Origin of the sequence: Paraburkholderia sp. EB58 (assembly GCF_050436665.1) — a bacterium.
Taxonomy (GTDB): Bacteria; Pseudomonadota; Gammaproteobacteria; order Burkholderiales; family Burkholderiaceae; genus Paraburkholderia.
Map to the genome: position 1 here is coordinate 56,925 of NZ_JBNDMQ010000016.1, position 57,671 is coordinate 114,595.

Sequence of the window (57,671 nt, forward strand, 5' to 3'; positions counted from 1 at the left end):
CCCAGCCACGGTCTGACCGTAGGTATAGAACTGATTGTAGGCAGTCGTCTCATCAGTCGTCGACGGATAAACGTCGAACATCGGCTGAATGACAATCGGCGAGAACGAGGAAATAAGGCTCGCCATCGTCGCAGTATCGGACGTGCTGTAGCAGTCCTGACGGATCGATTTGATGCCCATCGCCTGCATGTCCTTGACCTGCTGCGTGATATTCGTTGCGTAGATGCCGCCCTGGGTGTAGTGCCCGTTCACGCCGTAGAACTGCACGCCTGTGGGTGCTGCACTTCCACTGCTACCTGTGGTCCCAGTGCTACCCGTACCGGTGCTTCCACCGCTGCCGCTGCTAGCTGCGCCAGTATTGCCACCACCGCTACCCGTGCCCCCAGTGCCGGTGCCAGTGCTTGCGGTGCGCGGGTCGGATACACCGCTGCCGGTCCATGTTGAACCACTCCATGGCCACCAAAGGCTGGCCGTGTTCTCCTGATAGACCGCGCCGTTGTAGTAGAGAACTAGCGCCACGTCAGCGGTGAATCCAGCCAGCTTGCCGTTCTTCGTTACCTGCAGGCCGTTGTTCGCCGAACTCTTGAGCCCCCAGACGTTACCGGAGGAATCGACCAGCGTACCCGTCGTGCTGTTGATCGTCGCGCCGCTTGCGGACGGTGTGGATTTCTTGGCTGCATTTGCCTGCACCGCCGCCACGGCGACATCAGAAGGATCGGTGCCGCTACCACCGCACGCGGAAAACAAGCAGACAAATGTCATCAGCGCGGCAAGCGCCGCAATTCGTAACTTCATGGGGATACTCCAGATTGAATATACAAGACTTCTACGAACTAACTGTTTGTTGATTAGTGATCCTATTTAACGTGACTAATCGAAGAGTTTCGAGGGCCGGCTACAAATAGCGAAAGCAAACTACTTCTGTGGCATCGTAAGACCAGGAAGATAGGAGAGAAGAAGAAAAATATCCAACGCCAATCGAAAGGGTCCACCAAAACCTGCCGCGCACACGAAATTTTCAGCCACACAATGGCAGTAGCGCTCCAAAACACGAGATCGAAGTCCGGAAGTCAAAACGCACTGACAGCGATTCAATTAGTGGCCTTCGTGAAATTCTGTGTTGCAAATGAGCTTCTCGTTTCACAACTACTTTCAAATTACAGGCCGGCACCGCTACGTTACAATTGCAGCAGGGGCGTCGACGACACGTGGGTCCCTTCGCTTACCGAAGAATCGAAATCGCTGGTCCTGGAAAAACGCTGCCTGAACGCGCGACCAGAAAGCAGTTGAAGCAGCAACTCAAGGAAATGGACGAGTACATCCCGCAGCAGCGAAGACGCGTAGATGCGTGGACGCTCAAGGAGCTTGAGCCTGTCGCTTACGCGTAGAATCCAAGATCCGGCGAATTCCGGTCGCAGTTGAGGCGAATCACTGATTTCCACGCCCCGGCATCTGCGGGCGCGTCTTCTTGCGGTGAACCGAACCCGCAAGCCTGAATGCCTCCGGTACATAGGCCACACGCTGCATGCGACATGACTGATCTCTTTACTATCAAACCTCGCGCGCCGCTCGCCGAGCAGCTCCGACCCGAATCGATCAACGATGTCGTGGGGCAAGCTCATCTGCTTGGTCCCGGCAAACCCCTTCGGCTAGCGCTCGACTCCAGAATGCTGCACTCCTTCATCCTCTGGGGACCGCCCGGCGTCGGCAAGACGACGATTGCGCGGCTTGCCGCGAAGGCGTTCGACTATGAATTCATCGCCGAGTCCGCCGTCGCCGCAGGCGTCAAGGAACTGAGGGAGGCCGCTACGCGTGCCCAGCAGGTGCTAGACCAACATGGCCGCTCAACCGTCTTGTTTCTCGACGAAATACACCGTCTCAACAAGAGTCAGCAGGATGCGTTGCTGCCACACGTGGAGGTCGGTCGGGTGACCCTCATCGGTGCCACAACGGAAAATCCCAGTTTTGAGGTCAACAGCGCCCTGCTGTCCCGTGCGCAGGTGTATGTGCTAAAACCGCTGTCCGACGGGGAACTGCGACAGCTCTTTGAGCGAGCCCACGGTGTGCTGGGGGATCTGGCATTTGAGGAGGCCGCCCTCGAAGCTGTCATCGGATTTGCCGATGGCGACGGCCGGAAGTTTCTGAACCTTCTTGAGCAGCTCGCCAATGCTGCAGCGGCGGCGGGGGTAACGCGCATCGACAATAGCTTCGTCATCGGCGCGTCCGCGGCGACCACCCGGCGTTTCGACAAAGGCGGCGAGGAGTTCTACGACCAGATTTCGGCGCTTATCAAATCTGCCCGCGGCTCCGACCCGGATGCGGCCCTGTACTGGATGGCCCGGATGATTGACGGAGGTGTCGACATTCGTTATCTCGCGCGCCGCATCATCGTGCTTGCAAGCGAGGAAGTAGGCAACGCGGACCCACGAGCGTTGCAGGTCGCGGTGAACGCGGCTGAGGCCTATGAGCGGCTTGGCTCACCCGAAGGCGAACTTGCGCTGGCGCAAGCCCTTGTGTACATCGCGGTCGCGCCGAAGTCGAATGCCGTAAGCATGGCGTGGCATCAGGCGTTGTCATTCGTGCGTAGCGACCGCACACGCCCGGTGCCCCTGCACCTGCGCAATGCGCCAACGCAACTCATGAAGGAGCTCGGCTACAAGAAGGACTACCGCTACGCGCACGACGAACCGGACGCATACGCAGCGGGGGAAAACTACTTCCCGGAAGATATCCCTGAGCAGCGGTGGTATCAGCCAGTGCCGCGGGGTCTCGAAACCAGGATTGGCGACAAGCTTGACCATTTGCGCGAGCTCAACGAGCGGGCCCGTAAGGCAGAAAAGGGTTAGGGTGCCCGCTGCGCTCTGCCCCCCGGAGCAGCTGCTTTGAGGGTTAAACAAGAAATCAGGTTGCTTGGTCATGCCATAGCCAAAGTGGCAGCGTACAGACGACCATTCCCATTGGGGCGCGTCTATAGGGACACTTGAGCCGCCAACAGATCTTCGAGCCGAATCGGAAGATTGCGCACGCGCACGCCCGTCGCATGATAGACAGCGTTCGCAATCGCTGGCGCAATGCCCGCGATGCCAATCTCTCCGACACCGCGCGCGCCGAGTGGATTCAATGCGAGATCCGGATAGTCGAGGAACTCTACGTCGATCTACGGTGCGTCGGCATGCGTGGCCATGACATAGTCGGCAAGGCTGCGGTTGATTGGGGCGCCGGAACGGCTGTCGTAGTTCGTCGCTTCGAATAGCGCCATGCCGATACCCATCACAACGGCTCCTTCGATCTGGTTGCGAGCCGTACGGGCATTGATAATCTTGCCGCCATCGATCACGCTCACCACGCGGCTAACCCGCAACCGCGCTGTTTCAGGCTGCCATGTCACCTCGACAAAATGCGCGCAGTACGAATGCACCGACACGCGCTTGGCGTCAGGATCGTCCTGATTCGGGCCGGACCGCCCCCTTCCGACCACCGTGTTGATCCCCACCGGCCCCAGAATCCGCTCGAAGGGCACCCCTGCTCCCGGCGAGGTTCCTTTGCGATAAACCATCCCTTGCTCAAAACCGAGTGCATCCGCCTTCTGCCCGTTGAACGGCGAGTTAGCTGCTTCGGCTGCGGTGAGCAAAAGGTGCTGGACCGCTATCTGCGCCGCCTGCGCCACGGCAGGAACCAGCGACGCCGTAGCCCTCGAGCCTCCTGACATCGGGCCGGGAGGCAAGCGCGTGTCACCGATCACCACGGAAATTCTGTCGAGCGAGATTCCGGTCACATTGGCCACCATCTGCGCGAGTACCGTGTACGTCCCCGTGCCGATGTCCTGAGTCGCTGTCAACACGCGCGCCGTCGCGTCGGCGTTCAGTTCAACGTGACCTCCGCGGCGGATCGCTGCGCCTGCCACGACCCCGCTGCGACTCCCCAGCCGATCACCAAGCCGTCATGACGCATCGACCCGACCGGCGTCTTGCGTGCTGCCCAGCCGAATTGTTCTGCGCCGCGCGTCAGGCACTCCTTGAGATGCCGGGAGGAAAAAGGCACATCCAGGCTTTCGTCGATCGTCGGCTCATTGATCGGATGCGCGTCAAACGTCGCCCTTCAGGGGGCGGGAAGGATAGCGCGGACGGCGTAGCCGTCCTTCTACGGCCTTAGTGCGGCGTCTTCTGCTGTTCGATGTACTGCCGCACAACTGCGATGGGCGCACCGCCGCAGCTACCGGCAAAGTATGACGGCGACCATAGCGCGCCGCCCCACAACTTGCGCCGGATGGTCGGGTAGTTCTTCTGGCGAATCATCCGGCTCGAAACACCCTTCAGGCTATTCACCGGTGCCGACACGGCGAGCTTGGGCGGGTAGTTCACCAACAGGTGTACGTGGTCGTCTTCGCCGTCGAACTCCACTAGCTCCGCTTCGAAGTCGCGACAGACGCTCGCGAACACGACCCGAAGGTCATCGATGATCTCTTTCGTGAAGACGCCGCGCCGGCACCTGGTTACAAAGACCAAATGCACGTGCATCAAAAATACACAGTGCCTTCCGTGCCTCAAGTCAGGGTCTGTACTACGTGGGCGTCCCATAAATTCCCCTTGCGTGATTTAAAAGGCCAAAGTATAGTACGCCGCATGGAACTCCTTCAAGCCTTCAAATTCGAACTCATGCCGACCGGCGAACAAGCGCGCAAGATGCGCCAGTTCGCGGGCGCGTGCCGGTTCGTCTATAACAAGGCGCTGGCGTTCCAGAAGGAAAATCACGCTGCCGGGCAGAAGTTCGTCGGCTACGTCGGCATGGCAAAGCGCCTCACTGAATGGCGCAATAGCTCAGATACGCCGTGGCTGAAGGATGGCCCGGTGCATACGCAGCAGCACGCGCTCAAGCATCTCGAAGCCTCGTTCAAAAACTTCTTCGCCGGGCGCGCGTCGTTCCCGCAGTTCAAGCGCAAAGGCCTGGGCGATAGCTTCCAGTTCCCCGACAGGAATCAGATTACGGTCGATACCAGCAACGGGCGCATCAAGGTTCCGAAACTCGGATGGCTTCGCTACCGAAAGAGCCGCGACGTTCCCGGCGAAGTGCGTAGCGCTACCGTGTCGCTGCGCGCGGGCAAGTGGTACGTGTCCATCCTCACGAAGCGCGAGGTAGAGCAACCGGTTCCGCACGGTCCCGCCGTCGGTATCGACGTGGGCGTTGCCCGCTTCGCCACCCTGAGCGACGGCAGTTTCATCGCGCCGCTCGCGTCTTTCCGTAAGCACGAACAGCGGCTCGCAAAGTATCAGCGCCGCATGGCTCGCAAGGTCAAAGGCAGTAGCAACTGGAAGAAAGCGAAGTCCCGCATTCAGCGCATCCACGCGCGTATTGCGGACGCTCGCGCTGATTTTCTCCACAAGGCGTCGAACTCAATCAGCAAAAACCACGCAATGATTGCGGTCGAAGACCTGAAAATCAGCAACATGTCGAAGTCGGCGAAAGGTACGGTAGACGCACCAGGGCGCAATGTCCGCGCGAAGTCCGGCCTTAACAAGTCGATTCTCGACCAGGGTTGGGGCGAATTCCGCCGCCAACTCGAATACAAGACGGCATGGCGCGGCGGGTATTTCGTCGCAGTAGACCCTAAGAACACGAGCCGTAGGTGCCCGTGCTGTGGCCATGTATCGAAGGATAATCGCAAGACGCAAGCGCTGTTCGCCTGCGTCGCGTGCGGGCACTCCGACCACGCGGATACGGTCGGAGCGCTCAACATTTTAGCGGCAGGACATGCCGTTATTGCCTGTGAGGGATGGTGCAGTCGGGCCGCCCGTCGAAGCAGGAACCCGCCGAAACCACTAGCGCCATCCCGGCCTAGGGTTGTAGGAATCATCGGCCTTCAGGCCGGTGAGGATGTCAAAAGGCGCAACAGGACGGGATCGATATTGAGCTTGATGGCGAGTTCATCGACCGCCGATTCGACGGCGAACAAGCCAGGCACGGCGCCCGGGCCGCGCATGGATGTGCTGGGCGCGATGTCCCGGCCCGCAGGGGCAGCGGTCACTTGCAGGTTCGGCGAGCTATAGAGATAGCCTGTCGCCTCGCCGCAATTCTCTTTGCGTGTATCCAGGCGGGCTGTTTGATAGACGTAGTGCTGCTGTAGCGATGTAAAACGTCCATCGCGTGTTGCCGACAAGCGTATGCGCTGCTCCGTGGCCGGGCGGTGGCCCACGTTCTGGAACATCATCTCGCGCGTCAGCACCAGCTTGACGGGCCGTCGCAGATTGCGAGCCGCGGCGGCGGCGAGTAGCGAGTGGGACCACGGAAACAGCTTGCCACCGAATCCGGAGCCTAGATACTTCATGATGACGCGCACCTGGTCTTCCGGCACGCCGAGCATCTGGGCCATCATCTGCCGCTGGTTGACGATCGACTGCGTGGTTTCGTAGAGCGTGTAGTTCGTGCCATCGAATACGGCCACCGTGGCATGCAGTTCGATCGGGTTGTGCGTTTCGATCGGTGTCGTGTAGATGTGGTCAAGCTTCAGCGCATCAGAGGCGGCCGCGAATGTAGCCTCTGCGTCGCCGCGCTGCGTGTCGACGGACGGCGTCCCCTGTGCGGACATCTGGACCGTCACATCGGGTCGACTCTGCACATACCGCGCCTTCACTGCATGCGACGCGGCGGTTGCCTGCTCGAACGTATCGGCCACGACGACTGCAATATACTGGCCATAGTACGAGATGATGTCGTCGTCGAGCGGCGGGCGCCGTTCGTCGATTCGTGGTCCGAAGCCGACGCGATAGAACTTGCCGATGTTCTCGCGTGTGAAGACAACCCGGACGCCCGGCATCTTCGAGGCAGCGGCCGTTTCCAGCTGATCGATGCGCCCCTTGGCGATCGTCGCGCAAACCGGTACGGCGTAAAGCATCCCTGGAAAATTGAAATCCGACGTGTACGTCGCCGCGCCGCTGACCTTAACCGGCCCGTCAATTCGGGCAAAGTCGCCGCCGATGGCCGGCTGCGTTTTGTTACTTGCTAGTTGCATGTTCTCTCCGCGTCACGAACATGGGGTCAAGCAGTGCGTGACCAGCTTGAGTGCCATAAATCGAATACGCCGCTATGGGTCGGGGAACGCCGCGCCTTGCGTCGTCCCGTGTCTGATCGACCTCTCCTTTCTAACATCGGCCATATAAACCCGGACTGATGCCAAGATGAAACTCCCGACATTCTTGAATGTCTGAGTGCGCGGTGTTAAAAATACGGCGCTAAACTCGTGCGCCTTGCCGATTGAGCGTGCCGGTCCGCCGCTACGTCAATGGCTCGGACAGAAGCACGCGCGCACGGCTTCGGCAGGCGACAGGCCGGACTGAAAGTAACCCTTCAGTCGCCGCACCGTCCTGTCATCAGGATGCCAAGGCACGCGCACGAAGCCCTTTCCCACGGCGTTCTCGTACACGGCGTTTACCCATACCCTCAGTTCGGTTTCGAACGAGAAAGGAATGGCGATCTGATTGGAATGGCTGAACATGACAACCTCCGCAACATCGAAAATTTACTCGGTCAAATCACACGGATGCGGATGACGACAGCGGTTGGATACGACATGCCCCCGTTTCAACGACGCGTTACGGTCATGATCGTTGCGACCGGCACACTCGCCACGACAACGAGGAAGCCGGACGTGTAGATCAGCATGACCGTCATCATCGCCTGCCCCTCCTTCAGATATGCCGCAATCGCGGCGTCCACCGCAAGCGCATTGCGCTAGCACGTAGGCCTTGAGAACAAGGTACAGGTCCGAGGCACACAAAACCATTCTACGAACGGACGAAATGACTCTGTTTTTGGATCGCACTCCGACACTTTCGTATATGTCGAACAATGTGTGCGTGGCGAGGCGATGCATCCTTCGCAACGAAATTTGCAGAGCGCAGAGCCGTATGTCAGTAGGTGAGCCCGGCACGCCAACAGTATTCCGACGGGCGAACGTCGTGCTATGGCGTGCCCAGCGCAAGATTGAGCAATCGCTCGACCGTGGTGGCATCAACGGGCTTCTCGAGAAAAGCGGCTGCGCCTATAGCCTCGATTTCCGCCCTCAGGGCAGCAGTCGGGAATGCCGTAATGAAAATGACCGGAATTGCGTACCCGAGGCCGAGGAGGCGGTCGTGCATTTCGATTCCAGACAAGCCCGGCATCTGTATATCCGAAATCAGGAATGACGTTTCGTCGAGCAAACCTGAATCCAGAAATTCTTCCGCCGATGCAAACACTTGCGCCCGCCACCCCAACGACCGAACCAGGCTCGCGGTCGCAAACCGGGCACCCTGATCGTCATCAACGATAGAAACAACTTGAGAAGATACGAGCGACGGACCTCGAAACACTGGAAGCCAAGCATGTCACACGGAATTGCGTGGATGCGGCTCAGTACAAATCGTAGCTCGCGAGTTACCGCAGGCAAATGATACAAATGTATAAGCGGCTTGCCACGGCCGCTCTCGCGAGACAAGCCGCCTTCCGACACGGCAACGCTACCGAGACGCGGAAACGGAAAATTGAAATGTCATTCCCGGGCCAATATTGCGCGACGCCCACCCGTCCCTCCGTGAGCTTCAACGATCGAACGACAGATGGAGAGTCCCATACCCATTCCATCTGGCTTCGTCGTGTAAAACGCACTGAACAGTCGGTCCAGCCCCTCGGGCTCCGTGCCGATGCCGACGTCCTGCACGGCCACGAGCACCTCGTCGGATTCGCGCTGTTCAGTTCGGATGGTTAGCACACGCACGCGATCGGTGACGCTCGCCATGGCATGGACAACATTCATTGCAAGATTGATGATCACTTGCTGCAGCTGGACCCGGCGCGTCGATACGGCGAACGTGATGCCAGTACTCGTGCAAGCTGCGTTCGATCACTCGTGCCCGGTAGGTGTTGCGGCGCTCGCAGTGCATTTTTCATGTTGGACGCACGCGCGCAGTGCGCGTTTTGCCTGTACGTGGTGCGCCACATCGACGGCTTAGTTATCACCACGCAGATGCACACGGCCATCTGCGCCAAGCCAGCACTCGCCTTGGTGGACGATTAGCCGCGTGTCGTAACAGCAGGCATGACATATGCGGTATTGCCTCGCGTTGCCCGCCGGATGCTTCTAGCAAACGCTGAAACACCGCAGCAACTCCCTGATCACTTGTCTGCACGGACAAAGGCGTCCGTGCCGGCCCCGGCCAATGAAGCCCGCCAACCAGGCCAATCCTGGTTGACGGGCTTTTTTTGTTTGCCGTTTCCGTAAATGTTTAACCTATGACGAAAAAATCAGATACGTTCGAAATTGCCGAGATGGGCGATGTCGTGCTGCAATCCGGCGCGACACTACGTGGCGCCAAGCTTGCCTACAAGACGCATGGCACCCTGAACGCCGCGCGCGACAGAGGAACAAACATTGCCGGCGCGAAACCCGGCTTACGCGGATACCACGAAGCGCTCCGGAGTGCGGTACGCCGTGCTCTCGATGTTGCTCGTGGCAACCATCCTCAACTACGTGGACCGGTCGGCGCTGGGCATCGTTGCGCCGAGCCTCTCGAAGGGCCTGGCGCTCGACAGGATGCAGATGGGCGAGCTGTTTGCGGCATTTGGCGTTGCCTATTCGTTTGCCCTGGTGCCCGGCGGCGTGCTGACCGACATTCTCGGCTCTCGCCTCGCCTATGGCCTGTCTCTCGTCGGCTGGTCATTCGCCACGCTGACACAAGGTTTCGCAACCGGCTATCAGATGCTGCTCGGATCACGGCTCGCAATCGGCGCAATGGAAGCGCCGGCCTTCCCTTCGAACGCGCGCGCTGTGACGTTGTGGTTTCCTTCGCGTGAACGCGGCTTCGCGACTAGCGTCTATGTAATGGGGCAATGCTTCGGGACGCCCTTGTTCACCGGCTTGTTGCTGTGGATCTCCGCCGCGTACGGGTGGCGTACCGTCTTTTTCGTGACGGGCGGCTTCGGCATTCTGTTCAGTCTTCTGTGGTACCGGGTGTATCGCGATCCGTTTCAGCATGCGGGCGTAAATGCCGCCGAGCTGCAATACATCAATGAAGGCGCAACGGCGGCTCGTAAGCCCCGCGAGAAGTTCGATTGGCACATGGCGCTCAAGCTGCTTGGCTACCGGCAGATTCTCGCCATCTGCCTTGGCAAGTTCTGCAACAATACCCTGCTGGTCTTCTTCACCACGTGGTTCATGACCTATCTGATCGAAGCGCGTCACATGTCGATGATCAAGGTCGGAGTCTTCCAGGCACTCCCTTTTATCGGCGCGACGATCGGCATTCTCGTGGCGGGCTTCCTCTCGGACTTTTTCATCCGGCGCGGGATGTCGATTTCCACTGCGCGCAAGGCGCCACTCATCATCGGCACGGTGCTCGGCGCGTCTATCGTACTCGTCAATTTCGTCGAGTCGAACGAGTGGGTGATCGTCATCCTGACTATCGCGTTCTTCGCGCAGGGCGTCGAGTCGATGTCGTGGGCCGCCGTCTCCAAAGTCGCGCCTCGGCAGTACGTGGGACTGACCAGCAGCATCACCAGCCTGGCGGCCAACATCGCGGCCGTCACTACGCTGATCATGATCGGCTACATCACCCAGCGCAACGGCCACTTCTACTGGGCGCTCGACCTGATGGGCGCGATATGCCTGCTCGGGACGCTCTCTTACTCCGTGCTGCTGGGGAAGCTTTCGCGCATCGAACTGTAACGCTCGCGCATTGGTGAGCGTCCCAACCTCCTCACCTCATAACAAGCAAAAGCAAGCGAAGAGCGCCGAGATGACATTTACCTGAAAAGAGATCAGTATCGTCGCTAAACCGGTCGTGCTCGTATGCAAAGCGCGACCCATTTCGTGACTTCCCCACCGCCCTGCTCCGCTGCATCATCTTGCCTGCCATCCCATGGGAAACTGGATCACTCTGACTGAAGCCGCTCGACAACTCTGAATGCGGACGCAAACTATTTACGCGTACGTCAGCCGAGGCAACATCGCCGTCATGCCGGATCCGCATGATCCGCGTAAGAGCTTCTATTGTGCGGAGGACGTCGCCGGTCTGTACCGGAAAAAACAGGTGGGACGCAAACGCGAGGCACTTGCCGCCGGGACAATATTCGGTGCAGAGCCCTGCATTTACAGCAGCATTACCACCTTCTCAAAAGGTCGGCCATATTATCGGGGGCGGGATAGCATCCGGCTTTCGGACACGGCAACGCTCGAGGACGTGGCGACCATTCTCTGGAACGCGCGTACGCCCGTTTCCTTCGAAACCGGTGACGTGCCGCTACAGGGCGTCGAGCGAAGCAGGCAATGCGCATTCATATCGCTGGCAGCGCTCGCGGCCTGCGGGCACTCGACGATAGGACGCACGGACAGCGCACTGCATGTCGAGGCTGGCAGGCTGGTGGCTCTCATCGCACAAGCCTTTGGCGTGCGATGTGCCGCGAATGCACAAAGGACGCATGAACGGCTCGCGCTCGGTTGGGGCAAGGATCGCGATGGTGCCAAACTCATCCGCAGAGCCATGGTCCTCGTGGCCGACCACGGGATTACGAGTTCGGCGTTCGCTGCAAGGATTACCGCTTCCACCGGCGCATCGCTGCCAAGGATGCCTGCTCACGGGGCTCGCGACTTTCTCCGGCCCACTGCATGGCGATGCGTCAGGCCGCGTGGGGGCCGTATTCGGCGACGTTGGAAAATTGGGTGTGGAGTACGTGGTTGCCCATTACTTGCAGTCGGCCATTCCTATCCCGGGTTTCGGACATCATCTGTATCCGGACGGCGATCCGCGGGCGGGCGCGTTGCTCGAAGTGCTGAATCCACCTCAAGAGCTAATGTCGTTCATCAACAGGGTGGCTGAGCTGACCGGGCTCAAGCCGAATATCGACCTTGCGCTGGCCGCTTTGGCGGTGCAGTTAAAGTTGCCAGGCGATGCGTCGTTCGCGTTGTTCGCAACGGCCCGAAGTGTGGGTCTCCTTGCGCATTGTATCGAGCAGCTCCGGGTGGGTAAGGTCATCCGGCCACGAGGCCGTTATACCGGACCCGCGTTGGAAGACGCCAGCACATCGCTGCCCACGGAAGTCGGCGAGAAGACGCTCGATGCAGCCACCCTCGACAAGAATCGGGTGTTCAAGACGATCGAGCGCTGAGAAGGCGCAATAAAACCCAAAAGCGTTCACACGCAGCAGCCGGATCCGGCCAACACGAGCAAGGCGGGCACCCCGTTCGCGGTCAGTGACCTTCGCCGACGGGCGACGCTGCGCCCGATTGCGACCCCGTGCTGTCGGTGCCGCCGTAAGCCGTGTTCGCATTGCGGACGGCGCTTTGACGTTCAGCCCGTTCAGCCCAGGCTTTTTGTACCCGCTGACCTTGTGGCGTAGCGCTCCAGTCGTACCCAACCGGGCCAGCGGGGCCGGTGCCGCCGCCGCCGCTCCCGCCTGCCGCGAAAGCAGGGGCGGCGATGGCGGTTGAAGCCGCGATCAGGACAGCGGCGATGAGTTTGGTATTCATGATGTACCTCCAGGAGAGTTTCGGCTGTGGGAAGAGGCTGCGGAAGGAACCAGAGCCTCCGTTACAGCAGCGTCGAAACGAGTGTATACCCCTACTATTAGATTTTTATGTTAATAACTTGAATTTACTTTTCTACGGGGAACAACAATCTTGGGAAGGCGCCCGGACGGGGGTTTCATTGGGGCGCAATCGCCTGGCTTCGGCATCGGCATAGAGCGGCGGCTGGCAAGCACCGCATACCCTGCGTGCGACTCGCCGGAGTCGAACCGGAGTTCGAACGTATGCTTGTGTTTGGGCGTTCGTAGGACTCAAAGCCGACCGGGGAACCGCTAAGAAGCTGAGCGACCAATGGGACGCGTGGGTCGTCGAGACCAACGGTCAAGACAACCCTTGGGATGAACTGGCAAAGATTGCGAACTCGCAACGTGACCACAACCGGGATGTAGGCTTCCGTTGCGCCATAGCCAGTACGGCGAGCGGGCGACACAAATATTGATTCTGGGAGTTCCCGAACCCCTAATTCATGCCCGTTCCAGCCCTACGTCTGGGGTCACGCCATTCGGCAAGACCAACTTCTTACGGGAGCCCGTAGCGCAAGCAGCCGCCCCATGACTAAGCCAATCGAGCGCAGCAGTGGCGTCATCATCCGCGCCACCGCGCACTCTGGCGACAGCCTCAGCCACATCCTCGCCAGGCGCAGCGCGCCGAATAGCCACGCCAACAGCAAGAATATCAATCATGACCAGATGCAAGATCCGCGAAATCATGGAAAGCTGCGACTCACGAATCTCAATACGATCCTTCTCCAGCGCCACAGTAGCGCGTTTAGCCAACGGCGTATTGCTAGACGTAATGGCAATCACCTGCGCCCCTGCCTGCATCGCCACGTCCAGCACACGCAGCAACTCCGGCGCACGCCCTGACCTCGACACCGCAACAATCACATCGCCCTTGCCAAGCAGCGCCGCAGACGCGGCCTGCATGTACGGGTCGCCATAAGCAATCGTAGGGATTCCAAAACGGAAGAACTTGTAGTGCGCATCCTGCACGATGATGTTCGAATTGCCGAGCCCGTAGAACTCAATCCGACGCGCGCAGCTCAACAGTTCGATCGCCCGCTCGACATGCTCGAAGTTCAAATGCTCACGCAATTGCACAATCGCCGAGATCGTGTTGTCCAGAACCTTCGCGCCGAAGTCCGTCGCCGTGTCGCTCAGGTGCACCTGGCTGTGACTCACCGGAATCATCCCGGTCAATCCGGTCGCCAGCTTCAGCTTGAAATCGGACAATCGCGGGCAGCCCAGTGAGCGGCAGAAACGGATCACCGTCGACGTGCCTACGTCGGCCCTGCGTGCAATGTCGACGATCGGATCGTTGATGATCAATCGCGGATGATTCAACGCCAGATCCGCCACGCGCCGCTCTGCCGACGACAACGCGTCACGCATCTGGCGGATGCGCTCGAACACCGCCGTCGAATTCCCGCCCGCGCGATTCGACAACTGTTCCGCCAGAAACGCCGAGACGCCGAGGAGCGCCGGACACTCAGCGGTGATCACGTAGGTCGGCACGTTCTGCAGATACGCCTCGAAGCGGCCCTTCGCCTCAAAGCGCTCACGGAACGACGAACGCGCAAAGAACCCGGCCAGCCGCGGCACCACGCCGCCGCCAATGTAGATGCCCCCCAGCGCACCCAGCGTCACCGCAATGTTGCCGGCGAAGGTGCCCAGGATGCCGCAGAACACATCAACCGATTCCACCGCCAGCGGCTCGCCTTCGAGCGCGCGCTTGACCACGTCGGAGCTGTCGAAGGTTACGCGTTTCTTGTCGCGTGCTGCCAGCGCCCGATAAATTACTTCGATGCCTGCGCCCGCTGACACGCGCTCAAACGATACATGCGACCACTGGTTGCGCGCATATTGCAGCACTATATCTTCGCGCTCATTGGCCGGTGCGAAGGTGGTGTGCCCGCCTTCACTGTCCAGCGCAATCCAGCGGTCGGCGGCGGGAATCAGGCCGCAGACGCGGAGACCCGTGCCGGGGCTCAGCAGCCCGATCACGCTATTCGGCCGCCGTGCGCCGCCGCCCACCTGCACGCGTTGCGAATCCGTCAGGCCCGGCAATGCCATCGCCAGCGCCGTGAAGTCGTTGACGACCAGCAACGTGCCGAAACCCAACGCGCGGCGCGTCGCTTCGATCGAAAAGGTCCAGTCGTGGTCGGTCATGCTGACCTGGTCGCCGTCGACCGGGTTCGCAATCGCAATCGCCGCGTGGTTCACGCGGCCAATCTTCATGTCTTGCAGGTACTTTCTGATGACTTCGGCGATCCCCGGATAGTCGGCGCAGGGATATTCCTGCACCTGAAAAATCTCTCCCGGTCCTGCCTCCAGCGCAAAGCGCGCGTTGGCGCCGCCGATGTCGGCTAGCAGCCTCGGTCCGTCGGCGTGCCGGCCCGCACCTGGGACAGCGTTACTTTTCACACCAGTAGACATCGAGTCTCACTCCCTTGTCGTTTGCCAACTGTGAGATGGCATTTTTTTTGGCGCAGCGGCGGCGTTCAGCACGCCCAGCTTGCGCGGTCCTGCAATCAACAGAAATAGATGCTCATTTCCTTCAGCGCGGACATCGACCAGTTCACGCGCGCATGCGGCGCCGCGCCGGGATGCACGGCCACGAAACTGAACCGCCCGACTTTGGTGGAGGCTTGAACTCTTGAACGCGATGAAGTTGATAGCGTCGAGCGCGAGGGCGAAACCACGTCGGACGCGATCGCCTCAAGGCACTGGAACGCGAGGTCAGGGCGTTGTGTCATGCCAGTGACATCCCGAAGCTGGCGAGCGCATATTGGCGACAGCGAACGGCTGGCTCAAGCAGGCATCGAGCAGTCGGTCGGCAGCCGGAGAGGCAGCTACGACAACACGCTGACTGAAACGATCAACGGCCTGTACAAGGCGGAACTGATTCATCGTCGTGCGCCGTGAAAAAACCGTGGGTCGGTCGAACTGGCGGCGCTGGGACAGGTGGCCCGGTTCAACTGTCATCGGCCGTGGAACCGCTCGGCTATATCCCGCCTGCGGAAGCTGGGGCCAACACTACTATCAGCAACTCAGAAATATCTCTGCTATGCCGACATCGACTTAAACCTATCAGCCTCCACGATTACCGGGGGCGGTTTAACTGAAATACTCTATTTCAGTTTATGTATGCAGATGTCGCTTTTGGCCCGGTCATGAAAGAACGGCACAAATTCATGAAACGCGACTCGCAATGTGTATCGCGACGCATCGATGCGCATGCTACAACAGGTCGACCATTACTTATATTACCGGTCTGTTGCATGACTTTACCTGTCCGCGTGCAATCGTTCCTCGTCGCGCGAACTTTTGCGTAAAACATATAGAACCAAATTATTTTTCTATAGATTTTTACCGATAATCATAACAATCATTGGCGTCGCGCTTCGCGAGCCGCGTCCCCTTTCCACACAGAACCCCAACCCCTTTGTGTGCCGCGCATCCAGCCTGATTGCCGTCGAACGGCACACTCTAGGCTGCATTGAACTGCGACCCAAAACGCGTTTAAGGGTATAGCGACGCTCTCAATATGACTATTAGAAAATCCGAACATTTCTTATATTACTTATTTGTTACGGTATTTTACCTTGCCATGCATTACTGCCGTTATCCGCATAAGTATCGGCATTGATAGCTTACCAGCCACATAAATCCCTTGTTAAATGTTTATTAAGGCGCTCTACTCTCATCGATTTAGAGTGTCAATAGTGGCAATCCTTGCCACTACACCCAAAAAACTATAATTCCCTTGTTATACGAGGTTCTAACACTTCTCGACGATCTGCTTACACAGATCGATATGGCAATTTCGCCACACTAGTCCCGCTGATATCGATTTTTTATCTGTCTCTCGGGTATTCTTGACAGGTCAGTAGGCAAAGTACGAAAAGAAAGTTATTTGAAAGTAGTTTGACTACGCAACCACGAGAAGCGGCCGACGAGTGAGCCAACGTGACACAAAGATAGCCTCAGGCTACATGGTCATGACAACACATCCCGGTCGGTCTGACCGCCTCCCTGGTATGAGATGTCTGTTCCGGCGCCTCCGGCGCCCGAACACCATTAGCAGTACTTCTTGTTTTTTCTTTTGATAGGGTATGGAGGAGACGATGAAAAAAGCTTTACTCGCCGCTGCGTTGATGTCGGCTGGCGTCATTGCTCACGCTCAAAGCAGCGTGACGCTGTTCGGCCGCCTGGATGCGGGCGTTGAATACATGAGCGGAATACCTAGCACGACAGGCGGAGGCTCGACATCTCGCGTCAAACTGGAAAGCGGTGACTGGGGTACCAGCCTCTGGGGTATGAAGGGCGTGGAAGACCTGGGCGGTGGCTTGTCGGCCGTGTTCCATTTGGAAGGTTCTTTCAGCACAGCGTCGGGTGCCCTACCCGGCGGTGGCGAACTCTTCAATCGTTATGCATTGGTTGGGCTCTCGGACGCCTCGGTCGGTACCCTGACCTTGGGTCGCGAGCTGACCCTTGATGGCGAGGACCTGTGGGCATATGATCCGTTCGCCCAGTCCTCGTGGTCGTCGGCGTCACTCGTACGTGGCCGCAACTGGCAGGCTTCGAGCAACAACATCAATTTCGACTCGCAAACGTTCGGCGGCTTCGCAGCGCGCGTCCAGTACTCACTCGGTAACCAGACGAACTTTAACGAAGGCGCTACGGGCAACGGCGGTCAACTGAACAATGAAGGCCGTTCGGACGCTGTAGAAATCAAGTACAACAACAGTTATGTCCAGCTTCGCGGTGTCTATGACGAAGTTCGCAATGTGAACGGCGGCCTTGGCGACACAACGAACGGTGTGTGGGGTTCCTCACGCGAATATATGGCTGGTGGCAACCTGATCCTGGGGCCATTCACGCTGAACGCCATGTATGACGGGTTGCGTAGCTCGGGGGTGACCGGCGCCCCGGTTGGCATTCCGACGACAGCAAATCAAGAATACGGCGGTGTGACGTGGCATGCTACGCCGGCCGCACAGTTGATTGCCGCCGTGTACCACGTCAATGCGAACAACGGCGCGGGTAACGCAACCATGTACACGATTGGCGGTTCGTATAATCTCTCCAAGCGCACTCTGCTTGACATCCAGGTCGCTAGCGTGCGCAACAGCAATAACGCTGACTTCAGCCTTGAAGCCAACCTCCCGGGCAATGCGGACAACCCGCTTCCGGGCCACAGCCAGACCGGCGTGTACGCAGGTATTGAACACTCGTTCTGATCGAACAGTGTCGATATGAGACTTGAGAAGAACAGTGACGAACCATGACATCAGGAGATAGGTAAATGAAAGCATTCCAGGCAATCAAGGCCATCAGTGGCGCGCTTATCGTACTGGCATCTCTTAACGCCTATGCGCAAAGCAGCGATGCGACAACTGCACCCGCCATGACAGCTGCCCCAAGCGCCAAGTCGACCAAGGCCGCGAACCGCGCGCTGCAACGCAAGGTGCTTAAGGCATTGGCCAGAGCGAAGGGCTTGACCGCTGACAACATCACAGTCCGTGCACGCGACGGTGCGGTGACCTTGGAAGGTCGCGTGTCTGACCAAGGGCAAAGTGACATCGCTACGCAAACCGCTCAAGGAGTAGCGGGCGTGACGTCAGTGAAGAATGCACTGGAGATCCGCGCCCAGTAGGCTCGTCAGACCGGGCACAATCCTGCACGACAGAGGGTTGTGCCCGCTTCAACTTCAATCCGGTTAAACGGTCTCCGTGCGGACGCCTCACGGACGCGGCGGGATGCGAAACCACGTGACCGCCACGACCAGCAGGAACACCGCGTAGCCCATCGCGAATACCCAGCCCGGCAAGTTGTAGTACAGCCAGTAGCTTACCCAGCGCTGCACGAAGCCCTGCGGGCTGACGCTTCCGTTACGAAGCCAGTCCTCCAGGACCGTCAGCGGGCACGGTACATCAAGAACAGCGAGAATCGCGACGACGCCTATCGCTGTGAGGTGCGCGATCCGGAACACGCGACTGCGGACTTCGTCGCGTTTCAACCATGCGCCTGTCCAGATAGCGATTAACCCGCCGACGATAAACAGTACGATCAGCGCGTGCAACACAAGAACGGTATTGGCCAGCCAGTTCATGATACGGGCGCCCGGTTCGATCGATTTCAGAGTCCTTACTTCTCAACGCCCCAAGAACCACAACAGCGCGGATACCACGACCGAAATCACGATGCACGTGACGATCGGAAAGTGGAAATTGAATCCGTCGCGGACAATCTGAATGTCGCCAGGCAACCGGCCGAACGGGATGCGCGCGAGCCAGTGCCACCCGAGGCCGGCAAGAATGCACAGTATGCCAACAACGATCAGGAAACGGTTCATGGGGCGCAGTCACTCTCGATAGCCGATGGGGCCATCATAGGCCCACGGAAGCGGTTCAACGACATCTTCCGGCCAACAAGCACCGTCGCGCGCAAGCAGGATCGTTGGAGGCGTAGCTGTCGGTCGCTGCTCGAGCTGCAGCGGCTCATGCACGGTATGGCGAGCCGGTTCGTTAGTTGACTCGTCGCGATGTGTCCAGCCTCGACGCGAGCCACCGATTCACCGTGCCGTAGGCGTTGCGTACCGCATCTATGAGCCGGGCGTCGGACGTCAGTCCGCCCCACACGCGGCGATCCGAACAGAACGCCGCGATCGGGTCTTCCGCTGCCAGCATGGCGCGGATCGCGGCGGTATCCTGAAGACTGTCCCGATAGTCGATGTGCAGCTTGCCGTCGACCCAGCGCGTCAAAAAAGCCAGGAATAGAGCGGGCAATATTGCGGTCGGCGCAGGCACCTCGTCGCGCGCGAAGCTGTCGCGCAGCGTCGGGACGACGAAGCCCGACAGCTTCGTGAATCCGTCCGCCGCGACGCGTTCGTTCGTGTCCCGGATATGCGGATTGCTGAAACGGTCGAGCACGATATCGCGATATCGTTGAAGATCGATCGGACTGGGAAGCAGACTCGGTATGACGTCCTGGGTGATGTAATCGTGGGCGAATCGTGCAATCTCCGCGTCGCGTGCTCCTTCGTGGATATATTCGAATCCGGCTAGCGTACCGGCCCAGGCAACGCAGCTATGAGTGGCATTCAGCACGCGGATTTTCGCTTCCTCGTAGGGGAGTACGGAGTCGACGATTTCTGCGCCGACTTTCTCCCAGGCCGGTCGCTCCGCAATGAAATGATCCTGGATCACCCATTGGGCGAAGGACTCGCTCATCACTGGGCAGCGGTCATCGAAACCCGTGGCGGCGAGAACTCGCATGCAAGTGTCGGGAGTTGGACGCGGCGTGATCCGGTCGACCATGGCACCCGGCGTGGTCGTATGGGTCTCCACCCACTGTTTGAGCGCAGCGAGATCGCGGCGCGTGAGAAATTCGGCGAAGCCGGCGCGGAATCTCTCTCCGTTGTGGCGCAGATTGTCGCAGCATTGCAGTGTGACGGGCCCTCCGCCCGCTCGACGCCGCGCTTCGAGGATCGAAGCGAGAACGCCGTAAATGGTCGTACACCCACCGTCGAGATCGGCCACGACGTCCGGGTGAGAGACGTCGAGTTTGTCGTGATTGTCGAGGTAGTACCCGCTTTCGGTGACCGTGAAGGAGATGATTCGACACGCGCGCGACGAACCGCATTCGATCAGCGACGCATGATCCGGCGACCACGGCAGCACTTGCTGAATGGAACTGATGGACTCGTACTCCCGTACACCATCCGGTGAAAAGGTCTCGAGTGTATAGGTTCCATTCTGTGCCGCGAGCGCTTCGTGCGTTGGGTTCATGTCGTTTCGGATGTTGCCTGCTGTGATCGACCACGCCCGGTCGCAGCTGTCTCCGCTTTCGCGCAGTCTGTGCAAATACCACGCCTGATGCGCGCGGTGAAACGAGCCTGTACCGATATGCAGGATGATCCGTTCGTCATCAACGGGTTGGGTCAGTGGCGTCATAAAAGTTCGCTACCAGCTTGGTGAATGAATGGAGTCCTGGATCGCGTGCCTCACGTCCGCGCACTTGCGGAACCACGAAGATGGTCAAGCGCAACCGCGCCGATGATCACGAGGCCCTTGATGACGAACTGCCAGGTATCTGAGACACCAATCAGGATCAGACCGTTGGACAATACGGCGATGATCAGCGCTCCGATCAGCGTGCCCCAGATCGAACCGATCCCGCCCACGAAACTGGTGCCACCGAGGATGACCGCAGCAATGGCATCAAGCTCATAGGAAAAGCCAAGTTGCATCCCATTCGCCGCGTAGAGACGGGCGGCAGAGAGAGCCCCGCCTAGCCCGGCGAGCAGGCCCGAGATCGCATACACGAACAGCGTGATGGCCCAGACCTTGATGCCGGCGAGGCGCGAGGCCTCGGCATTGCCGCCGATGGCGTAGATTCGTAGCCCGAGCACGGTCCGGCGCAGGATCAACCAGGAGATCACCACCGTGGCGAGAGCAATGATCACGAGCCAGGGTACCCCGAGCACGTTGCCGTTGCCGAGGAAGGCAAAGGGCAAGCTCGAATTGAAGATGGTGTTGTCGTGGCCAAACAGGCGAGCGAGACCCCGCACGGAGGTCATCGTGCCGAGGGTGACGATGAAAGGCGGCAGGCGCAGAAATGCGATCAGTGAGCCATTGACCAATCCGAACACCGCGCCGGCCACCAGCGCCACGACCAGTCCCAGCATGCCCCAGCCTGGAATCAACGACGCGATCAGCGCCAGCATGGCGGAAGCGGCCAGCACAGAACCGACTGAGAGATCAATGCCGCCAGTGAGGATCACGAACGTCATACCCGCGCCGAGCACGGTATTGATCGAGGCCTGCTGCGTCACGACTGACAGGTTGCTCCAGGCCATGAAGCGGCCGTTTGCCCAGGAGAGACTACCTGTCTCGGCATAGCCGGACAGCAACTGAAACAGGACGGCGATCAGCACGAGGGCTGGCAGCATGCCAAGCCCGCGCAAGGTGCCGGCGAGAGCAAGTTTGCGGCGCGTCGTCCCGGCCGCGGAGGAATTGATTGAGATCATCGAACTGTCCATCCTGTCTTGAAGTCTGAAGCGTTGTCGATGGCCGACCGCGTCACGCTGCGTCGTTGGCAGCGGCCGTGGCGATGGCCATGATGTTCCCTTGCGTAATTTCCCCGGCCCCAGCGGCCCCACCGACCTCGCCGGCAATCTGCCCCTCGCGCATCACGATGACGCGATCGCAGATACCGACGATTTCCGGCAAGTCCGACGAGATCACCGCAATGGCCACGCCATCGCGGGCCAGCCGATCAATCAGCCGGTAGATCTCGGACTTGGCGCCAATGTCGACGCCACGGGTCGGTTCGTCGAGGATCAGCACCCGGGGATTGGTCTCGAGTAAGCGCGACAGCAAGACCTTCTGCTGATTCCCGCCCGACAGGCCGCCAACGGGCGCATCTGGCGAACCGGTACGAATGCCCGTCGCCTCGATCGCCGAGGCGGCACGCTTACGTCCTTTGCCGAGATTCAGGAAGCCACAAGCTAGGGCGTCGCGGGCGATCACGCCCAGATTGATGTTCTCGGATACCGACATGTCGAGCATCAGTCCGAGCAGCTTGCGGTCTTCGGTCAGATAGGCAATGCCAGAGTCGATGGCGTCCAGCGGCGAACGGATGGTCACCTGACGGCCATCGACCGCGATCGTGCCCGACGCTTTCGGATCCGCGCCGTAGATCAGGCGAGCCAGTTCCGTGCGCCCCGCTCCGACCAGCCCGGCAATACCGAGCACCTCCCCCTTATGAATGTCGAAGGAGCATGGCCGGATGCGCTTGCCATCAGTCACATCGCGCACAGCAAGGATGAGCTGGCCGCGGCCACGATGGGCGTCGTGATCCTTCTTGTAGAAGGAAGAGAGATCGCGCCCAACCATCATGCGGACTACAGCGTCCGGCGTGATCGCATCCCGCTCCAGTGTGCCGACATAGGTACCGTCACGCAGCACAGAGACGCGGTCAGAAAGCTCATAGACCTCCTTCATGCGGTGGCTGATATAGACAATGGCAAGCCCATCCTGTTTGAGCTTGCGTACCAAGGCAAACAGCCGCTCAGTCTCGCGCTCGGACAAGGCGGTAGTGGGTTCGTCCATGATCAGCACACGTGAGCGGGCATGCACGGCACGGGCGATCTCCACCAGTTGACGCTCGGCGATCGACAGTTGCGCCACCTTGTGACGCGCGGTGAAACTGGCCCCGAGGCGCTGCAGTACATCCTCGACACCCGCAACCATGGCCGGGCGGTCAATCAAAGCGGCCCGGCTGGGCTCGCGGCCGAGATAGATGTTTTCGGCAACGGTAAGATTGGGCGCGAGCGCAAGTTCCTGGTAGATGATGGCGATTCCCAGTTGCATGGCGGCCGTCGGTCCGTCGATCGCAACCTTGCGGCCCTCGATCAGGATTTCCGAACCCTCATCCGGCACGTATGCACCGGAGAGAATCTTCATCAGCGTCGATTTACCGGCTCCGTTCTCCCCCATCAGAGCGTGAATCTCACCCAATCTCACATCGAGCGACACGCCCTTCAGCGCCTGAACTCGACCAAAGGTCTTGGAAACGTTGCGAATTTCCAGGAAAGGTTGTGTATTAGGCGTGCTCATCGGCTCTTCCCTAGACCAGTAATTCCGTTAGTGTTGCCGCAGTGCCTTGCGACGCCAGCTGCTGTGAAATGCTCTGGTAAGCAGCGAGGAAACGTGGGCTTTCCCGAAGGCGAAATCCACGAAAGACCTCGATGTCGAGCAGGGCCAAAGGATCGCCGCCTCGCAACCGTGCCCAGTCCGCGTTCCCGATGTGCGGCTCGGAAACTTCGAAGGGCACGCCTTCGTCGTCGATGCCGCCGAGGTAACGTCCAAAGCACGCGATCAGAAAGGCTTCGCGCGTGAGGTCGCAGTCGTTAGCGATCAGTTGCCCGATGGTCTTGCCGTGGAAGACCACGATTTTCGAGGCGCCGTCGTGCGCCACTCGTAACAGCTGGTCCTTGATCGCCGGGTTCGCGAATCGCTCGATGACTTTCTCCGTGAAGGCTTCGATGGAATAGCCGCTCGGTGGGTCGACCAGCCGGCGAGCGTCGAGATTCCAGAAATTGCGAAGCAGGCGCGGAATGTCAGGATGACGCATGCCTTCATCGACAAACCGCGACCCCATCAGCAAGGCGGGATAGCACATCAGCATATGAGCGGCATTGGAAAGCCTGCCCTTCACCGCGACATAGGCGGGCACCTCGTCGCTGAACACCACTCCCGCCAGTTCGAGCTCGGGCCGACCGGCGCAGAAGCGGTCTTCCACCACCCAGCTCGTATAGGTCTCGCAGGTCGCCGCCAGCCGGTCGTCGACACCGGTTGCCTTCACAAGACGTTGACGTTCGTCCTCCAGTACTTGCGGCGCAATCCGATCGACCATTGAATTTGGAAATGCTCCGTACTCCTCAATCCAATCGGCGAGACCCGGGTCTAACCTACGGGCAAAGCTCACGACGCAGCGTCGCGAGATGTCGCCGTTACGCTGGAGGTTGTCGCAAGACATCACAGTGAAAGGCGGAAGCCCGGCCCGACGACGGCGTGCCAGCGCGGCAACGATATAGCCGAACACCGTCCTCGGCGTCCCGCCCGCAAGGTCGCAGCGGATATCCGGCGTGTCGAGCCTGAACGCTCCGCTCACTTCGTCGATGTTGTAACCACCTTCGGTGATAGTGAGCGAGACGATGCGCGTGGCGCTGTCGGCAAGACGAGTGAGTACGGCCTCTGGCTCACTCGGCGCGTGCAGATACTCGATCATCGCCCCGACAATCTGCGTCCTGTGTGGCGTCACCGACGTGAGTTCAGTGACGGTATAGAGGTTGTCCTGGCGACGATAGGCTTCGGCCTTCTCCCTTGCTGCTAGTCCGTCCATCAGACCGACACCGCAGATACCCCACCCTTCATGGCCTGGATGATGCAAACAGGTTTCAACAGCAAGCCCTTGATGTACCCGGTGGAAATTGCCAACGCCAAAGTGGACGATGCCTGGTCGCAGGCGATCGCGGTCATAGGTTGGCCGGGTCACAGCGGGACCGAAGGACGATAACGTGTCACGATTGAGTTTGATCATTTGGTGGCTATTTGCGGAAGGGAACTTGTCACCCAAAGCGAAACACGCTCCCTCCATGTCTTCGTCAGGAAACTTAATCATCATGTTTGGCGTTCCAGCCCTTGTACGAACCAACGTTCTGGCGCGTCACGAGGCTGGAAGGGACGAGAATCAACTGTTTTTCCGGCTTTTTGCCGTCGATCAAGCCTAGGCCGACCTGAACCGCGACCTTCGGTATGGCATAGAAATCCTGACTCGCCGATGCCTCGATCATGGAAAAGCCAGGATCCTTCAACGCAGCCTCCATATCGGGCGAACCATCGACCGACGTGATGAAGAAGTCGCTCCGATTAACCTGTTTAGCGGCCAGCGCTGTGCCGATCGCTTGCGGATCGTTGATGGTGAAAATCGCGTCAATCTTGGGGAAGCGGGTCAGATAACCCTGAGCCACCGCCATGCCGCCGTCGCGCGAACCCTTGCCATCCAGGTCGTCAGACAGGATCTTGATACCTGGGTATTTGGAGAAAACCTGCTTGCAGCCATTGACGCGGTCGATCACGGACGAGACCTGCGGGCCATTTTCGATGATGACGTTGCCTTTGCCTTTTAGCCTGTCAGCGATGTACTGACACGAAATGCGTCCCGCCATCACGTTGTCGGTCGTCACGTTCGCATCAGCCCCGTCGGCCGCCGTATCGAAAGCGACGACAGGGATGCCGGCTGCGTGTGCCTTCTTGATGGCCGGGGCAATAGCTTTAGGGTCACCGGGGTTGAGCAGGATGAAGTCGACCCCGGCCGCGATGAAATTATCGATCTGGTTAAACTGCTTGCCGAGATCGTAGTCATAGCCAACCGTTGTGACCTGCGCCGCCGGGTTGGCCTTGTGAATCAGGCGGGTCGCTGTGTTGGACATGATGACAAAGCCGGGATTGCCCAGCGATCCAACTGAGATCCCGACAGATTTGACTTCCTTGGCTAAACACGGCTCTGCAGATAGCAGGGTAAGCGCTGCGCCGGCCAGGACAATCCCGGTTAGATGGTTCCACGTTTTCATGTCTCTCCTCCAGTGTGAGATCGATCTCATTTCAGGACGATCGATTTAGTGAGATCGATCTCATTTTTGGACATAGTTTCAGAATGCGGTGGGTCTGTCAATACGTGATCGCGAGCACAACGCCTCAATTCATCTGCTGTGCCGGGCGGTCAATACGTCGTCGAAATGGTAGTAAACGTGTTGTTAACGACGGGATAATGCTCCCGCACCGCTTAACTAACGACGCCTCTTCAGAACATTCGCGACCGACCCGCGATCGATCAACTGGGTAGCCAGTTCAATTTTTCTGGATCGGCCCTCCCCTCTGATCGCCTTGATCAGCGCAGTGGCAGCTGCGTTACCGAGCTCCGAGACCGGGCGCTTCACCACGGACATCGATGGCGCAATCGCCTTCGACCACGGCGTATCGTCGAAGCTGACGAGCGATACGTCCTTGCCAATGACGAGCCCGAGTTCGCCACAAGCCGCCAGCACGCCCAACGCCATCTCCTCATTGGTCGCGAGTATGGCGGTGACCCGTGGTTTCTGCGCCAGCAACTCGAGCGCGCCGCTGTGAGCGGCTTCAAGGGTACTGCGACTGTAGCGGATAGCCGGGTTGGCGGCGCGATGTGCCTTGATCGCTTCCAATGCGCCAGCCACGCGGTCCGTCACGGTAGAAACGACGCCTTCGGGTTGCGATGCTTCGACCCCGCCACGTGCTGCTGCCGTCGCCACCAGGAGGCCGATATGGACATGTCCACGCGCGAGAAAAAGCTCGATTGCCTCTTTCGCGCCGCCGCGATCGTCCGTATACGCTGCCGGGACGCGTAGGCCTTCCACGCGGCGATCGAGCAACACTAGCGGTTTAGCCAGCTCGCCTTTCAGAACGAAGTGGTCGTACTGGGTCGGGGAAGAAGGCACCACAATCAGCCCATCGACGCGCTTCTCGACCAGTACTCGCACGGCTTCCACCTCCTTGGCAAGGTCGTCGTCCGTGTTGAGCACCAAGGTTACGTAACCAGCCTTGGCGGCGGTGTCGATGATTGCCCCGGTGGCGTGGCTGAAAAACGAGTTGCTGATATCGGCTACCACGACCCCAATGGTTTGTGTCTTACCTGCGCGCATGGCTCGCGCCACGACATTTGCGCTGTAGTCCAGCTCGCGCGCGGCCGCCAGCACGCGCTCCCGCGTCTCGTCACCAACCAGACCATAGCCACCCAGCGCCCGCGCCGCTGTGGCGCGAGATACCTCGGCGCGCTGCGCCACGTCAATCAACCGAGCCGGCCGCTCGCTCTGACCTGTGTCCTTCTTGCCCGCCTTGCTTGCCACGTTTTGACACTCCTTGTCGTTCGAAGCGTTCGAATACTCGACACGGAGAATATCAGAAGGGTTGTCTTCAGAATCAGCGAGTGGCTACGGCCCGCGCATAGGGTGTCACAGCCGTCAATGCCGGTGCAGCTGGTGCTAGCGGAGAGAATTGTAAGGCGCATCCCGTCAAGCCAGCTTTACCCTGCGGCTCAACGACCAACCGTTCACTGCCAGAAACGCCAGCAACGTCGCGCCGAAAATGCATTGACGGCCAGCTTCGCCGATCTGCAACGCGGTCAGGAGGCTCGTCAGCACCGTGAGAAATACCGTGGCAATTGCGACAGCGACATAATCGCCACGTCCACCGCCAAGCGACACGCCGCCAATCACTGCGACGACGACACTTGTTAGCACGTAGCTTGTACCGAGCCCAAGAAAGGCCTGCCCAACATATCCCACCAGCAGCAGACCGGTGAGCGCCGCAATCGTGCCACTCGCCGTGTACGCGGCCATCCGCACGACGCGCACGCGTGTACCGGTCAACAGCGCGGCGGTCGGGTTCGCGCCAGTCGCCATCAGGCGGCGCCCCCAGGCAGAGTGGTCGAGAAACCACCACACCAACGTTCCCGCGAGCAGCCATACCAACGCGACTGTTGGCACGCCCGCCACACTACGGCCCGCAAGCGCGACGAGCGCCGGACTGGCAGCGGTGTTGACGTGCATGACCGACGTCCACACGATCAGGCCGCCATCGACGAGACTGCCCATGGCCAGCGTCATCACAAGCGGTGGGATCCGGAAGAACGTGATGCCGAAACCGTTCAGCCCGCCAATGACCGCCCCGCACAATGCTGCCGCCATGATGGCGCACAGCAGGCCGGCCGGCTCCGAGCCGATCAATGCCGCACCGACAATGCCACCCAGCGTCGCCGCGGCACCCACCGACAGATCAAGTCCCTGATTCCCGGCCATCATGACGAGGGTTTGCGAAATGCCGAATAGCCCGAGGAAGGTAGCAATTTTCAGCTGGTTTCCTAACTGGCCAAGGTTGGTAAAGCCCGGCACGGCCAACTGTCCGCCGATCATCACCAGCACGACCAGCGCCAGCAACATCAGGCGGCGTGAACCCGGTGTGGTTCTCATACGGGTCTCCTCGCGCTCACAAACGTAAAGCCAAGCGCGATGACAATTACCGCGCCCTTGAACACTTCCTGATAGTTACTCGGAATGCCGGCGAAATAGATCACGTTGCCGATCAATACGAGGACGAGCGCGCCGCAAATCGCGCCCAGCATCGAACCGCGGCCGCCGGCGAGCGAAATGCCGCCTATCACGACGGCCGCTACGGAGTTCAGCGTGTACGGCAGGCCGAGGCGGGCATCGCCGGAGGAGGTTTGCGCGGAAATGCAGACTGCTGCGCCGAATACGAAGAGCCACGCCAGAACATAGGCGATCAGCTTGATCAGACGCGTATCGATGCCCGACTTGAACACTGCATCCGCGCTGCTGCCCGTGGCGATCAGGCGGCGTCCGAAGCGATGGCGTTGCAGCACCGCCCAGATCAACACTGCAGCCAGCGGCGGGACGGCAGCGAGCGGCAGTACGCCGACGCGCATGGCAAACCAGTCGCCTAGCGCCTGAGGCACTGCGCCGCCCGGTTGTGGCATCAGCAGCAACGCGCCGCCGAACCAGATCGCGCCGGTGGCGAAGGTCGCAATCAACGCGCTTTGCCTGAAGTAGCCGACCAGCAGGCCGTTACACACGCCAGCAGCGAGTGCAGCGACGAGCGCCGCCAGACATGTGAGACCCGTGCCCCATCCCGTGAGTGCAGGAACGGATGCCAGCACGCAATTGACGAGCGAAATGCCCGCTCCCACCGACAGGTCCAGTTCACCCACCAGCACGACGACCGCTTGCGCCATGCAGATCAAGATCACGGGCGCGGCGTTTTGCAGGTTGCTCGACAGTGAGTCGGCGCTAAAAAAGTCTGGCTGCAGAAACGCGTTGCACGCCACTACGACGAGCAGCATGACGACGCTGGGCAAGGCGGTGGCGACTCGCGACCAAGCGGTATGGACGCCGCTGCGCAGGTCCCCAGCCACTCCCTTGCGCGGGTGATGCAGTCGTTCGATCATATGGGCCTTCATGCAGCGCTCCTGCCGAACAACGCGCTCGTCACACGTGCTTCGTTCATATCGCTTCCTTCCAGTTGCGCGACCACGCGGCCCTCGTACATGACGATCAGGCGATCGCAAACCGCGAGCAGTTCATCGGTATCGGATGCATAGACCACCACCGCAGCTCCCGAATCGGCAAGCGTGCCGATCGCCTCATAGATTTCCTTGCGGGCGATCACGTCGACACCTTTGGTCGGATCGCTCAACAGCAGCACCTTGACGTCGCGTTCGAGCCAGCGGCCAATCACCACCTTCTGCTGGTTGCCGCCAGAAAGCGCACTGACCGGTTGCAGCACGTCCGAAGTCTTGATGCGCAGACGCTGCACGACATCGTTCACAAAGCGTCGCATCGAAGGACGTTGCAGCCGCCATGCGTGACGTTCGAAATTCGCGCCGACCTGTGCAAGATTGAATTCGACCGAGTGATCGAGCCACAGTCCCTGACGATGCCGGTCATTTGGTACGAGGCAAACACCGGCTTCGATCATTTGACGCGGATGCCGCGGCACGAGCGGCAAACCATCGAGCGTAATTTCGCCGGCCTCCGGTTTGCGGTAGCCGGCGAGAACGTCCAGTAATTGTTCCTGGCCATGCCCTTGCAGACCTGCGACGCCCAGGATCTCACCGTGCCGCAAATCGAAGTCGACGCCGCGCAAGCGTCCACCCGAGCGTAGACCACGCACCCTCAACGCCAGGGCGCCGTCTGTGGCGGGCGCAGCGGATGTAGCGGCTACGTTGGCGGTGGCAAGCCGTTGCGGGCGCCGATTGGCACCGTCGTGCACATGCGCTGCAGCCGCGCCGCCTGCCACGCCGCCCATCCATGCGAGCACGCGCGCCTCGTCGAGCTGGCTGCCCACCTGCAGTTCGCCAGCGCGCCGTCCGTTGCACAACACCAGCACGCGATCGCACAGCGCCTCGATCTCCGCCATCCGATGCGAGATAAACACGATCGCGGTACCGCGTGCGGTCAACGCGCGAATGACGCGTATCAGGCTCTCGACCTCAGCGGCGGCAAGGGCAGCCGTCGGTTCGTCGAAGATCAAAACACGGGGCTCTATCGCCAGTGCTTTGGCAATCTCGACGAGCTGCTGATCCGCCGCATTCAGGCTGGCCGCGGGTGCCTCGATATCCCAGCCAACGCGCAAGCTCGACAGCAATTCGCCGGCCCGGCGCCGCGCGCTGGCCTGATCGAGAAAGCGCCCTGCCTTGCAGACTTCGGCACCGAGAAACACGTTCTCCCACACCGGTAGATCCGGCGCGAGCCCGGGGTGCTGGTGCGCAATCGCGATTCCCGCAGCGCGCGCAGCACGCGGCGAACCCGCGGCAAGTTCGACGCCCTCCAATGTCAGCGTGCCGTGCTCGGGCGGGTTATCGCCGGCAAGCACGCTCGATAGCGTCGACTTGCCCGAACCGTTGGCGCCGAGCAGGCCCAGAACCTCGCCGGCGTTCAGTGCCAGGCTGACGTCATCCAGTGCGATCACGCCGCCGTAGCGCTTGGTGATTCCTTGAGCGGTCAGCAAAGACATAGTCGCTCCGTCACGGGGTGAAGAGCGCGTCGAGTTGCGGCTCGCTCAACCATTGGCCGAGAAAGTAGCTGTCTGGCTTGCCGTTCATCGAGGCCAGCGTCGAGTCGAGCGTGTCGGACGTGACGGTTTTGGTGATCGGAAAGTAATAGGTGTTTTCAGGCAGGGGCTTCAGCTTATGGCCCTGCGCAAGACGCACGGCAATGCCCAGCGCCGTGCGGCTGATATCCGGCGGATTCACCTGGACGAACACCTGCATCGGGTTGCCCGCGTCGCGCTGTTTCTTCCATTCTTCGAGGAAGCCCTTTTGCGCCTCACCGGTCATAATGGCGACGCGCCGGTTCGCATTCTCAAACGCGCGCAATACACCGAGGGCCATCGCGTCCTCTGTGAAAACAGCATCGATCTGCGGTTGCGCCGCGATCACGGTGGCCATCACCGCTTGCGCCTTGGCTTCGTCCCACTCGCCATAGCCCGACCAGACCACCTTGATGCCGGGATACTTCGCAAACGTATCGAGGGCCGCTTTCTTGCGTGCCTCCGCAGCGGGATGGCCAGGAATGCCATCCAGCACGACCACGTTGCCCTTACCGTGCAATTGCTGCGCGATCCATTCGGCGTACCGTTGACCCCATTTGTAGTGGTCGACGGTGACGTTCACCGCATATTTGTTGGAGACCGCCTGATCGAACGAGACCACTGGAATCTTGCTGCGTTCGGCTTCGGAGATGACACCGTTTAGCGCGGTGGCCGAGTTGGCGTCGACCATGATTGCGCCCACTTTCTGGCGGATCATGTTGCGCATGTCCTGGATCTGCTGGCCGGTGTTCGCGCCCGACTGCTGGACCACCAGGTTGCTCACAATGCCTTTCGTCTTGTAGCTTTCAAATTGTTCCTTGGCCCCATCGACCATCTGATTGCGCCATTCGGTGCCGAAGTAACCGTTCGACAGTCCGATATCTGGCGCGGCGGCAAAGGCCGACGCGCACACGAGGCTCGCCGCGAGTGCGGCGAGCAGGGTGCCCGGTTTCATGGTGTCTCCTGATGTAGTTTTAGGTGAACAGCGCGCGAATCAATGCGTGGTGCTGTGGACAGCGCGCTCAACGCCGGCGTCGGCCGGCAGCTTCGTGCCGGCATGGACCTCGCCGCGCGGTGGCAACAGGTCGTGCGAAGTCCTGAAGATTTCGCCGTCCTTCATCACCAGCGTGATCTTCTTCGGATCTTGCAGTATGGCGAGGTCGTTGAGCGGATTGCCGTCTACCAGCAAAATGTCTGCCAGATAACCTTCGCGGATCTGCCCGAGTTCGTCGGGCCGCATCATCAGCTCGCCGCCTAGTTTGGTCGCCGAAAGAAGGACTTCCGTCGGCGTCATGCCGATATACTTCACGAAGTATTCCAGGTCACGCGCATTGGTGCCGTGAGGCATCCAGGCAAAACCGTAATCGCCGCCTGGCAAAATGCGGATGCCGCGTTTGTGCATTTTCTGCAGCGTTTCAGCGGCGGTTTCGAGTTCGCGCTTGTAGCCCATCTTCGTTGCGGTGGCTTCGCTGATGCCCCACGGTTCCGCGTGATACAGCGTGCTGATCAGCCAGCCGATGCCTGGCGCAACGAAGTGCTTCTCCTTATTGGCTTCGAGCATGTCGAGCGCTTCTTCGTCGGCGAAGCTTGCGTGAAAGACAAGCTCCAGCCCGTGTCGCACGCACTGCTTGACCGATTCGGCCGACCGTGCATGCGCTGCGACGCGCTTGCCGGCGCGCTTTGCTTCAGCAGATAGCATCGCGATCTCCTCTTCGGAGAACGGCGACGACTCGGCGGAAAGACCTGCAATGTATTCGCCGGACAGATTGATCTTCAGATGATCGACACCGTATTTGATGAACATCCGTGTCATTGCGCGCATTTCTTCGGGGCCGCTTACTACCGCTCCGAAGTTCAGCTCCCTGAACGGCATATGCGGGAGCGTGTTGTCGGCGAGGCCGCCCAGTATGGTGATCTCCTGACTGCCCGCGAGATAGCGAGGGCCAGGAAATTCGCCGGCATCCACCGCATTGCGCAACACCACATCCAGGCGCGGCTTGGCTGCCGCGGCACCCAGTGCCGACGTCCAGCCCATTTCGAGGTAACGCTTCGCGACGCGCACGCACCACAGCATGTGTTCCTCGGGCGGCATGAACTGGATGGCCGTCAGGGACGGTTGGTCATTCCATGAAAAATGCGTATGTGCTTCCGTCATACCGGGCATCAGAAACGCGCCTTTGCCGTCGATACATTGCGCCTGCGGCGCGCTGATAGGCGCACCTTCCCGGCCGACGCGCACAATCCGTTGTCCGTCTACGAGGACTTCGCCTTTGAAAGGCGCCGCGCCGCTGCCATCGAAAATCGTCACGTTGGTGAATACGACCGAGCTCATTTGTCTCCTCCAGATGGGCGGATTGCGACTGCGCGCATCTCGCCCCCAGGGTTTTGCTTCGCTAAAGCCGCATCGACGATGCGGCCGGTCTGGTTGCGCTGGTGCAACGCATCAGCGCAATGACTGGTAAAACGTCTGCAACTCCGTCTTCGACTCCGCCGGCTTTTCAAAGGTCGTCCAGTGTCCACAGCCGCTTAGCACGACCACTTTGGCGCCGGCGATCCGCTCGCCCATCGCCTTGACCGCCTCGGGCTTGCCGACGCCGTCCTGGTCGCCGGTGATGAGCAGCGTCGGGACCTTGATGTTGTCGACTTCCGCCGCCTGCGCGCCGGCCAGCGCTTCGCAGCTCTGCGCGTAGCCTTCGGGCGACTGGCGCATCACGCTCTCGCGCACAAGTGCAACGGCGACGGGCCGCTGCGCTTTGGTCTCGTCGCTGGTGGCGCCTTTGACGATGGCATCGGCAATCTCCTGCAGGCCGGCTACACCCTTTCCGCGTGCGATGGCTGCACGCTGACGGATGCCGTCGCGGCCGGCGTCGGGCGGGGCCAGTAAGGGGCCGAACAGCGCCAGGCTCTTCACAAGTTCAGGATGACGAACTGCCAGATGCTGCGCAACGATCGTACCCATCGAGTGCGCGACAACATCCGCGCGTTCGATTTTCAATTCACGTAGGGCGGACACGATCGCGTTCACATAGACATCGATGGACAGCCGCTGCGACGGCAACGGCGAACGGGCACTGCCGGGTAGGTCGATGCGGATCACCTTCTTGCCTTCGAACGCCGCGAGTACGGGTGTCCAGTTATTCGACGATCCGCCGAGACCGTGAATGCACACGACGGGCGCGCCGTCGCCTTCCGTTTCGATAATGAGACCTTGAACTTCAGTTGTTGCCATTTACGCCACCTCGTTTTCAAGGACGCCGATGCGCGGAATTTCGATCCGCACCACGTCGCCGCTTTGCAGGAATTTGGGAGGATTGAAGCCGATACCGACGCCCGCCGGCGTCCCGGTCGCAATCACGTCGCCCGGCTGCAGTTCAATGCCGGCTGATAGGGTTTCGATCAGCGTGGGGATGTCGAAAATCAACCGTTTCGAGTTCGATTCCTGACGCAGTTCGCCATTGACCCAGCAGCGTATGTCGATATTGGCGGCGTCGAATTCGTCGGCGGTGACCAGATACGGACCCATCGGACAAAAGCCGTCGAGCGACTTGCCGAGGAACCATTGCCGATGCAGCTTCTGCAGATCGCGCGCGGTCACGTCGTTGATGATCGTGTAACCGAACACGTGCTTCAGTGCGTCCGCCTTGGTGATGCCACGCCCGGCCTTGCCGATCACGACGCCGATCTCCGCTTCGTAATCGAGCTGCTGGGTCACATCAGCATGACGCGGAATCATTGCGCCTGGGCCGATTACCGCAGACGCCGGTTTCGTGAAGACAACCGGTGCTTCGGGTATGTGCTCACCGGCCTGCGCGCTCTTGTCGAAGCCCGATTTGCTGAACTCTTCAGCGTGGTCGTGGTAGTTCTTGCCCACGCAGAAGATGTTGCGGCGCGGCTGGTCGATTGGCGCAAATACCGTTGCGTCCGTCAACGGTTTGCCCGTGCCGCGCGGACGTAGCGCAGCGCTGATCGTTGAGTAATCATGTACCAATTGGATCATGTCGCCGTCAAATCCTTCGCTCAGTTCCGCCACAGGCCAGTACTGCCCGGCCTCGGCGTCAACCACAGCAACGGTTTTCACGCTCCCCAGCTGCAAATTTGCCAATTTCATGTCGAACCCTTAATCTAGTCCAGTTGGTGAGAGTTTCTGCCACTGTAGGACCAAATGCGACCAGAACCAATCAGGGTTAACCAAATAAAGATACCAATTGGTACATAAAATGGCTGTTAGATGAGCAAGGAAATAACATGGGCGACGTGGACAGACCCAAACTTCCAGTGAGAGCGGAGGGCGCACGCGCGCTCGCCAGCTACCTCGAAGACGGCATCCGGAGCGGGGCATTACGCCAGGGTGTGAAATTGCCCGCGGAGCGCGAGCTGAGCGAGGAGTTCGGTGCGTCGCGCGGCGCAGTACGGCGCGTCCTCGCGGATCTCAAAGGACGCGGACTGATTACTCAGGCGGTGGGAAGTGGAACCTTCGTGCTGCCCGGCTGGAGCGCGCCCGAGATAACCACGACGCCCGTCGAGAAGCGGGAGGTCGTTCAGACCAGTCCGGCCGAGTTGATGGAAGCGCGTTTGCTGATCGAGCCGTTGATGCCGGGGCTCATCGTTCGTTACGCCACGGCCGCGGATTTCACGCGCATGGTCGAATGTCTGGAGCGCTCGGAAGCCGCACAGAGTATTGAAGAGTTCGAACGTTGGGATGGCGAACTGCATAAGACATTCGCCCTGGCGACGCACAACAGCTTCTTTTTGCGTGTACTTGAACTGACCAACGAAGTGCGCGAGCAGGGTGAATGGGGACGTCTTAAGCGCAAGTCGTTGACCCCGGAGCGTCGTGGCGACTACGAACGCCAGCATCGTGCAATCGTCGAGGCGTTGCGTGACCGGGATGCGGAACTGGCGTGCGAGCTGCTGACCGGTCACCTCCAGCAGATTCGTCACAATCTGTTCGGCGGGTGACGCCAGCGATCAGCCCGCTACCGCAAGTGCATCCAGCGATGGACGGTCGAATGATCAGAAGGATGGTCATCCCATGGCGGAGCTGGCCTGGGTGGACCTGCACGGCTAAATACGCCTAGTTCAGGGACGCCGGTTGACTTTGCCCGACTCCACTCGTAATGTGAAAATCGGTATCGGAGCACCTCGGCATTCCAGCCTTCAGGATATCTATACATTTTTCTGTCGCTCCATCTGCCATGGAAAGCAAATGCGCACCCGGTCAACCCGATGAGTTGGCCCGTCGGACGCCCCGGCCCGCAGACTACGCGGCTGAGAACTGTGCGCTAGTGGCTCTCGCTCGCGTTCAGGCTGGGCCGCGCCCCGAATTTCTGCAGGCAATTGCGGACACGGCCCTGGCACTCTGTCGCTCGGGCAGCGCGGGAATCAGCCTTGTCGAGGGGCCTCCCGAGAGTCGGGTATTTCGATGGCTTGCGGTTTCCGGTCTTTGCGCTGGGCTGCGCGGCAAGACGACCGCGTATGACGAATGTCCATGCGGCGTGACCCTTGAATCAGGAGCGCCGCAACTCTTCATCAAGCCTCAAACACAGTTCGCGTGCCTTGCATTTCCAGGAATTGACGTACCAGAAGGTATTGTTGTTCCAATCCCGGCCGATAGTGGCGCACTTGGGGCGATATGGGTGATGTCGCATACGGAAAACTGCAAATTTGACCAGGAAGACGTCAGACTGCTCTCAAATCTCGCCATCTTCGCCGGTTCTGCTTTGACAGTAGTGAATGCGCGAGATAGCAGCGAAGCAAGCGATCGCCGGCATAGCGAATTTATCGCGATGCTCGGGCATGAACTGAGAAACCCAATGGCGCCCATCGACGGCGCCATTAGTGCCGCAAAACGCCTTTGCACTGACAACGAGCGGGCTGCCGATGTGCTGAACATCGCGCAACGGCAAATGAGGCACCTGCGAACGCTGGTGGACGACCTGCTCGACGCTGCCCGCCTGAAGCATGGCAAGCTTGCTATCAGACATAGCGATACGTCGCTGAACGACATCGCATTTGATGCCGTAACCGCGATTACACATCACGTCCAATCTCGAAGACACACGCTAAAAATCAGCGGGCTGGACGAACCCCTTTATGTGCATGCCGACCATGTTCGCCTGAGCCAGGTGTTAGGCAATCTCCTTTCAAACTCGGCGAAATACACGCCCGTCGGGGGTACCATCGAGCTTAACGTGAGCGTCGAACCATGTGACACCGGCAACGGGTCATCGGGGGTCGTCGTGATTGGCATCCGCGACAACGGTATGGGCATCGATAGCGAGGTCCAACCGCACGTCTTTGATTTATTCGCGCAGTCCGCCCGTGGCAAAGCGCGTTCTGAAGGAGGTCTGGGAATCGGACTCGCCGTGGCAAAGCGGATGGTTGAGCTTCACGGTGGAACAATTTCGCTCAACAGCGAAGGCCGTGGCCGGGGAACGCTTATAACACTACGGTTGCCGATACTTCGGACCAAGGCGGACGTCGACACTACCCGCCCGGAGGAGCCCGTCGCGGCGGCAGGACCGGCGCATCTACTGCTGGTTGACGACAACCCGGATGCGCTTCAAGCGCTCAGCGTACTTCTTGAGCTTGAGGGTCATGAAGTGATGGCGTCGGATAACGGACCCGATGCAATACGACTGATGTCTGAAAAGCGACCTCAGGTCGCAATCATTGATGTTGGGATGCCGGTGATGGATGGCTTCGAGGTTGCGAGTGCGGTTCGTCTGGACCGGGCGCTTGACGGCGTCCTGCTCGTCGCACTCACGGGCTATGCGTCTGAATCCGACAAGTCGAGAGCTTTGGCTGCCGGTTTCGACTATCACCTGACAAAGCCGCTCTCGCTGGATAAATTGCGGTACATCCTTGCGCATCGCGCGGGAGGAAGGCTGAACGGTATCGTCTAAGTGGACGTCGGCATAGCGTCCGTGCTAGTCCGGCATGGTCAACGTCGAGAAGAAGATTACAACGGCACACATTTCATTCTCAGGGCGGCCGCCTCCGACTACGGCTATCGTGAACGCTCCCATTCCGTGCAGCACCCTCGCGCCGCGTTGCGAAGGCGCGGCCCGCAGGGCCCCGCGAGCAGTGGCGCCAGGAACATTCGTTGCTTGACGCTAAAGGCAAGAAGTCCGGCACGAGGTCCCTGGATGAAAACACAGCAAGTGGATGTCGCGGTGATCGGCGCGGGCACCGCGGGTATAGCCGCGTGGCACGCCGCCACGCAGGCCGGCGCGCACGCGGTGCTCATCGAAGCGGGAGCGTTCGGCACGACTTGCGCACGTGTGGGCTGCATGCCTTCAAAGCTGCTGCTGGCTGTCGCGAACGGCGTACACGATGCACGGCAACTGAAGCCACGCGGCGTAGGCGGAATTGCGGCGCTGCAGGTCGACGGCAGGCTGCTCATGCAATTCGTGCGGCGCGAACGCGACCACTTCGTCGCCTCGGTACTCAAGGAGGTCGCCTCGTTTCCGCCGGAATGCGTGGTGCGCGGGCGCGCCCGTTTCGAGACCAGCGGTGCCGAGAGCCATTGGCTGATCATCGATGACGCATGGCGGCTGAACACACGCAGCGTCGTCATCGCCACCGGCGCCGTGTCGAACGTGCCATCCGAATTCAAGGTGTTCGGCGAGCGTCTGCTTACGAGCGACGACATCTTCGAGCTCGAGACGCTGCCGGAACGGCTCGCCGTCTTCGGCGCCGGACCGCTCGCGCTCGAACTGGCGCAGGGCCTCTCGCGACTGGGCGTCAAAGTCTGCGTATTCGGTCGCGGCGGCAAGGTGGCAGGCATCGCGGATAAGAGCGTCCGTGACGCCCTCACGAAAAGCCTCGCGAGCGAGTTCTATTTTGATCCGGACGCCACCATCCATGAGATGTCGCTCGAACAAGGCGTGCCCACCATCGCGTTTCGCGCCATCGACGGCCTGCCCCGCCGCGAACAGTTCGATGCCGTGCTGGTCGCGACAGGGCGGCAGCCTGCCCTCAAACCGCTGATGCTGGAGCGCGCCGGCATCGCGCTGGACGAGCATGGCACGCCGCACTTCGATCCCGCCTCGATGCAATGCGGCACAAACAGCGTCTTCATAGCGGGCGACTGCGACGGCACGCGCCCCTGGCTTCAGGATGCCACCGACGAAGGCCAGCTCGCCGGCAACAATGCCGCGCGTTTTCCCGACGTCAAACACGCGGAAAGAAAAGTGCCATTTTCCGTGGTGTTTTGTCAGCCACAGGTGGCAATGGTCGGGACGCCGATTGAAAACGCTGATGAAAAAAGCGTCGTCGCCGGGTTTGTCTCCTTTGAAGACCAGGGCCGCAGCCGCATCGAGGGTCAGGCCCACGGCGCACTACGCGTGTATGCAGAGGCCTCGACAGGACGCGTGCTGGGCGCGCAGCTCTGCGGACCACAGGCCGAGCATCTCGGCCATCTGCTGGCGTGGGCAGTGCAGTTGCGCTTGTGCGTCGACGAAGTACTGGCGTTGCCGTTCTACCATCCGGTCATTGAGGAGGGCTTGCGAACAGCGCTCAGAGACGCACGCTCCAAACTATACACACGGCGCGGTGAAACTGCGCCTCATCTGGCCGAAGCGGCCGGTTGCTAGGCGCGCCGAATAGTGCCTCCAGGTGCAACCTCATGAATGCAAGCAAGATCCATCCACCTGAAAGGGACAACGACGACAAGGGAAAGCCCGAGGTCATCCCCCTTCAGGAACCCGCCACGCTCGATGCGTGCCGCCGTTGCAGGCTGTGGCACGACGCCACGCAGCCCGTAGGCGGCGCCGGACCCAGGCACGCACCCATCATGATGGTCGGCGAACAGCCCGGTGATCAGGAGGACTTACAAGGTAAGCCATTCGTCGGGGCCGCCGGGCAGTTGCTCGATTCGGCGCTACAGGAGGCGGGTGTCGCTCGTAAGGATGTCTACGTGACCAACGCGCTCAAGCATTTCAAATGGACGCCACGCGGCAAACGGCGCATGCACAAGACGCCCGTGCAGCGGGAGATCGACGCTTGTCATTACTGGCTCACGCGGGAACTGGAAACGGTCAAACCGCACGTGCTGGTCGCGTTGGGTGCTACGGCATTGAAGGCGCTTCTCGAGGACAAGAATGTTCGTTTGCAGGATGCGCTCGGCAAAACGATCGAGCATGACGGCCGCGTGGTGGTGGCCACCTGGCATCCATCGTACGGGCTACGTGCGCCTGACGCCGATACGCGCGAGCGCGTGTACGCGGATATCGTTGGCGCGCTGCGACGGGCCGGTGAAATCGCGCATCGGGCTGCAGGCCGCAAGCGCTCGTGAGTCGAACGGCTACTGCGCCGTCGCGATATGCGAATTGACCTTGATCCGCCAGCAGTCAATCCAAACGCCTTACTTGTGAATAGCACTCCTGACGCCGCTAACGTCTCGCGTGGTGACAGGTGGCGCAGCATTCCCCCACGTGTTGCGAATGAACGTGAGTACCGCGGCCATTTCCGCATCGGTCAGTTTTCCCGCGAACTCGGGCATCTTACGCGGCGGTGGGCCGTCCTCGGTTTTCGGACTGCCGCCGCCCTCAACCAGCAGCCGCACGAGCGACGTAGTCTGCGCCCCAAGCACCGCCGGATTGCCCGCGAGTCGCGGATATTTCTGTGCAACGCCGTTGCCGTCCTGCTGATGACAGCGCGCGCAATAGCTCAGAAAGATGCCCGCGCCCGGCCGTTCCACGTCGCCAGTCTTCAGCGCCTGCACGGTTTGCAGCGCGGCGCGCGACTGCCCATCGTAGTGCCCGGCCGGCTCACGGGCCGGCAGGCTTTTGAGATACGCCGCAATCGCCGCCAGATCGTCGTCGCTCAAGTATTGCGCGCTGTCCTCGACCACCTGAACCATGCTGCCGAAAGTCACGAGTCCCGCGCCATGGCCGTGCTTAAGAAACGCAGCCAGTTCGGGCGCGCTGATCCGTCCCAGACCCGAACCGGGGTCGCCGGTCAGATTGGGCGCGAACCAGTGATCATTGGTACCGCCCGTCAGGTAGAGATGCGCGTCGCCGTCATAGCCACGCTCCTCGTAGACCGGCCCGCGTGGCGTGTGGCACGCGCCGCAATGGCCGAGCGACTGCACCAGATAGGCCCCGCGGTTCCACTGAGCGTCGTGGGCGGGCTCAGGCTTGTAGCGCCCGCCCGGTACGAAAGCCCAGTCCCAGAACATCAGCGCCCAGCGCTGGCTGAATGGAAACGGCAGATGGGTCTCGGGAGCCGGCACCGCCGCTGGCTTCACGCCATGCATAAAGTAGGCGTAAAGCGCGTGCAGGTCGTCGTCGCTTATCTTCGCGAACGAAGGAAACGGCATGGCCGGATACAGCCGTTTGCCCCCGGGTGCGATGCCTTCGCGCAAGGCCCGGGCAAAGTCGTCATAGGTGTAGCGGCCGATGCCGTTGACCGGGTCGGGCGTGATGTTCGACGAATAGATCGTGCCGAACGGGGAGCTCATGCCGAGGCCGCCGGCGAACGGCACGGTGAGTTTCGGCGCGGCGCCGGGTTGCGTCGGCACAGGGGCAGCCGTGTGGCAGCCGGCGCAATCGGCAGCCTTCGCAAGGTAGGCGCCACGTGTGATTAACGTGGCGTTTGGATCGGCTCCAGATCCGGCTGCTACTCCGGCACCAGCACCTGCTGCGGCTGCGGCTGCGGCTGCGGCTGCGGCTGCGGCACCAACACTAGCACCGGCTGCGGTTGGTGTCGCATCGACGGTTTCTGAAACGCCGTAGGCCCCCATCATGAGCCCCGTCACTGCCATACCGGCAAACAGCATGGCTTTCCAGACGCCGCAGCGCCAGGTCAGCATCCGCCGTAGAGCCGAAATCAGCGTATAGAGGGTGGCCATCTTCACCACCGGGTGCAAGGCGAAACGATTAGCACCGCGCTATCGGTGGCGATCAGCGCGAACAGGAACAACGTGCTGCTCATGACGCCGACGCATGCGAGGCTCCAGTCCAGGCCGAGCCTCTCGCCGTCGATGCCGTCCGTACCGTCCGTACCGTCGCGTCTGGCCACACGAGCGCGGTGCAGCCGCGTGAAATTACGCCACGCCACCACGCTGCCGACGCAACCCAGCAACAGGCAAACCAGATTGACCACCAGAATGACGCCGTCCAGCCCCCGCAGCGCCGGCGCCGGCAACGGGTGATCATGCGGAAAGCAGCTTTGCGCGGCAAGCGCTTCGGTAACACCCATTTGCACAAGCCATGCAAATGGCGCGACCAGCATTCCGGTCAACATCTGCAGTCTCGTGAAGCGTGGCGCGTTCATGACCCGGACCGCAGAAAATACGGCGTCAGATACACGGTGGTGAAGATGAAGAGCCACACCACATCGACAAAGTGCCAATACAGGCCACCGATCGTCAGCGCAACGCAACGCCTCTCGTCGAAATAGCCAAGCGCGGTCCATAGCAGCAACAGCGCCAGCACGACGATGCCCACCACCACGTGCATCATGTGAAAGCCGGTGATCGTGAAGTAGAGCGAGCTGTACAGTTGCGCGGTCAGTCCGTAGGAATGGTTATGCCACTCGCGCAACTGGATGCCGACAAAGGCGATGCCGAGCACCACCGCCACGGCCATCGACGCTGCGCCCCAGCCCAAGCGCCTGCGCCGCACGCAGCGTTCGCAGAACCATACGAAGCCGCTGCTCGACAACAGAATGGCGGTGTTCAGGACCCCGAGACCGAGCTTCGGCAGCCCTTCAGGCGGCCAGTTCTGTCCTTCCTGCGCGGCGAGATACAGGTATGTAAAGATCAGATAGCCGAACAGCGAGCCTTCGGTGACGATCAGCGCGAGACACCCCCACCATCCGCCCGAGCGCTCTCCCGCACTCCCGACGGGAAGCACGGGACCTTGCTGCTGGAATGCATCCCTCATGTCAATCTCCCCTGTCGCGCACGGTTTGCGGCTCGCGCTGGATCAGCTTGCGCTCGGGCCATAGCCAGACGATGATCGAGACCGCGCAGCCAAGCAGCATGGCAACTGTGAACAGCACGGCGTGCAGCAACAGCCCGGCGAACAGCAGCGTCGCGAACAGGCCGAGCCAGAAAGGTGTAAAGGAATCCTCAGGCATCTTCAGGATCACATCCGGCCGTGCTTCGAGCGGCGTCGTGCCGAGCGCTTCGCGGCCTTCGCCGAGCAGGAACCCTTCATCTAGCCTCGAGCGGATCCGCTCGGCTCGTCCCCCACCCTCGCCCCCGCCTTCGTCGTCAAGGCGCCCTTCCCACAGCGGATGCCGGCTGCCGACGTGCGGCAGCACCGCGAAGTTGTACGGCGGCGGCGGCGACGACACTGACCATTCAAGGGTCGGGGCGTCCCATGGATTGTCGCCTGCGAGCGGGCCGCGTTTTAGGCTATAAAGCAGGTCTGCGAGAAAAATCAGCATACCGAAAGCAAAAATGAACGAACCGATCGAGGTCACCAGGTTGACCGTGTTCCAGCCCATATCCGCCGGATACGTGTACATACGCCGCGGCATGCCTAGCAACCCGGCAATATGCATGGGAAAAAAGGCCACATTAAAGCCGACGAACATCATCCAGAAACCGATGCGCCCGATCCGCTCACTCATCATCCGGCCGGTAAACTTCGGGAACCAGAAGTAGATGCCGCCGATCACCGGAAACACATTGATGCCAAGCAGGACGTAGTGCAGATGGGCGACCACGAAGTAGGTATCCGTGAGTTGCCAGTCGAGCGGCACTGCCGCCGTCATCACCCCCGATACCCCGCCCACCACGAACAGGAACACGAAGCCTGCGAAAAACAGGAACGGCACGCGAAACACCGGCCGGCCTGTCCAGATGGTGGCGATCCACGCGAACGTGGCGACCGCGCTGGGCACCGCAATCACCATGCTGGCCGCGCCGAAGAACGACAGCGCGAGCGCCGGGATACCGGTGGCGAACATATGGTGAATCCACACCACGAAACCAACCATCATGGTCGCGACCGTCGACAGCGCTACCGGCAGGTAACCCACGAGCGGACGGCGGCAAAACACCGGTAGCGCGTCCGAGACAATGCCCATGGCCGGCAACACGACCGCATAGACCCAAGGATGGGCGAAGATCCAGAACAGATGCTGCCACAGGAGCGGCCGGCCGCCGTTCAGCACATCGAAGAAATGTGTGCCGACGCGGCGGTCGAGCCACAACAGAAAGAATGCGAGGCTCACTGAGGGCACCGCCAGCAGATTGGCGCCCGAGGCCGTCAGCGTGCCCCACACCAGCACCGGCACACGATCGAGCGACATCCCCGGCGCCCGCATGCGCAGCAGGGTAACGACGAAGTTGATCGAGCCCACAGTCGTCGAGATGCCAAGCAGCACCATGCCGAGAGCGTAGACGTCGATATTGGGCCCATTGTCATACTCGAGTCCCGACAGGGGAGCGTAGTTGAACCAGCCCGCATCCGGCGCCTCGCCAAGCGGAAAACTGGCATACAGGAACAGCCCGGCGAACACGAACACCCAATAGGACAGCGCATTCAGGCGCGGAAAAGCCATGTCACGCGCGCCGAGGATCAACGGCCAAAGGTAATTTGAAAAGCCCGACAGAACCGGCAGCGCGTAAAGGAAAATCATCGTCACGCCGTGCATTGTGAACAACTGGTTGTACTGCTCGGGTGTAAGCAGCGTGGCATTGGGACGCGCGAGCTGCACGCGCATGATCAGCGCCTCGACGCCGCCCGCCAGCAGAAAGATGAACGCTGTCACCAGATAACGCAGGCCAATGGTTTTGTGATCGACCGTAGAAAACCAGCCGCGCCAGCCCGGCCGGGCCTCCCAGATCCGCCGCAGACGTTCGGCCTCCTCACTGCCGCGCGCAATGCGGCCCACCGTCAGCGGCCGCGCGAGAGGCTGTGTGCCCGGTTGCACAGGCGCAGCGGGAGACGCGGCGTGACCGGAAGGCGGGGGCGCGGGTGGGGTCGTCGTGTCGGCCATCTGCGGGACGCTCCGGTCAGTGTAGTGTGGACAGATAAGCCGACAACGCGGCGGCGTCGGCACCGGTGAGCGCAATATCCGGCATCAGCGAATCGGGCTTGATTTGTTGCGCGTGCTCGATCCAGTCGAGCTGATGAGCCGGCGTGTTGGTCAGGGTGCCCGCCGCTAGAAGATGGCGCGAGTCCAGATGCGTGAGGTCCGGTCCCTGGACGCCTTGGGCATCGGTGCCGCGGATCGCATGGCAACCCGCGCAACGGTCGCCGAACAAGCGCTTGCCGGCAGCCGTATCGGCAGCGCTGGCCGCCTGGACGGCCTGCCCTTGTGCTTGCTCGGCACGCCACGCGACGAAGTCAGCCCGGCTTTGCGCGACGACTTCGAAAGCCATATGCGCATGTTGTGCGCCGCAAAACTGCGAACACTGGCCGCGGTAGACGCCAGGCCGGTCCGCTTCGATCCACTGCTCGTTGGTCTGGCCGGGAATGGTCTGGGTCTTGCCGGCCAGTTGCGGCACCCAGAACGCGTGGACCACATCGGCACTTTGCAGGGTGACCTTCACCGGCTCACCAACCGGAATATGAATTTCGTTAGCGGTGACAAAATTTAGCGCAGGGTCGGCGGCGTCCTGATAGGCGACCTTCCACCACCAGTCGTAAGCGGTGACCTTGATGGTGAGCGTGGGCGTCTGTGCCGGTGCAGCGACGCTTGCCAGTGTGATCAGTACATAGACAAGCGTCGCCAGCAACACGATCGACGAGATGCCTGTGCCCACATAGATCCACGCGAGACCGCCGCGATCGCCATGCAATGCGGTGGGATTGGCATGTGGCCTTTTGCGCGCGATCGCCACAATCAGCAACAGCGCCACGAGCGTCGACACGCCAACCGACAGCGCGGTCATGATCCAGCCGAGCCGCATGGTGGGCACCGCGGCCGGCCCCGCAGCGTGCAGGAAGTAATTGAGCGGCGCGCCCCCCGTCTCCGGCTGTCGGGCGTATGCGGCCGTGGACACCGCCCAGCACGCCGCGCCCCATGAAACCAGCACGTCCCTCGGCGTTGCCGTGCGGCGTCTCTTCGCCCTCTCCTCTTGCCAGAGTGTGCGCATTAATTTGAGCTCTCACGCGAACTTCCGGAAACTTCCGGAATCGGCAAATGGGCCTTAAATGGACCCTATGCCACCTTGCCGCGCAGCAAAAAACGGGCCACGATTTCCGTGGGAGTTGATCCAGGCTGACACGCCGAAACCGGTTGCCACAGTTCTACTGAGTAAATACTTCCTTTGTGTCGTCATCGACGCGTCCATTCGTACTCTAGCTTCTGGAACGCAGCTTGCGGTCATAGCGATTGCCGCCCTCTCGATGCACTGCAGATGGTCGCATAGCGGCTGCACTTTGAACCCGGCACGCTATCAACGATCGAGCGGATTCGCACAGGGGAGCTTCGCGAGGTTATTCTGTTCTCCTCGACCTTTGTCCAGAGAGTGGACCCCGAGAATCATCGCGCCCGCAACGGAGACGAGGCCGGCCCGATCGTCGACATGGGACCCTACCCGATCAATGCCGCGCGCTACGTGTTTGAATCTGAGCCTACTGAAGCTGTGTCCGCAGTCGGCGTCCGGCATCCGGAAGCGGGCTTGGGAGACTTCGACGACACAGCGGCCGTGACGCTTAAATTCCCCGGCGACAGGCTGGCGCAGTTCGTCGTTTCTTACGCGGCCACCGCCTTGGAGTCGTACTTCGCTATCGGCACCAAAGGTAGCGTTGCCGTGCAGCCTTGCTACACCTACGGAAAATCACTTCGGCAAACGGTGACCGTCGCTCAGGAGGAAAGCGCTCATTCTTTTAAGAATACCGACCACTTTGGCGGTGCGATGAAATATTTCTCCGATTGCATCCTGAACGATACGCATCCGGAACCCGATGTCGAAGAGGGATACGCCGACGTGCGCGTGATCGAAGGCATCGTCAAGGCACTCAAGAGCGGTGCTCCGCTTACGCTTGAGCCTTTCGATAGAACCTTGCGGATCGACACAACCGCTCAACGCGAAACGCTTCGGGCAGTCAAATCTCCGGATCTCGTCGAGGTAAGCAATCCTGCTGCCGCCGTAGATAAGGTCCCAAAGAATTGAGTCGTGATCGACGCCGGGGCGAAAGGCGTCGCATGCGGAAATGCGACGGCCTTCCGCTGCGCTCAAGCGGCAGGCTTCAGCACGACCTTGGTCCAGCCTTCTTCACGCTCGTCGAAATGCTTGTAACCGTCCGGTGCCTTGTCAAGCGGCAATTCGTGCGAGATGATTTGCGACGGCCTGGCTTTGCCCACCGCAATCAGGTCGCGCAATTTACGGTTGTATGCCTTGACGTTGGCCTGGCCCGTCGCGATGTGCTGGCCTTTCATCCATAACTGACCGAAGTCGAGTGCGAGTTGGCCCTTCTTCGCGAGCTGGTCTTCGGCTTTCGCGTCTTTCGCGACGAACACGCCGACCACGCCGATTCCACCCGTTGGACGCACTGCCTTGATCAGGTTGTTCATGGTCACGTTCGGCACTTCGTGACCCTTGCAACTGCATTGATAACCGACGCATTCGCAGCCGCGGTCAGCCCCTTCGCCGCCGGTCATTTCGAGTATCTGCTCGGCGGACGTACCGTCGCTGTCGTCTACAGGAATGGCACCCATTTTTTCCGCGAGCTTCAGCCGATCAGGATGACTGTCCACGACCATGATTTTGCCCGCACCTTTGATTGACGCAGACAGCGCGGCCATCAGACCGACCGGACCCGCGCCGTAGATGACCACGCTATCGCCAGGCTCGACGCCAGCGAGGACCGTGGCGTGATAGCCGGTAGGAAAGATATCGGACAACATGACATAGTCGTTTTCCTTTTCTTCGGCGTCGGGCGGCAACACCAGGCAATTGAAGTCGCCGAACGGCACGCGTAAATATTCCGCTTGTCCACCGCTATAGGGCCCCATGCCGGCAAATCCGTACGCTGCACCCGCCACGCCGGGATTCGCGGTCAGGCAGAAGCCGGTCAGCCCCCGTTCGCAATTCTTGCAAAAACCGCAGCCAATATTGAACGGCAAGCAGACGTGATCGCCCACCTTGATGCGTTCGACACCTGCGCCCACCTCGACGACAACGCCGAGATTCTCATGACCCAGGATGCGGCCCGTTTCCATGTCAGTGCGACCTTCGTACATATGCAGGTCGGAGCCACAGATGTTGGTGGTGGTGATCTTGACGAGTACGTCGGTCGGGCGCTCAATCTTTGCGTCCGGCATTTGCTTGACGACGACTTTGCGTGGGCCTTCATAAACCAATGCTTTCATGCTGATCTCCTCGGGACGGACCTGGCCGTCGAAGTGACGACCGTGCACGAAGACGAGCAGCACGCATGCCCGATAGAAACAGCGTGCCGGATCCGACGAGCGGATGCCTGGTTTGTTATCCTCAGGAAGGTGGAACATCGCTTGCGCGCAGGCATCCAAGCGGTCCATCATCCTCACCTGGTTGAGAAAAAATAGGCAATTGCAAGACACGGATTCCGCGACCACACCGTTCCGGTAAGATCGTCACAAAGCCGAACCATGCCTGTTCGGCTACATCCCTGCGATCATGCATTTGCTCTCCTTTGGTTGATGCTTCCATGAAGAAAATTGGCTTTCTTTCTTTTGGCCACTGGGCCAATTCTCCGCATTCGCGGGCACGCTCGGCGGCGGAGGTGCTTCTGCAATCCATCGACCTCGCGGTTGCTGCCGAGGCACTCGGCGCAGATGGCGCCTTCTTCCGCGTCCATCATTTCGCGCAACAGCTTGCGTCGCCTTTTCCGCTACTCGCTGCCGTCGGCGCAAAAACCAGCAGGATCGAAATCGGCACGGGTGTCATCGACATGCGTTACGAGAATCCGCTCTACATGGCGGAGGACGCGGGCGCCGCGGATCTGATTGCCGGCGGACGGCTGCAACTCGGTATTAGCCGAGGCTCGGGTGAACAGGTAATCGACGGATGGCGGTACTTCGGATACGCACCTGCCGAGGGTGAAACGCATGCCGATCTGGCGCGCCGCCACACGGAAGTTTTTTATGAGGTGTTGCGCGGCAAGGGCTTCGCGCAGCCGAATGCACGACCTATGTTTGCGAACCCGCCTGGCCTTCTGCGGATCGAACCGCATTCCGAAGGTCTTCGTGATCGTATCTGGTGGGGTTCGGGCTCCGACGCAACCGCGGTGTGGGCAGCGAAGATGGGCATGAACCTCCAGACATCGACGTTGAAGAACGACGAAACGGGCCGCCCCCTTCATATCCAGCAAGCCGAGCAGATCCGCGCGTATCGCGACGCCTGGAAAGAGGCGGGACACACACGACAGCCCCGCGTGTCGGTCAGTCGGAGCATCTTCGCGCTCATGAACGATCAGGACAGGATGTATTTTGGGCGAGACGCCCAGAGCCGGGACTCGGTCGGATTTCTGGACGATGATGTCCAAAAGATCTTCGGACGCAGCTACGCCGCGGAACCTGAAGTCCTCATCGCAGAGTTGGCAAAAGACGAGGCAATCGCAGCAGCCGACACCCTGCTACTCACCGTGCCTAATCAACTGGGCGTCGAATACTGCGCGCACGTAATCGAATCGATTCTCATGCATGTCGCCCCTGGCCTTGGTTGGCGTTAGAACCCGACACCTTTTTCGGCACGGACCGGTGTACGGAAGTCAGCCAGGCGCGTGTCAGCTTCGAATAAGTGGCATAAAACTCTGGGCTGGATTCGATCGCGGACGCGGAATGACAGACGGTTGTTCGGCCCAATGCAGTCGTTCAGGTTTCGGCAACCCGACGGATGTGGCAGCGGCAAGGGAACGGCGCGCGCGAAGCAGTCAACTCATGAAATTCACCTTCCCGTTGTTCAGGTCGTACATCGCACCGACGATCCTGATTTTCCCGCCTCTTTCCAGATCCGCGAGGATCGGGCTAATGTTACGGATCGCGCCGATGGTGTACCGCACGTTGGACTGTGCGACCGCATCGACAAATCCGGCGTTCTTGCTGGTGCGCTCCCCCTCGTATTGCGTTTCCTCGATAGCGGGCTTGATGCTTTCGAGCAACCCCGTGAGATTTCCGAGCTGCACATTGTCGATCGCGCCCTTGATCGCTCCGCACGCGGTGTGTCCCATCACCAGGATAACTTTTGCACCCGCTACCGCGCAGGCGAACTCCATGCTGCCGAGCATATCGGGATTGGAGACGTTACCCGCGACCCGGGCGTTGACGGTCTCCCCGATGCCGATGTCCAGAATGATCTCCGCGGGCGCACGGGAGTCAATGCAACTCAGAATGATGGCAGCCGGATACTGGCCGGACGCACTGGCCCGCTTCTGCGCAAGGAAATCCTGCGGGTTCATCCTGCCTGAACGGAACCGCTCATTGCCTTTCTTCATTAACTCGATGATCTGGTCCGGCGTCAGCGCATCACGCTGCGCCAGGGTCAGGGCAGCCTGCGCAAGCTCCGGGCTACAACCAATCCCGACCAGCAATGCAACCGCGCAGGCGCCCACCCCTCCCTTCAGCCACGCCCGCCGGTCATTGTCGTCTGGACGACACGTCTTGCAGCAATCAGAACCCGATTCCATGATTACCTCCATTTGATATCCCAGGTGGCTGCGGGAACGTCACGGGCAACCGCCCGATTGCCCTGGACGAGACTGGTTATGCCAGCGGAATTTCGATAAACGCAGCTTGCATTTCTGTGCAGCATTACGAGCACTTGTGGTTCTCTGTCGTGCCAGGGGACGCTTTGACTGTCGGCCTATCGGCCGCAGGGGCTGCAAGCAGAACGCTCAACGAACGCAAAAAGTGCTGCGCTGCGCCCTGTTAATAGTGTCACGGAGACGCACGTCACCACTATTGGACCAAGCGTCCATCAGATCGCTTATGCAAGGACAGCTTTTCGAGCGCGATATTTACACAGAGAAATTCCTGACCAGTGCAGATGGTGCTGAAGCTCTCGCAAAGAGCCCTGTGTTCAGGTCGATCTGAGGCCTGGACTCGATTCGACAAACGGCTGGTCCGAAGCGGTGAGCCACCCCCGCCGCTTCGACTGTCGGCAAGTTACCCGACTAAGCCTTGCCGTTTAGCCAGTGCCGTGGCGACTGGAAACCCCATTTCTCCCTAACCGATGCGAGTAAGCATCTGCTTAAATCTGCCTGTGTCTTACCCGCATTCCTCCTAAATCGGGGAAAATCAGAATACAAAAGTGTAGACAATCCGCTAATCTGGAGGCGTCATGGCGAGGCTCGTTGACCCTCTGGCGGTACATGCGCAACTGCGATAGCAAAACGCTGGCGGTCGTGGAAATCGCTCAAGCCCTTGCCCAGCAGGCGTTTGGCGATGCTGCACGTTGCTCGCAGCGATTTCCGCCGCCGACGTTTTTATTGACACAAATTTTTTTGCGCTAAATTGTCGACACTTGTGTAGTCTAATAGCCACCGTTGAGAGGGACGTCATCATGAAGTTTGCGAAGGAGCTTTGCATCAGCGCTGTTGCGAGCGCGTTGCTTTCTATTGCGACCGCTTCGGTCGCGCAGACGGTGTCGCTGGGCGCTGTGCTGCCGCTAACGGGAGCGAGCGCGTCCGTCGGCGACGACCAACGGCGGGGTGTCGAACTGGCAGTCGAGCAAGTCAACGCGCATAACGGGGTGTTGGGACAAAAGCTTCAGGTCATCGTCGAGGATTCCGGCGGAACTGCGGCAACGGCGTTGAGCTCAGCACGCAAACTCGTGTCAGTGAACAAAGTCCCTGTCGTGCTCGGCGAGTTCTCCTCAGGTATCACCATTCCAATCGGCGAATACGTCGTTCAACAGGGTGACGTGCATATCAACATCGGTTCCTCGAGCCCGGCTGTCCGCAAAATCGGCGACGGATCGTTCAGCGTCATTGGGCTCGACGACCTGTCAGCCCAGTTCGCGGCCGGAGATATCTTCGCTCAGAACCTGAAAGACGTCGCCTTCATTGCGCCGAACAACTCCTATGGCCAAAATGTCGCTGTTGAGTTCAAGAAGCGATTTGAATCGCTTGGCGGCAAGGTGTCTTCGGTCGTGCTGTACAGCGAAGGACAGTCGACCTACCGGCGCGAGCTGCAGCAAATGTCTCGCTCGTCCCCTCAGGCCTACGTCTACAGCGCCTACGGACAAGAGGCTGCGACCATCAATCGCGAAGCATATGAACTTGGTCTGGCCAAACAGAAGTGGTACGGCATCTACCTCACCATGTGCACGAGCGATACGGTCCCGCAAGCCGCTCAAGGACAGGAAGGACTTGAGGTTGCGTCCATTGGCGAAGGTGGCAAAGCCTACGAACAGGCGTATCGCGCGAAGTACAAGGAGGCTCCGAAGTCCTCGTTCGGCAGCTATGCGTTTGACGGCGTGATGGTTGCGGCCGCTGCAATCAACAAGGCTGGATCAGCCGACCCGGCGAAGATTCGCGCCGCAATGAAGGCGGTCGTGCCGTACAACGGCGCGACCGGAACAATTGCCTTTGACGACGCGGGCCAACGAAAAGAGCAGCCATACGACAAGGTGAAGTTCGATACCAAGGTCGTTAGCCGATAAGCTGCGCCGCGCCGCTCTGCGGCGTGGCAGCCCAGGAGAGTCCCGTGCTTCAATTCATCGTCGATGCCCTGATACGCACTTCGGACATCATGCTCGTAGCGGTGGGCCTGAGCGTCGTGTATTCGTTGGTCAAATTTCCGAATATCGCGCACGTACAGTACGCGATGCTGGGCGCATTCGGTACTTTGGCGCTGAATCGCATAGGCCTGCCATTTTCACTTGCGCTCATCGGGGCGTGTGTTGCGACGGGCCTGGTCGCGGTGCTGCTCAATATGCTCGTCTTCAGGCGGCTCCTGCGCTCCGGCAGCTCGATCGCGATGATTGGCTCGCTCGCCATCTCGATGGTACTCATCGCAGTCGTACTCGGTGTCGCCGGGTCGCGCCCGTTCCGGTATTCGTCGGTACTGCCGAGCCCGCTTAACCTCGGCTCAACCACGATTTCAGTCGACCAGATTACTTCGATTGCGTGCGGATTCGGTTGCGTTGCACTGCTCGCGGTTCTGCTCTTCAAAACTGGGGTCGGCCGCTCGATGCGGGCCATGTCGTCAAATCCCGCACTGGCCGCAGCGACAGGCGTCGATGGTGCGCGGGTGGTGAACGGCATCACTTTCCTGAGCGGCGCCTTGGCTGCTTTGGGGGGAACAATGTTGGGGCTGACCGAGACCGTGCACGTTGGCCTGGGAACCAATCTGCTGCTGCCAGTGTTCGCCGCAGCCATTCTCGGAGGTCTCGGCAATCCTCTCGGCGCAGCGGCCGGTGCGTTGTTAATTTCAGTTGCCGAGACGCTGGTCACCAATCTTGACTTCGGCTGGATGTTCGGTACATCCGATGTCTATGTTCCGGTGACCTATATAAGCGCCGCGTCGTTCGTGATTTTGCTCGTCGCGCTTCTTTTCAAACCGTACGGCATCTTCGACCGGGAGGTCCGTCGTGTATAGCTTTCTTTTGCACGTTGCGACGCTGAGCTGCATTTACGCGCTGCTCGCACTGGCGCTAAATCTACAGGCAGGCTTCGCGGGACTTCTGAACTTCGGCTTCGTCGCGTTCGCGGGCGTTGGCGCCTACGCCTCAGCAATTACCTCCGCACTCGGATACCCCGCACCTATCGGCATACTGTTTGGCGTCGTGGCCGCAATGGTCGTGGGCTTTTTCATGGCTCGGCTGGGGCGCAATCTTGCGTCCGACTATTGGGCGATTGCCACACTGGCGGTGGCGGAACTCATCCGAACCGTCGCGCTCAACGAGAATTGGCTCACGGGCGGCGCCCAGGGAATTAGTGGGGTGCCAGCATTGTTCAGGAGCGCGTCCGGCGTCCAGAATGACTTCGCGTTTTTCCTGCTGGCGCTCGCCATGGTCGCGATTGCATTGTTTGCCTGCGTGCGACTCTCTCGCGGACGTTTCGGGCGAGCCATCCGATTGATGCGCGAGGAGCCTGCCCTGGCAACCAGCCTCGGCTATCAGCTCGTTCCGCTGAAGGTCAAGGCGACGGTCACGAGCGCCGCGATAGCGTCGGTTGGAGGTTCTCTGCTCGCCCACTACATGAGCTTCGTCGGGCCAGACTACATGCTGGCGTCCGAGACCTTCGTCATCTGGACGATGGTCATGATTGGAGGGCTGGGCAACAACCTCGGGGTCGTGCTCGGCGCCTTGCTTGTCGAAGCCATCTATAGCGCTGTGCCATTTGCCAAGGACTACCTCAACATCAGCAGCGATATCGCTGGCGCTGTCCGGCTTGGCACAATCGGCGTTGTCCTGCTTGCCTGTCTTCTGGTTCGCCCTGGCGGTCTACTTCCCGAAAAAGTCCGGAGCGCAACATGAACACGATGCTTCGATTGCAGGATGTCCACAAGTCCTTTGGCGGAAACAGCGTCCTGACCGGACTCAACTTTCACGTCCGGACAGGTGAAATCGTCGGCCTGCTCGGCCCGAACGGTTGCGGGAAGAGCACCGTTCTCAACGCCATCACCGGATATTGCCCAATTGACCAGGGTCTCATCGAGCTCGGCGGTCAGCCTGTGAACGGTCTGTCCGCTCACCAGATTGCCGCAAAGGGTGTGCGGCGGACTTTTCAGCTTCCGTCAATGCCCGCGCGGATGACCGTAAAAGAAGTTGTGATGGCCGCGTCGACCCGAAGCCACGGATTGTTCAGCACGCTTCTGAGGTCCAGTGCGACACGCAGGCTCGAGCACGAAACGCGTGAGCGCGCACATCTGCTTCTCGAAGAACTGCTTCTCACGAAAGTGGCGCATCTGCCTGCTGCGTCCATCTCTGGCGGGCAGAAGAAACTCCTGGGCATTGCTTGCGCCATGATGGAGCAGCCGGCACTGCTCCTGCTCGATGAACCCATGGCTGGAGTTCACCCGAACTTGCGCTCAGAGCTTGTGACCACGCTCAAGCGAATCAGCGGACAGGGCATCACGCTCGTCATCATCGAGCACGACATGCACTTCATTTCCGAGACATGCAACCGCTGCATTGTGCTGGACAAGGGCAAAACGGTGGCGGACTGCCTCCCGTCAGAGCTCGAAACCCATGAGAGCGTGGTTGAGGCGTATCTCGGCAAGAAGCCCGGCGGCCAGTATCAGGTTGCGGGGGTGACTGCATGATATCCGTCGACAGTGTCGTCGCCGGTTACACACGCGACGTTGATATCCTTCGCGGCATTTCAATCAACGCCAGGCAACTTGAAATTGTCACCATTCTTGGCCCGAACGGCTGTGGGAAGTCGACCCTGCTAAAGACTGTCGCGGGGTTTTTGCTGCCGCGAGAAGGAAAAATCACCCTGGACGAAAAGGACATCGGACACGTGCCAGTGTTCAAGAAGGTCAGGAAATACGATATCGGCTTCGTACCTCAGACTGACAACGTGTTCGGTTCGCTGTCTGTCTGGGAGAATCTTGTGCTCGGCGGTCAATTCATGCTGGAGCAGGAAAAGAAAAAGCGGCTGGACGAACTCTGTTCAGCCTATCCTGTATTACAACGCAAGCTCCGGTCACGGGCCTCAAGCCTCTCTGGCGGAGAGCGGCAGATTCTCTCGCTCGCCCGCGCCTTGATGCCAAGACCGCGTTTCCTCCTTCTCGACGAGCCTTCAGCCGGGCTATCTCCGAAGATGCTAGGGGAAGTCTTCGACGCGATTGTCGAACTGCGGAATACCGAGCGCATCGGAGTATTGATGGTGGAACAGAATGCGACCGAGGCTTTGCGCATTTCCGACCGCACCTATGTGCTTTCTATGGGTCAGGTCGCGCTGGAGGGCAAGTCGTCCGACCTGCTCGCGAGTGATGAGATGCGTCGCCTGTACCTCGGAGGCCGCCCTCATTAGCGTTTCTGTCATTTCGAAACGCCGTGTCCGCGTGGATGGCCTCGCGCGGAAGCTACCCGAACCTCAAAGCGCGATGTGAGACTGGAAGTCGCAACTTGCTGAAGAAGGCTTCGCCTCGAAGGAACGCCCGTGACTCTGCGCAAAGTAACGCTTGATGACAAGTACACCCTCGACAGCGGTCGGATTTTTCTGACCGGCGTCCAGGCGCTGGTTCGGCTGCCGCTCATGCAGCAACGCCGCGATACAGCGAACGGTCTGCGAACGGCCGGATATGTTTCGGGCTACCGCGGCTCGCCCCTCGGCACTTACGATGCCGAATTGGGGAAGGCAAAGAGGTTTTTAGGTGAAGCTAACGTCGTGTTCGTGCCAGGAGTGAATGAAGACCTGGCAGCAACCGCTGTCTGGGGAACCCAGCAAGCCGAGACCAGCGGCGAAGGTAAGTTCGATGGTGTCTTCTCCATCTGGTACGGGAAAGGCCCAGGCGTTGACCGCAGTGGCGACGCGTTTCGTCACGCAAACCTCGCCGGCAGTTCGAAGCATGGTGGCGTTCTGGTCCTGATGGGTGACGACCACACGTGCGAGTCGTCGACCACATGTCATCAGTCGGAATTCGCTCTGGTCGACGCGGCGATTCCGATTCTGAGTCCAAGCGGTGTTCAGGAGATTCTCGACTTTGGTCTGTACGGATGGGCCATGTCACGCTACTCCGGATGCTGGGTCGGTATTAAATGCGTGAAGGATACCGCCGACGCGTCAGCGGCCATTGAAGTCGAACTCAATCGCGTGGTGCCCAAGCTCCCCACTGACGTCCAGATGCCGGCAGGCGGGCTGAACCTTCGCTTGCCCGACACCCCGCAAGAACAGGAATATCGTCTACACAACTACAAGCTCGATGCCGTTCGCGCATTCGTGCGAGCCAATGGGCTGGACCGTGTCACGCTCGGAAAGCCGGGAGCGCGAATCGGCGTGGTCGCTCACGGGAAGAGCTATCTGGACCTTTTACAGGCCATCGACGACCTGGACATCACTGAAGCCGACGTCGAAGCGATGGGTGTCGCGATTTACAAAGTCGCCTGCACCTGGCCGCTCGAGCCACAGGGCATCCGGGAATTCGCGGACGGCCTTGATTTGCTGATGGTCGTGGAAGAAAAGCGTAGCCTCCTCGAGTCGCAGATAAAGGACATCCTGTACCGCCAGCCTAACGCGCCGGTCGTAATCGGCAAGCAGGATGAGAGCGGCAGAAAGCTGTTTCCTGTCGAGATGTCACTCAGCTCGCTCCAGGTTGCCATCGCTCTGGGGCAACGGCTGGCGCAACGTACTGGCGACCAGCGTACCGCCGAGCGCGTCTCATTCCTGACGGAACTGAGCAAGGTGGAATTCGCGCCTGAGGCGATGCTGCGCAGCTTTTACTTTTGCAGCGGCTGCCCGCACAACTCATCGACGATCATCCCGGAAGGAAGCAAAGCCTATGCCGGTATCGGCTGCGGCTGGATGGCGCAGACCATGGACCGCAATACACTCGGCTATACCCAGATGGGTGCCGAAGGCATGGCATGGGTCGGAGAGGCTCCGTTCTCCAGGCGCGGACACATGTTCCAGAACATGGGAGATGGAACCTATTTCCACTCCGGTCTGCTCGCGATCCGGGCAGCGATTGCGGCAAAAACCAATATCACGTTCAAGATTCTTTATAACGACGCGGTCGCGATGACCGGCGGCCAACGTCATGATGGCCAGCTCAGCCCGATGACCATCACGGCGCAGGTCCATGCGGAAGGCGTAACCCGTATCGCGGTCGTGACAGATGACCCTTCCAAATATCCGTCGGACGCCGGATGGGCTAAGGGCGTAACCATTCACCATCGTTCCGGGCTCCAGAAGGCGCAGGAGGAGTTGAGGGACATTCCGGGGGTGACGGTTCTCGTTTACGACCAGACCTGTGCCGCCGAGAAGCGACGCCGCCGCAAGCGTAAACAGTTTCCCGACCCACCCAAACGTCTCGTCATCAATGACCTGGTCTGTGAGGGCTGCGGAG

General features: G+C 60.1%; 49 protein-coding genes and 6 pseudogenes (2 of these 55 cut by a window edge). 21 read left to right on the forward strand and 34 right to left on the reverse strand.

The features are described 5' to 3' along the window. Window positions 1–795, reverse strand: the 5' portion of a protein-coding gene (locus P3T40_RS23030; protein WP_429270019.1) for a hypothetical protein. The gene continues 651 nt to the left of window position 1, outside the view; the window shows 795 of its 1,446 coding nt (coding positions 1–795); it begins with the start codon at window positions 793–795; its stop codon lies off the left edge, out of view. A gap of 737 nt (window positions 796–1,532) precedes the next feature. Between P3T40_RS23030 and P3T40_RS23035 the strand changes: the two genes are divergently transcribed. Continuing rightward, window positions 1,533–2,846: a replication-associated recombination protein A gene (locus P3T40_RS23035; RefSeq protein WP_429270020.1), complete on the forward strand. Its 1,314-nt coding sequence runs from the start codon at window positions 1,533–1,535 to the stop codon at window positions 2,844–2,846. 311 nt (window positions 2,847–3,157) lie between these two features. On the opposite strand, the gene P3T40_RS23040 is transcribed toward P3T40_RS23035, so the two are convergent. The 3 genes from P3T40_RS23040 to tnpA form a co-directional block, all read right to left on the reverse strand. After that, window positions 3,158–3,841 carry a molybdopterin cofactor-binding domain-containing protein gene (locus P3T40_RS23040; protein WP_429270021.1) on the reverse strand — a complete coding sequence of 228 codons (684 nt, stop codon included), beginning with the start codon at window positions 3,839–3,841 and terminating at the stop codon, window positions 3,158–3,160. 20 nt (window positions 3,842–3,861) lie between these two features. After that, the gene (locus tag P3T40_RS23045; RefSeq protein WP_429270022.1) at window positions 3,862–4,041 is read right to left on the reverse strand and encodes a hypothetical protein; all 180 of its coding nucleotides are present in this window, start codon (window positions 4,039–4,041) and stop codon (window positions 3,862–3,864) included. A gap of 107 nt (window positions 4,042–4,148) precedes the next feature. Continuing rightward, the gene (tnpA, locus tag P3T40_RS23050) at window positions 4,149–4,577 is read right to left on the reverse strand and encodes an IS200/IS605 family transposase (RefSeq protein WP_429270023.1); all 429 of its coding nucleotides are present in this window, start codon (window positions 4,575–4,577) and stop codon (window positions 4,149–4,151) included. A gap of 45 nt (window positions 4,578–4,622) precedes the next feature. Between tnpA and P3T40_RS23055 the strand changes: the two genes are divergently transcribed. Further along, complete coding sequence (locus tag P3T40_RS23055; protein WP_429270024.1) at window positions 4,623–6,044, forward strand: RNA-guided endonuclease InsQ/TnpB family protein; 1,422 nt, start codon at window positions 4,623–4,625, stop codon at window positions 6,042–6,044. Here P3T40_RS23055 and P3T40_RS23060 read toward each other — a convergent pair. The 5 genes and pseudogenes from P3T40_RS23060 to P3T40_RS23080 form a co-directional block, all read right to left on the reverse strand. Further along, window positions 5,939–7,006: pseudogene (locus P3T40_RS23060) on the reverse strand (xanthine dehydrogenase family protein molybdopterin-binding subunit); the annotation flags it as partial. The gene P3T40_RS23055 and the pseudogene P3T40_RS23060 sit on opposite strands and share 106 nt — an antisense overlap. A gap of 267 nt (window positions 7,007–7,273) precedes the next feature. After that, window positions 7,274–7,489 carry a hypothetical protein gene (locus tag P3T40_RS23065; RefSeq protein ID WP_429270025.1) on the reverse strand — a complete coding sequence of 72 codons (216 nt, stop codon included), beginning with the start codon at window positions 7,487–7,489 and terminating at the stop codon, window positions 7,274–7,276. Between the two features lie 86 nt (window positions 7,490–7,575). Continuing rightward, on the reverse strand, window positions 7,576–7,710 hold the full coding sequence (locus P3T40_RS23070; protein ID WP_429270026.1) for a hypothetical protein: 135 nt from the start codon (window positions 7,708–7,710) through the stop codon (window positions 7,576–7,578). A 245-nt stretch (window positions 7,711–7,955) separates the two neighbouring features. After that, window positions 7,956–8,345, reverse strand: coding sequence for a response regulator transcription factor (locus P3T40_RS23075; RefSeq protein WP_429270027.1), 390 nt, complete (start codon window positions 8,343–8,345; stop codon window positions 7,956–7,958). Window positions 8,346–8,524: 179 nt separating this feature from the next. Then, a complete protein-coding gene (locus P3T40_RS23080) occupies window positions 8,525–8,806 on the reverse strand; it encodes an ATP-binding protein (protein ID WP_429270028.1) in 282 nt (93 codons plus the stop codon). Window positions 8,807–8,920: 114 nt separating this feature from the next. On the opposite strand from P3T40_RS23080, the gene P3T40_RS23085 reads away from it, so the two are divergent. From P3T40_RS23085 to P3T40_RS23095, 3 genes and pseudogenes are all read left to right on the forward strand, one after another. Further along, entirely contained in the window at window positions 8,921–9,049 is a 129-nt protein-coding gene (locus P3T40_RS23085; protein ID WP_429270029.1) for a hypothetical protein, read from the forward strand. A 423-nt stretch (window positions 9,050–9,472) separates the two neighbouring features. Then, on the forward strand, window positions 9,473–10,696 hold the full coding sequence (locus P3T40_RS23090; RefSeq protein WP_429270136.1) for an MFS transporter: 1,224 nt from the start codon (window positions 9,473–9,475) through the stop codon (window positions 10,694–10,696). 238 nt (window positions 10,697–10,934) lie between these two features. Next, window positions 10,935–12,135 (forward strand): annotated as a pseudogene (locus P3T40_RS23095) (citrate synthase). An 82-nt stretch (window positions 12,136–12,217) separates the two neighbouring features. Here the strand turns inward: P3T40_RS23095 and P3T40_RS23100 are convergent. The 3 genes and pseudogenes from P3T40_RS23100 to P3T40_RS23110 all read right to left on the reverse strand — a co-directional run. After that, on the reverse strand, window positions 12,218–12,496 hold the full coding sequence (locus tag P3T40_RS23100) for a hypothetical protein (RefSeq protein ID WP_429270030.1): 279 nt from the start codon (window positions 12,494–12,496) through the stop codon (window positions 12,218–12,220). Window positions 12,497–13,086: 590 nt separating this feature from the next. Beyond that, window positions 13,087–14,988, reverse strand: a pseudogene (locus P3T40_RS23105) (bifunctional transcriptional regulator/glucokinase); the annotation flags it as partial. Further along, a pseudogene (locus P3T40_RS23110) lies at window positions 14,966–15,173 on the reverse strand (6-phosphogluconolactonase); the annotation flags it as partial. The pseudogenes P3T40_RS23105 and P3T40_RS23110, both read right to left, overlap by 23 nt. Before the next feature lie 175 nt (window positions 15,174–15,348). Here P3T40_RS23110 and P3T40_RS23115 point away from each other — a divergent pair. The 3 genes and pseudogenes from P3T40_RS23115 to P3T40_RS23125 all read left to right on the forward strand — a co-directional run. Continuing rightward, a pseudogene (locus tag P3T40_RS23115) lies at window positions 15,349–15,637 on the forward strand (IS3 family transposase); the annotation flags it as partial. 1,042 nt (window positions 15,638–16,679) lie between these two features. After that, the gene (locus P3T40_RS23120; protein WP_429270031.1) at window positions 16,680–17,795 is read left to right on the forward strand and encodes a porin; all 1,116 of its coding nucleotides are present in this window, start codon (window positions 16,680–16,682) and stop codon (window positions 17,793–17,795) included. 65 nt (window positions 17,796–17,860) lie between these two features. Next, window positions 17,861–18,211 (forward strand): BON domain-containing protein, encoded by a 351-nt coding sequence (locus P3T40_RS23125; protein ID WP_429270032.1) that lies wholly within the window; start codon window positions 17,861–17,863, stop codon window positions 18,209–18,211. An 87-nt stretch (window positions 18,212–18,298) separates the two neighbouring features. Here P3T40_RS23125 and P3T40_RS23130 read toward each other — a convergent pair whose 3' ends face one another. The 15 genes from P3T40_RS23130 to P3T40_RS23200 all read right to left on the reverse strand — a co-directional run bounded on the left by P3T40_RS23130 (window position 18,299) and on the right by P3T40_RS23200 (window position 34,869). Continuing rightward, window positions 18,299–18,667 (reverse strand): DUF2784 domain-containing protein, encoded by a 369-nt coding sequence (locus P3T40_RS23130; RefSeq protein ID WP_429270033.1) that lies wholly within the window; start codon window positions 18,665–18,667, stop codon window positions 18,299–18,301. A 42-nt stretch (window positions 18,668–18,709) separates the two neighbouring features. Continuing rightward, window positions 18,710–18,910, reverse strand: coding sequence for a DUF2905 domain-containing protein (locus tag P3T40_RS23135; protein WP_429270034.1), 201 nt, complete (start codon window positions 18,908–18,910; stop codon window positions 18,710–18,712). Between the two features lie 172 nt (window positions 18,911–19,082). Further along, a complete protein-coding gene (gene dalD, locus P3T40_RS23140; RefSeq protein WP_429270035.1) occupies window positions 19,083–20,510 on the reverse strand; it encodes a D-arabinitol 4-dehydrogenase in 1,428 nt (475 codons plus the stop codon). Window positions 20,511–20,560: 50 nt separating this feature from the next. Continuing rightward, a complete protein-coding gene (locus tag P3T40_RS23145) occupies window positions 20,561–21,586 on the reverse strand; it encodes an ABC transporter permease subunit (RefSeq protein ID WP_429270036.1) in 1,026 nt (341 codons plus the stop codon). A 52-nt stretch (window positions 21,587–21,638) separates the two neighbouring features. Further along, window positions 21,639–23,177: a sugar ABC transporter ATP-binding protein gene (locus P3T40_RS23150; RefSeq protein ID WP_429270037.1), complete on the reverse strand. Its 1,539-nt coding sequence runs from the start codon at window positions 23,175–23,177 to the stop codon at window positions 21,639–21,641. Between the two features lie 10 nt (window positions 23,178–23,187). Continuing rightward, window positions 23,188–24,699 (reverse strand): mannitol dehydrogenase family protein, encoded by a 1,512-nt coding sequence (locus tag P3T40_RS23155; protein WP_429270038.1) that lies wholly within the window; start codon window positions 24,697–24,699, stop codon window positions 23,188–23,190. A gap of 37 nt (window positions 24,700–24,736) precedes the next feature. Continuing rightward, window positions 24,737–25,696, reverse strand: a complete 960-nt coding sequence (locus P3T40_RS23160) for an ABC transporter substrate-binding protein (protein ID WP_429270039.1) — start codon at window positions 25,694–25,696, stop codon at window positions 24,737–24,739. A gap of 216 nt (window positions 25,697–25,912) precedes the next feature. Next, complete coding sequence (locus tag P3T40_RS23165; protein ID WP_429270040.1) at window positions 25,913–27,004, reverse strand: LacI family DNA-binding transcriptional regulator; 1,092 nt, start codon at window positions 27,002–27,004, stop codon at window positions 25,913–25,915. Between the two features lie 165 nt (window positions 27,005–27,169). After that, window positions 27,170–28,126: an ABC transporter permease gene (locus P3T40_RS23170; RefSeq protein ID WP_429270041.1), complete on the reverse strand. Its 957-nt coding sequence runs from the start codon at window positions 28,124–28,126 to the stop codon at window positions 27,170–27,172. Then, window positions 28,123–29,130 carry an ABC transporter permease gene (locus P3T40_RS23175; protein ID WP_429270042.1) on the reverse strand — a complete coding sequence of 336 codons (1,008 nt, stop codon included), beginning with the start codon at window positions 29,128–29,130 and terminating at the stop codon, window positions 28,123–28,125. Before P3T40_RS23175 ends, P3T40_RS23170 begins: the two co-directional genes overlap by 4 nt. Then, complete coding sequence (locus P3T40_RS23180) at window positions 29,127–30,686, reverse strand: sugar ABC transporter ATP-binding protein (protein WP_429270043.1); 1,560 nt, start codon at window positions 30,684–30,686, stop codon at window positions 29,127–29,129. The genes P3T40_RS23175 and P3T40_RS23180 overlap by 4 nt, the downstream gene beginning before the upstream one ends. Window positions 30,687–30,696: 10 nt before the next feature. Beyond that, on the reverse strand, window positions 30,697–31,716 hold the full coding sequence (locus tag P3T40_RS23185) for an ABC transporter substrate-binding protein (RefSeq protein ID WP_429270044.1): 1,020 nt from the start codon (window positions 31,714–31,716) through the stop codon (window positions 30,697–30,699). A gap of 39 nt (window positions 31,717–31,755) precedes the next feature. Next, window positions 31,756–33,093, reverse strand: a complete 1,338-nt coding sequence (locus P3T40_RS23190; protein ID WP_429270045.1) for an amidohydrolase family protein — start codon at window positions 33,091–33,093, stop codon at window positions 31,756–31,758. Window positions 33,094–33,204: 111 nt separating this feature from the next. After that, window positions 33,205–33,990, reverse strand: coding sequence for an alpha/beta fold hydrolase (locus P3T40_RS23195; protein ID WP_429270046.1), 786 nt, complete (start codon window positions 33,988–33,990; stop codon window positions 33,205–33,207). Beyond that, a complete protein-coding gene (locus P3T40_RS23200; RefSeq protein WP_429270047.1) occupies window positions 33,991–34,869 on the reverse strand; it encodes a fumarylacetoacetate hydrolase family protein in 879 nt (292 codons plus the stop codon). Window positions 34,870–35,006: 137 nt separating this feature from the next. On the opposite strand from P3T40_RS23200, the gene P3T40_RS23205 reads away from it, so the two are divergent. The 4 genes from P3T40_RS23205 (at window position 35,007) to P3T40_RS23220 (ending at window position 40,059) form a co-directional block, all read left to right on the forward strand. Further along, window positions 35,007–35,720, forward strand: a complete 714-nt coding sequence (locus P3T40_RS23205; protein WP_429270048.1) for a FadR/GntR family transcriptional regulator — start codon at window positions 35,007–35,009, stop codon at window positions 35,718–35,720. 236 nt (window positions 35,721–35,956) lie between these two features. After that, window positions 35,957–37,666, forward strand: a complete 1,710-nt coding sequence (locus P3T40_RS23210) for a hybrid sensor histidine kinase/response regulator (RefSeq protein WP_429270049.1) — start codon at window positions 35,957–35,959, stop codon at window positions 37,664–37,666. Window positions 37,667–37,909: 243 nt separating this feature from the next. After that, complete coding sequence (locus tag P3T40_RS23215) at window positions 37,910–39,358, forward strand: dihydrolipoyl dehydrogenase (RefSeq protein WP_429270050.1); 1,449 nt, start codon at window positions 37,910–37,912, stop codon at window positions 39,356–39,358. A 32-nt stretch (window positions 39,359–39,390) separates the two neighbouring features. Continuing rightward, window positions 39,391–40,059 carry a UdgX family uracil-DNA binding protein gene (locus P3T40_RS23220; protein WP_429270051.1) on the forward strand — a complete coding sequence of 223 codons (669 nt, stop codon included), beginning with the start codon at window positions 39,391–39,393 and terminating at the stop codon, window positions 40,057–40,059. Window positions 40,060–40,128: 69 nt separating this feature from the next. On the opposite strand, the gene P3T40_RS23225 is transcribed toward P3T40_RS23220, so the two are convergent. The 5 genes from P3T40_RS23225 to coxB form a co-directional block, all read right to left on the reverse strand. Continuing rightward, window positions 40,129–41,511, reverse strand: a complete 1,383-nt coding sequence (locus tag P3T40_RS23225; protein WP_429270137.1) for a c-type cytochrome — start codon at window positions 41,509–41,511, stop codon at window positions 40,129–40,131. Between the two features lie 107 nt (window positions 41,512–41,618). Continuing rightward, entirely contained in the window at window positions 41,619–42,011 is a 393-nt protein-coding gene (locus P3T40_RS23230) for a hypothetical protein (protein WP_429270052.1), read from the reverse strand. A gap of 26 nt (window positions 42,012–42,037) precedes the next feature. Then, a complete protein-coding gene (locus P3T40_RS23235; protein WP_429270053.1) occupies window positions 42,038–42,652 on the reverse strand; it encodes a cytochrome c oxidase subunit 3 in 615 nt (204 codons plus the stop codon). A 1-nt stretch (window position 42,653) separates the two neighbouring features. Then, the gene (gene ctaD, locus P3T40_RS23240; RefSeq protein ID WP_429270054.1) at window positions 42,654–44,720 is read right to left on the reverse strand and encodes a cytochrome c oxidase subunit I; all 2,067 of its coding nucleotides are present in this window, start codon (window positions 44,718–44,720) and stop codon (window positions 42,654–42,656) included. A 16-nt stretch (window positions 44,721–44,736) separates the two neighbouring features. Further along, complete coding sequence (gene coxB, locus P3T40_RS23245; protein ID WP_429270055.1) at window positions 44,737–45,822, reverse strand: cytochrome c oxidase subunit II; 1,086 nt, start codon at window positions 45,820–45,822, stop codon at window positions 44,737–44,739. Between the two features lie 318 nt (window positions 45,823–46,140). Here coxB and P3T40_RS23250 point away from each other — a divergent pair, with 318 nt between their 5' ends. Beyond that, window positions 46,141–46,845, forward strand: coding sequence for a Gfo/Idh/MocA family protein (locus P3T40_RS23250; protein WP_429270138.1), 705 nt, complete (start codon window positions 46,141–46,143; stop codon window positions 46,843–46,845). A 62-nt stretch (window positions 46,846–46,907) separates the two neighbouring features. Here P3T40_RS23250 and P3T40_RS23255 read toward each other — a convergent pair whose 3' ends face one another. After that, window positions 46,908–48,044 carry a glutathione-independent formaldehyde dehydrogenase gene (locus P3T40_RS23255; protein ID WP_429270139.1) on the reverse strand — a complete coding sequence of 379 codons (1,137 nt, stop codon included), beginning with the start codon at window positions 48,042–48,044 and terminating at the stop codon, window positions 46,908–46,910. Between the two features lie 317 nt (window positions 48,045–48,361). Here P3T40_RS23255 and P3T40_RS23260 point away from each other — a divergent pair, with 317 nt between their 5' ends. Then, the gene (locus P3T40_RS23260; RefSeq protein WP_429270056.1) at window positions 48,362–49,384 is read left to right on the forward strand and encodes an LLM class flavin-dependent oxidoreductase; all 1,023 of its coding nucleotides are present in this window, start codon (window positions 48,362–48,364) and stop codon (window positions 49,382–49,384) included. A 201-nt stretch (window positions 49,385–49,585) separates the two neighbouring features. Here P3T40_RS23260 and P3T40_RS23265 read toward each other — a convergent pair whose 3' ends face one another. Further along, window positions 49,586–50,338, reverse strand: coding sequence for a carbonic anhydrase family protein (locus tag P3T40_RS23265; protein ID WP_429270057.1), 753 nt, complete (start codon window positions 50,336–50,338; stop codon window positions 49,586–49,588). Between the two features lie 289 nt (window positions 50,339–50,627). Between P3T40_RS23265 and P3T40_RS23270 the strand changes: the two are divergent. The 7 genes and pseudogenes from P3T40_RS23270 to P3T40_RS23300 form a co-directional block, all read left to right on the forward strand. After that, window positions 50,628–50,744: pseudogene (locus tag P3T40_RS23270) on the forward strand (phenol hydroxylase); the annotation flags it as partial. A gap of 469 nt (window positions 50,745–51,213) precedes the next feature. Continuing rightward, on the forward strand, window positions 51,214–52,314 hold the full coding sequence (locus P3T40_RS23275; protein ID WP_429270140.1) for an ABC transporter substrate-binding protein: 1,101 nt from the start codon (window positions 51,214–51,216) through the stop codon (window positions 52,312–52,314). Window positions 52,315–52,358: 44 nt separating this feature from the next. Further along, entirely contained in the window at window positions 52,359–53,252 is an 894-nt protein-coding gene (locus tag P3T40_RS23280) for a branched-chain amino acid ABC transporter permease (RefSeq protein WP_429270058.1), read from the forward strand. Beyond that, window positions 53,245–54,132 carry a branched-chain amino acid ABC transporter permease gene (locus P3T40_RS23285; protein WP_429270059.1) on the forward strand — a complete coding sequence of 296 codons (888 nt, stop codon included), beginning with the start codon at window positions 53,245–53,247 and terminating at the stop codon, window positions 54,130–54,132. The genes P3T40_RS23280 and P3T40_RS23285 overlap by 8 nt, the downstream gene beginning before the upstream one ends. Beyond that, the gene (locus tag P3T40_RS23290; RefSeq protein WP_429270060.1) at window positions 54,129–54,920 is read left to right on the forward strand and encodes an ABC transporter ATP-binding protein; all 792 of its coding nucleotides are present in this window, start codon (window positions 54,129–54,131) and stop codon (window positions 54,918–54,920) included. Before P3T40_RS23285 ends, P3T40_RS23290 begins: the two co-directional genes overlap by 4 nt. Next, on the forward strand, window positions 54,917–55,636 hold the full coding sequence (locus tag P3T40_RS23295) for an ABC transporter ATP-binding protein (RefSeq protein WP_429270061.1): 720 nt from the start codon (window positions 54,917–54,919) through the stop codon (window positions 55,634–55,636). The genes P3T40_RS23290 and P3T40_RS23295 overlap by 4 nt, the downstream gene beginning before the upstream one ends. Before the next feature lie 129 nt (window positions 55,637–55,765). Beyond that, window positions 55,766–57,671 carry the 5' portion of an indolepyruvate ferredoxin oxidoreductase family protein gene (locus P3T40_RS23300; protein ID WP_429270062.1) on the forward strand. Its footprint extends 1,568 nt past the window's final position, so the window shows 1,906 of its 3,474 coding nt (coding positions 1–1,906); it begins with the start codon at window positions 55,766–55,768; its stop codon lies off the right edge, out of view.

Coding starts and splice junctions, on each gene's coding strand:
- P3T40_RS23180 (WP_429270043.1), bottom strand. CDS start 30,686: ATGTCTTTGCTGACCGCTCAAGGAATCACCAAGCGCTACGGCGGCGTG.
- P3T40_RS23295 (WP_429270061.1), top strand. CDS start 54,917: ATGATATCCGTCGACAGTGTCGTCGCCGGTTACACACGCGACGTTGAT.
- P3T40_RS23290 (WP_429270060.1), top strand. CDS start 54,129: ATGAACACGATGCTTCGATTGCAGGATGTCCACAAGTCCTTTGGCGGA.
- P3T40_RS23120 (WP_429270031.1), top strand. CDS start 16,680: ATGAAAAAAGCTTTACTCGCCGCTGCGTTGATGTCGGCTGGCGTCATT.
- P3T40_RS23160 (WP_429270039.1), bottom strand. CDS start 25,696: ATGAAAACGTGGAACCATCTAACCGGGATTGTCCTGGCCGGCGCAGCG.
- P3T40_RS23135 (WP_429270034.1), bottom strand. CDS start 18,910: ATGAACCGTTTCCTGATCGTTGTTGGCATACTGTGCATTCTTGCCGGC.
- P3T40_RS23055 (WP_429270024.1), top strand. CDS start 4,623: ATGGAACTCCTTCAAGCCTTCAAATTCGAACTCATGCCGACCGGCGAA.
- P3T40_RS23185 (WP_429270044.1), bottom strand. CDS start 31,716: ATGAAACCGGGCACCCTGCTCGCCGCACTCGCGGCGAGCCTCGTGTGC.
- P3T40_RS23235 (WP_429270053.1), bottom strand. CDS start 42,652: ATGAGGGATGCATTCCAGCAGCAAGGTCCCGTGCTTCCCGTCGGGAGT.
- P3T40_RS23130 (WP_429270033.1), bottom strand. CDS start 18,667: ATGAACTGGCTGGCCAATACCGTTCTTGTGTTGCACGCGCTGATCGTA.
- P3T40_RS23210 (WP_429270049.1), top strand. CDS start 35,957: ATGGAAAGCAAATGCGCACCCGGTCAACCCGATGAGTTGGCCCGTCGG.
- P3T40_RS23145 (WP_429270036.1), bottom strand. CDS start 21,586: ATGATCTCAATCAATTCCTCCGCGGCCGGGACGACGCGCCGCAAACTT.
- P3T40_RS23175 (WP_429270042.1), bottom strand. CDS start 29,130: ATGAAGGCCCATATGATCGAACGACTGCATCACCCGCGCAAGGGAGTG.
- P3T40_RS23125 (WP_429270032.1), top strand. CDS start 17,861: ATGAAAGCATTCCAGGCAATCAAGGCCATCAGTGGCGCGCTTATCGTA.
- P3T40_RS23260 (WP_429270056.1), top strand. CDS start 48,362: ATGAAGAAAATTGGCTTTCTTTCTTTTGGCCACTGGGCCAATTCTCCG.
- P3T40_RS23190 (WP_429270045.1), bottom strand. CDS start 33,093: ATGAGCTCGGTCGTATTCACCAACGTGACGATTTTCGATGGCAGCGGC.
- P3T40_RS23200 (WP_429270047.1), bottom strand. CDS start 34,869: ATGAAATTGGCAAATTTGCAGCTGGGGAGCGTGAAAACCGTTGCTGTG.
- P3T40_RS23085 (WP_429270029.1), top strand. CDS start 8,921: ATGTTGGACGCACGCGCGCAGTGCGCGTTTTGCCTGTACGTGGTGCGC.
- ctaD (WP_429270054.1), bottom strand. CDS start 44,720: ATGGCCGACACGACGACCCCACCCGCGCCCCCGCCTTCCGGTCACGCC.
- P3T40_RS23035 (WP_429270020.1), top strand. CDS start 1,533: ATGACTGATCTCTTTACTATCAAACCTCGCGCGCCGCTCGCCGAGCAG.
- P3T40_RS23275 (WP_429270140.1), top strand. CDS start 51,214: ATGAAGTTTGCGAAGGAGCTTTGCATCAGCGCTGTTGCGAGCGCGTTG.
- P3T40_RS23205 (WP_429270048.1), top strand. CDS start 35,007: ATGGGCGACGTGGACAGACCCAAACTTCCAGTGAGAGCGGAGGGCGCA.
- P3T40_RS23170 (WP_429270041.1), bottom strand. CDS start 28,126: ATGAGAACCACACCGGGTTCACGCCGCCTGATGTTGCTGGCGCTGGTC.
- P3T40_RS23090 (WP_429270136.1), top strand. CDS start 9,473: ATGTTGCTCGTGGCAACCATCCTCAACTACGTGGACCGGTCGGCGCTG.
- P3T40_RS23230 (WP_429270052.1), bottom strand. CDS start 42,011: ATGTTGACCGGAATGCTGGTCGCGCCATTTGCATGGCTTGTGCAAATG.
- P3T40_RS23215 (WP_429270050.1), top strand. CDS start 37,910: ATGAAAACACAGCAAGTGGATGTCGCGGTGATCGGCGCGGGCACCGCG.
- coxB (WP_429270055.1), bottom strand. CDS start 45,822: ATGCGCACACTCTGGCAAGAGGAGAGGGCGAAGAGACGCCGCACGGCA.
- P3T40_RS23225 (WP_429270137.1), bottom strand. CDS start 41,511: ATGATGGGGGCCTACGGCGTTTCAGAAACCGTCGATGCGACACCAACC.
- P3T40_RS23265 (WP_429270057.1), bottom strand. CDS start 50,338: ATGGAATCGGGTTCTGATTGCTGCAAGACGTGTCGTCCAGACGACAAT.
- dalD (WP_429270035.1), bottom strand. CDS start 20,510: ATGACGCCACTGACCCAACCCGTTGATGACGAACGGATCATCCTGCAT.
- P3T40_RS23100 (WP_429270030.1), bottom strand. CDS start 12,496: ATGAATACCAAACTCATCGCCGCTGTCCTGATCGCGGCTTCAACCGCC.
- P3T40_RS23150 (WP_429270037.1), bottom strand. CDS start 23,177: ATGAGCACGCCTAATACACAACCTTTCCTGGAAATTCGCAACGTTTCC.
- P3T40_RS23065 (WP_429270025.1), bottom strand. CDS start 7,489: ATGTTCAGCCATTCCAATCAGATCGCCATTCCTTTCTCGTTCGAAACC.
- P3T40_RS23220 (WP_429270051.1), top strand. CDS start 39,391: ATGAATGCAAGCAAGATCCATCCACCTGAAAGGGACAACGACGACAAG.
- P3T40_RS23255 (WP_429270139.1), bottom strand. CDS start 48,044: ATGAAAGCATTGGTTTATGAAGGCCCACGCAAAGTCGTCGTCAAGCAA.
- P3T40_RS23195 (WP_429270046.1), bottom strand. CDS start 33,990: ATGGCAACAACTGAAGTTCAAGGTCTCATTATCGAAACGGAAGGCGAC.
- tnpA (WP_429270023.1), bottom strand. CDS start 4,577: ATGGGACGCCCACGTAGTACAGACCCTGACTTGAGGCACGGAAGGCAC.